Source organism: Pedobacter sp. G11 (assembly GCF_003860265.1).
Taxonomy (GTDB): domain Bacteria; phylum Bacteroidota; class Bacteroidia; order Sphingobacteriales; family Sphingobacteriaceae; genus Pedobacter; species Pedobacter agri.
The window spans coordinates 4,990,830-5,048,500 of the sequence record NZ_CP034190.1 but is presented as its reverse complement, the minus strand read 5'-3'; the positions used below and the strand labels follow the sequence as shown (position 1 = coordinate 5,048,500).

The window sequence follows — 57,671 nt, the reverse complement described above, 5'->3', positions numbered from 1 at the left end:
TACAATTTCAACTTCATCGGTAATGAAAATATTCACCGTTTCTTTTAATACAAAAATGGTGATGATGGTGCAAATAACTGCAAGTATTTTACGCATGATTGAAATTTGAAACAAAGATTGGATAAATTTTTTAAATGAATGGGAAAAATTAGCTGATTGATTAAAACGACTCCTCTATTAAATTATCAATTTTCCAGATATCTTTTAGAATAAGTAATTCCCGTTAAATCATAGCGTTTAAACTGGGTTTTCAAGCGTTTTTGAAAATCGGAGTAGTTCCGTTTCTCTTTCGGGCTCCATAAAATTTCACTCAATGCATCTAATCTTGGAAAAAGCTGGTATTGAACTTTGGCAGGGTTAGTAATGTACTCACTCCACAAGCAACCTTGTCCACCCCAAATGTACTTTGCTTGCTCAGCAGATAATTCAGCCGGGATAGGTTCGTAGTTGTAAACATCAGCTAAAAGTGAGGGTTTTCCTGCAGTTAAACTGTCTTCCTTTACAAATTGTGCATGGTTGAAATAAACCTTATCTTCTGGCGTCATGATGGCTTTATGGTTCTGTTTTGCTGCTTCAATACCACCTTTTTCTCCCTGCCAGCTCATCACTACTGCATTCGGTGCTAAGCCGCCTTGTAAAATTTCGTTCCAGCCGATGATGGTTTTACCTTTACCATTTACAAATTTTTCTATGCGTCTGATGAAATAACTCTGTAGCTCGCTTTCTGTTTTTAAGCCATTTGCTTTCATAATTTGTTGTGAGGCTGCAGACTGTTTCCACCAAACTTTAGAGGCCTCATCGCCGCCAATATGGATGTATGGTGAAGGAAACAACTCCATAACTTCAGCCAGTACATTTTCCAGGAATTTAAATGTGGTATCTGAAGCTTGTAATACATTGTTGTATTTATTCATCATGCCCCAGGTTTCAGCAACAGCATATTTTTTATTGGGTTCTGTTCCTAATTCGGGGTAGGCGGCAAGAACAGCCATACTGTGGGCCGGCATTTCGATTTCGGGAATAATGGTTACATAACGTTTGGCCGCATATTCTACTACTTCTTTAATTTGTTCCTGCGTATAAAATCCGCCATGTTTGACGCCATCTGTTTTTATTACAGCATTTTTTGGCGTGATATTAATCGCTGTTGGCAATACCTGATATTTAATGTTTTCATTTCCTTTGCCCGGCCATAAACCAATAATGCTGCCGTTTCGCCAAGCGCCTATTTCTGTGAGTTTAGGATATTTTTTGATTTCAATTCTCCAGCCATGATCATCAGTTAAATGCCAGTGGAAATAGTTCATTTTATGCAGGGCTAAATAATCGATGTATTGTTTTACAAAGTCTACATCAAAAAAATGGCGACTAACGTCTAAATGCATTCCACGGTATTCGAGACGAGGATAGTCTGTGATGTGAACCGCTGGAACTTGAAGCGATGCTGATTTTACCTCAGGTAATAACTGAATTAAGGTTTGAATCCCATAAAAAAGTCCATTTTCTGAATTGGCATAAACCATGGTTTGATCGTGGTTGCTTATAAGTTCATATTCATTTGAATCTTTTAATAACCGCTTAACTAGTTCCAGTTTGATGGTATTTTTTCTACTTGTCGAATTTGGATTTATCCGAAGTTTTAGATCATAATATTTTTGAATATAACTTTGTAGGAATAAAGCTGAATTGGATAATGAATCATTTGAAATTATCTCCGTGTTTTTATCAATTATAAATTTTTCTGTGCTTAATCCTGTCTTAACACTAACAGGTTGCGGGATAATATTTATTTCCTGAGCAGAAAGGCTGTTGTAAAAAGCAATCGATAAAAGCAAAAAAATAATCTTCTTCATGATAAAACGGTTTTCTTTTCAAAAGTAGTAATTCTAAGCGGATGAAAGTAAAAGCTTGAGAGAACGAAGTAATGATGTTACCTAAACCCGATGGGAGGAAAATCCTTTTTGATTGTGTGCTTCGACAAGCTCAGCATGACAATCGCCAAAAAGATTGAACGGACAGCGGGGCAGGAGTGACAGATTATTGCTTGCTTGCGTTTTCAAATGATTTAAACTATATAAGGCATTTGAGTTTCATACTTAGCCAGGATGAAAATTTTAAATGTACCTAAATGTTAAATAAATGAGATTGCTTCGTCGTTCCGCCTCGCAATGACGGAATTTAAATTAAATGTCTTACATTCCTTATATGGTGAAAAAAGGGGAGATTGCTTCGTCGCTGAAAAAGCCTTCTCGCAATGACGAAATTCTTCACGCAAAAAAAAATCCCGATAACTTGCGCTATCGGGATTTAATTTGTTTAGTTAAAAAGAACTAGCCTTTTTTAGCTTTGCTTTCTTCGCCTTCTAGTTGCGATTTCAATTGAGCCAATACGTCTAAGTCTCCTAAAGTAGATTTCTCTACAGAATCTTTAACTTTCTTAACTGCAGTTACAGCAGCTTTAGCTTCTTTTTTCTTAGCATTTCTTTCTTCTGCTACAGCTTCAGCTTTAACTTCTTCCCAAATACGAGCGTGAGAAACAACGATGCGTTTAGCTTCTTTGTTAAACTCGATGATTTTGAAGTCGTTAGTTTCTTCTGCTTTAACTGAAGTACCATCTTCTTTAACCATGTGTTTAGTTGGTACGAAACCTTCTACACCGTATGGTAAAGCAATAACAGCACCTTTATCAGTTACTTTAACAACTGTACCTTGGTGAACCGAATCTAAAGTGAAGATCGTTTCGAAAGTATCCCAAGGGTTTTCTTCCAATTGTTTGTGACCTAAGCTTAATTTACGGTTATCAACGTCTAATTCTAAAACAACTACGTCTAATACATCACCAACTTTAGTGAATTCGTTAGGGTGGTTTACTTTTTTAGACCAAGATAAGTCAGAGATGTGGATTAAACCATCAATACCTTCTTCGATTTCAACAAATACACCGAAGTTAGTCATGTTTTTAACAGTTGCTTTGTGCTTGCTTCCAACTGGGAATTTAGCAGCAACTTCTTGCCATGGATCGTTAGATAATTGTTTAATACCTAAGCTCATTTTGCGCTCATCTCTATCTAAAGTTAAAACTTCAGCTTCGATCTCATCACCAACTTTTAAGAATTCTTGTGGGTTTCTTAAGTTTTGTGACCAGCTCATTTCAGAAACGTGGATTAAACCTTCAACACCTGGGATGATTTCTAAGAAAGCACCGTAATCTGCAACAGTTACGATTTTTCCTTTTACTTTAGAACCAACTTGAATGTCAGTGCTTAAGTTCTCCCAAGGGTGTGGAGTTAATTGTTTTAATCCTAAAGCGATACGTTTTTTCTCATCATCGAAATCTAAAACAACTACGTTGATTTTTTCATCTAATGATAATACTTCTTTTGGATGCTCTATGCGGCCCCAAGAAATATCAGTAATGTGAAGTAAACCATCAACACCACCTAAATCGATGAACACACCGAAATCAGTAATATTTTTAACAGTACCTTCTAATACCTGTCCTTTTTCTAATTTAGAAACGATTTCTACTTTTTGTGATTCTAAATCGTCTTCAATTAACACTTTATGAGAAACAACTACGTTTTTAAACTCATGGTTAATTTTAACAACTTTGAATTCCATTGTTTTACCAACGTAAACATCGTAGTCACGGATAGGTTTAATATCAATTTGAGAACCTGGTAAGAAAGCTTCAACGCCCATGATATCAACAATTAAACCACCTTTAGTACGGCTCTTAACGAAACCGTTGATGATTCTATCATTTTCAAGCGCCTCGTTAATAGCTTCCCAAGATCTTTGAGTTTTTGCTCTTTTGCGAGAAAGGATCAATTGACCGTTAGCATCTTCTGGTGCTTCAACGAATACGTCAACTGAATCGCCGATTTTTAAATCTGGTGTATCACGGAATTCTGAAGTAGAAACTAAACCATCTGATTTAAAACCAACGTTTAATACTACATCTTTGTTGTTAATTGAAACAACAATACCGCTAATGATTTCACCTTTAGTGATTTGATTGAATGTTCCAGCATACATGTCTTCAAACTTTTTACGGTCTGCATCATTGTAATTACCGAAAACTTTTTCATCTGCATCCCAGTCGAAATCTTCCGTTGGTGTTGCTAATGATGATTTGATCGATTCGATCGAAACTGAATCAGCTTCTGATTCAATAGTTTCTTTTTCAGTCAGGCGTCCGCCTTCTCCCTGAAGCTCAGCTGTTTTTGCTGCTAATTCTTTTTCTGCTACTTGTTTTTTAGCCATTAATTAATTATCTCCTTTTTTCCCTATTTAGGGACTGCAAAGGTAAAAATATTTTAATTAATAGAAAAGAATTTTTTAATAAATGTTGCTGATTTTAAGGTTATTAGTAAAAGAGTAGTGCGTATTTAGTAACAGGTAGCAAGATTGGATGCTTGAAGGCGCAAAGATAAATGAATAAGGAGTAAAGATTTGTTACCTTAAATAGACGATTTGAGATCCCTTTTTTTAGGAGCGCACATGGAGAGATGGTTCTTTTCTTTTTCTAGAAAAGAATTGTTTGAAAATCAGCGTTCCGTAATTCTTTGTTTACAGCAGCCCCGTTATCGCTTATAGTCCTCGCTGCGTTGCACTTCGCTGCGGGCTATTCCGCTCTACCGGGTTTAGAAACATAGGTTGTTTGAAATTTATTTCTTCGTAAAGATCCCTCTGGTAAATCCTTCACCAACCAAAGTGTTTTCATCTCTGATTAGCAACAAAATCATGTTTTGTTGATCATACAATTTAATCATGTCGCCTTCAATAACATATTTTGCTGTGAAAGTAGAATCCGTGTAAGTATCCTTTACAATCACAGAATCATTGGTGTTAAAATCAAAGGTTTTATATTGTGTTTCGCTATCGCTTACAAAAGTTCCGTTAACTGTTTTAGGTTGGATGAAAGTAATAAAGCAAAAGTAAATTACTACTAAAATAATAATCGCTGAAATGCCGATTAAAATTTTATTTTGATTAGAATATTTAAAGATAAAGTAAAGAATGGTACCCATTACCAAAGCCACTACAGCAAAAAAGATAATATTTGAATAATCTTTGTCAATTGCTGGAACCTCAACAGATACAGCCGGTTTTTGTACGGCTTTAACTGGCGATACCCGAACTAAAAATTCTTTACTCACCCAACCTTCACCATTGGTTACCTTTATTTTAAAATAACTGGCATCTGCAGAATCAATAACGGCAACATTTTCATTTTCCGGAAGATAACCAATCACCTTGCTTTTAGGATCGGCTTTTTGCCTCACTCTTAAATTATCAGTAGTAACGCGGTAAATTACATCAGTAGCAGGAGCTGCTGTTGTAGAACTTTGAGTAGCAGGATTAGTTTGGGCTGTATTGGTTTGTGACGTAGGCGCTGATATCTTTTGAACGAAATCTTTACTTACCCAACCTTCGCCATTTTTAATTTTTATTTTATAAAATTTATCATTGCTGGCATCTAAAACTGTTAAATTTTCATTCTGCGAAATATTAGCTATCACCTTACTTTTAGGATCACTACTTGCTCTAACCCGTAACTGATCAGCAGTTACTTTATAGGTATCTTGTGCATTAATGCGGCTTGAAAAGATTGAAAGCGCAATTAATAGGAATAAAATTCTAGTCATAGTTTTAAGATTGCTGCAAAGCAGTTTTATAAAATTAGCAACGACGCAAAGAGCAAACATCGTGCTATAAGTGCCAAAATTAGGAAATACTTTTAATTACAGGGAGAAATGAGGCGGTTAATTCAATTTCTACCAACTACCTCCGGTACCGCCGCCACTGCTTCTACCACCTCCCCAGCTGCTCGATGAAGAAGATGAACTACTTCTTGATGAGGATGAACCTGATGAAGATTTAGTTTTAACCAACATGGCCAACGTGATCCATTCAATAAATTCTACGTATCTGCAAAAACTGCATTCGTTTATTAGTTTTGCCTTGCCTTCGCGACTATAGGTTGCTGCAGTAACTGTAACTTGTTTGTTGAGTTTATAAGTTCTGAAATTACATTTCGGACATTCGGTGTAGCTGTTATATTCTTCCGCAGGCCATTGTTTAATTACATGTTCTTTATGATCAGCACTTTCCCAAATATCATAATCGTAGGTTTGTGCGCCTTCTTCAGCTCGTTGTCCGGCACTTAAAAAGGGTTTGCCTTCAACATTAATATCCCGATCTACCCGAAGCATTTCCTGATTCTTACTGTCTAAAACAGGCTTAAACCGATCAATGTTTTTGCCTCGTTTGAATAGATAATTAATCAAAGTAATTAAGATCAGCGGAGAAAAAATAATCAGCCAGAAATTCTTCTTATTAAAATCGCTGACAGCGTTAAAATAATTTTTATCGTCGTAATGTGTTTTTCGTAGCGAGGAAATATGAAATAAATAACGAAAGAATAAACAGGCAGCTAATATTCCATATAAAATGAAAGGAGCATGGATAAGCTTTACTTTATCAAATAAACCAAAGCCCCTAAAAAATACCATTGCAAAAATACTCACAAAAATAAACATGAAAAATCCGGCGCAGCCGCTGATGATTGTTTTCTCGTGGCCGTGATTGCCACTAGCATCTACCTTGATCGTTTTCTTGGCTTGTTTATTTACAATTTTGAAAATCCCGAAAAAAGCTAAAATAATAACAAGAACAGGTATCCAGACTTTCCCTAAATCGCCATTTTCGCTTTGTTGCGTAAAAAATTGATTGAGCTCCGATTTATTTTCTGGATTTAAAATTACTACTCCAATGGCGTCAATAGTCGTTATAATTCCTGTTCCGAAATTATTCTCCCTGAATGCAGGTAGTAGGTTTTGCTCAGCAATATGTTTGAGTTTAACATCAGGCAAAACGCCTTCAATTCCGGTTCCGGTGATGAAACGATATTTCCGCCGATCTTTTGCTATAAATAGCAGCAAGCCGTTATTACTCGTTTTTTGTCCAATTCCCCAGGTATTAAAAAGTTCGTAGGCAAAATCGAAATCTTCCTGTTCATGATCAAAATCGCTAACAATAACTACTGCCACCTGAACATTAGTTTTGCTTTCAAAATCCGAAATGGCGGCATTAATCTGCGAAACATGATCGGCACTTAAAATGCTATCAGGATTACTTACCCAGCCTCCTCCGTTTGTTTTTGGATCAGGGATTTCGCTGATGGTATAGGCCTTCTGTGCAAAAGAATGGCTAGAAATAAGTAAAAAGATAACAACTAATAAATTCTTGATTGAATGAGTTTTGAACATCGGATAATTTAAGTTGGTTGAAAATCGCGTTTACATCATTCTTAACAATAGGGTTTATCGTTTTTACTCTTTTAAAACTCTGTCGATGATTTTGTTTAATTTAAGTTCGTCTTTTGCGTAAGGTGCCAGATCGAAAAGCTTAACCGTCTTAAATTCTATAGGGTGGCTTTCGCTTTGCAGTGAAATATAGCCTGACTTTAAAGGGGTGCCATCAACTTTAACCTTTGGATCGTAATTCGTTACACTTCCTCCACCAATTTGTGGTTTTGTATATTCTAAAACTACCTCACCGGCAATGATATGTTTAATTACTGAATCGCCTAAAACCAAGAATTGAGCAGTAACCCACTGATCGCCATGATAGGTTTTTGATTTTGAATCTAAACAGTGCGTTGTAAACAACTCACCTTTATAATTAATTAATGTTCCTGGTGTACAAACATTGCTGGTGTGGCGCACATGTTCTCCATCGCCGCCCAGAATTTGCGCTTCAACGGAGATTGGAAAATCCTGATCTTTCAACATCGTAGCAGGATCCTGCCCATGCAACATAGCACCACTATTTCGGGTTGCCCAGCCTTCTCCACCTTTGGCTTGCTCGCCAACAAAACGATAAGTTACCTTTAATAAATAATAGGAAAACGGCTTTTTGTAAAAGATATGGCCATACTGTTTATCAAAATCAGAATACCCATCGTAACTTACTTTCATTACACCATTTGCAACGCTGAAAGTATTGGCATAATTATCTTGGTAATCATGTTTGGAAATTTTTACATTCCAATCTTTCAAGTCTTTTCCGTTGAAAAGATTGATCCAGCCTTTTTGCGCCTGAACGTTTAGCGCAGTAAATACACTGATTAATAACAAAAGGGAAGTAAGTTTTAATTTCATAGTAGCTTAATGGTTAGCAGCTAAAAATAGGAAATTAAACCAATCCGATAAAATTAAAGTTATTTAGCTAAAAATGTTTCTGCTCTTTCTAAAGCAAACGCCAATTGTTCTTCGGGTGTTAAATTGGTGTTGTCTAATACAATTGCATCAGCGGCTCTAACCAGTGGGCTTTCTTTTCTGGTGGTATCAGCATAATCGCGGTGGGCCAAATTTTCGAAAACTTCTTCCAGTGTGGTTTCATTATTGCCTTTACTTTCCAATTCCTTAAATCGTCGTTCTGCTCTAATTTTCGGATCGGCAGTCATAAATAATTTCAAAGGTGCATCTGGAAAAACCGTAGTGCCAATATCACGACCATCCATTACAATGTTCTTCGATTTTCCCATGCGTTGTTGTTGTTTCACCATTTCGTGGCGAACAATTTTATGGGCAGAAACTTCACTTACATTTTCTGAAACTGGCATTAAACGGATTTCATCAGAAACCTCTTCGCCATTTAAAGTGATATGTGATTCGTAATCACGTGAATGAAAATTCAGTTCGATGTGTTGAAGTGCATCAACAACTTTCTCATCATTAGTAATGTCAATATTATTTCTCAGAAAGTAGAGCGTAACGGCCCGATACATCGCTCCGCTGTCTACATAAATGAAACCTAATTTTTTAGCTAATGCTTTCGCTAAAGTGCTTTTTCCGCAAGATGAATAGCCATCAATAGCTATAACCAAGTTCTTTTTCATTCTGCCACAAAGGTAAAAAAACGGACGGATTTAGTTGCTTTTTTTACCTGACTATTCTTTATACTTTTACATCATGTTACCTGCGAAAGAAGATATTTTAAAACATGCAACCTTTAAAACCTCCAGGAGCGGGGGCAAGGGCGGCCAAAATGTAAATAAGGTTTCAAGTAAAGTAGAATTAATTTTCGATTTGGAAAATGCTTTTATTTTCGATGAAGAAGAAAAGGCGCTGTTAAAAATCCGACTCGAAAATCGTTTAGATACCGATGGTTTGTTGCATATTGTTTCGCAAGAAGACAGGAGCCAGCTGCTAAACAAAGAAAAGACGATTGTTAAACTGATCGAGCTCCTGAAAAGATCACTTCAGGTTAAGAAAACAAGAAAGCCAACAAAAATACCCAGAGCTGTTATTCAAAATAGACTGAAAAATAAATCTGTAAATGCTGATAAAAAAGCATCTAGAAAAAAGCCAGGTTTGGATTAACTAAATTTTTCCAAAACGATAGTATAAACTTAAGCCACCATAATTTTGAGCTTTCGCTATACTCTCCACTTCTTTAGTTTTAAATATAATATTAAAGTCGGCAGTAAATCTTTTTGAACTGTAATTTACGCCAAACTGTTGTTCAAATACAATTGGTTTTGTGCCGAAAGTTACCGGACTATCATCATTAAACAAACTCCCCTGAATCGTGGCATCATAGGCCACTATGTTTAGCTGTGGTTTGGCATAAAAGAAAAATTCCGACTTATTCAAAGCGGATGTTTTTGCATTCCCGATTACGGCATTATGATATGCACTATTGAACAGCTGGTTCAATCTTCCTGCTCTAAATAACACAGATGCTCCCAAGCCAGAAAAAGTTGTTCCTAAATTTGCATAACCCTGTCCGCTTAAATCAATAATCTGATCATTGGAACGAACAAGAAGTTTGCTATATTGGGCAGCTAAATTGATCGCTAATTCATTTTTAATCTGATAATCCCATCCGGCAGGTGTGTAAAAACCAACCGTTTTGTGCAGAAACTTTTGTGCATCTTGCGCCAGGGAATTCGGTCCAACAGTACCAATCTCCACGCTTGTTTTTAGCACGCTTTCTTTTTTAAAGAATACCGAGTAAGCACCACTGGCATACAGATATCCTGCGAAGGGCCTGTCCTGGTCTTCTTTCTTTGCTACCTGACCCCAGTAGGGCGTATACATTTTTTGCCCGACCGAAATTTCATAAGTCTTCTTTTCTATTTTATCTGAAAATTTAGCAGGATCAATGGCTCGGCGGAAATAGATAAATAAACCATTGGTGTAATATCGGTCATTCAATGTTGCCAAATAAGCATCGTTTTCGGTTTTAAATCCAAATTCGTTTTTAAAAGATTGGCCAAATCCAGTTAACGAGGTAAGAAGCAATAGAATAATAAATGAAGATGATCTCATAAAAAATAGCTCCGATTGTTATCGGAGCTATAAAAGTATTTATTGTTATCGGATTTTTATCCGTAAACCTAAAAGATTACAATTTAGTTGACAATTGGCGCAATTTTGATCGTTAAATCCAGCGGTTTTTTAACTTTATTTTTCGTCAATGCCAATTCAATCACTTCACTCATTTCCGTTACGTAATGAAAAGTCAAATCTTTGATGTAGCTTTCTTTAATTTCCAAAATATCTTTGCGATTGCTTTTGCAAAGGATAATCTCTTTAATATTCGCTCTTTTTGCAGCAAGAATTTTTTCCTTAATTCCACCAACGGGAAGTACTTTTCCACGCAGGGTAATCTCGCCTGTCATCGCTAAATTTTGTTTTACTTTACGTTGTGTAAATGCCGAAGTCAGTGCCGTAAGCATGGTTACACCAGCTGATGGACCATCCTTCGGAGTTGCGCCCGCAGGCACGTGAACATGCACATCCCAGTTGTCAAATAGGGTATAGTCAATGCCGAATTCTGCAGCATGTGCTCGTAAATAAGCTAAAGCAATTACGGCAGATTCTTTCATCACATCGCCAAGATTACCCGTTAATGTTAACTTTCCTTTTCCAGGGCTCAAGCTCGATTCGATAAACAAAATATCTCCACCTACACTTGTCCAGGCTAATCCGGTTACCACGCCCGCAACTTCATTGCCTTCGTAAAGGTCTTTATCATAAATTGGCGCACCTAAAATACGTTCAATATCTTCGTTGGCCAGCGTCACGTTGTATTCTTCTTCCATGGCAAGTTTAGTAGCCACACCACGCACCAATGAACCAATTTTCTTTTCTAAACCACGCACACCCGATTCACGTGTGTAATCTTCAATCACTTTTTCAATTAAAGCGGGTTTAAGATTGATATCCTTATTTTGTAAGCCGTGATTTTCTTTTTGTTTTGGTAAAAGATATTTCTTCGCAATTTCGATTTTCTCTTCGATGGTGTATCCATTCACTTCGATAATCTCCATGCGATCAAGTAAGGCCGGCTGGATGGTACTCAATGAATTTGCAGTTGCGATGAATAAAATATTAGATAAATCGTAGTCAACTTCAACATAGTGATCATAGAAAGCATTATTTTGTTCCGGATCCAACACCTCCAGCAAAGCTGATGAAGGGTCGCCCCGATGATCGGTACCAACTTTATCAATCTCATCCAAAACAAAAACAGGATTGTCTGCTCCAGCTTTTTTAATTGATGAAATGATACGCCCTGGCATTGCGCCAATGTAGGTTTTACGGTGACCACGAATTTCGGCTTCATCACGAATGCCACCTAAAGCCATCCGTACATATTTACGGCCCAAAGCTTTGGCGATCGATTTTCCTAAAGATGTTTTACCAACTCCCGGAGGACCTACCAAACATAAAATAGGCGCTTTCATATCACGTTTTAACTTCAAAACAGCAAGATATTCTACAATACGCTGCTTAACTTTTTCTAAACCAAAATGGTCTTTATCCAGAATACGTTGGGCACGTTTTAAATCGAAATTATCTTTTGTAAACTCACTCCAGGGTAAATCCAAAAGCAATTCGAGGTAATTCAGCTGAACAGAATAATCTGGCGCCGCCGGATTCATTCTACCTAATTTATCTAATTCTTTGTCAAAATGATCGGCAACAGACTGTGACCATTTTTTCTTTTTTGCTTTTTCCTGAAGCGCATCAAATTCCAAATCGGCTGAATTTCCACCCAGTTCTTCCTGAATGGTTTTAAGCTGCTGATTTAAGAAATAATCACGTTGTTGTTTATCAAGATCGGTACGAACTTTAGATTGGATTTGATTTCTCAATTCCAGCATCTGTAATTCAACCATCAAAAGCTCCATTACCTTTTGCGCTCTTTCCTGCAATTTATCCATTTCAAGGATTTTTTGCTTATCGGCCATTTCGGCATTCATGTTTGATGAAATAAAATTGATCAAAAATGAATTGCTTTCAATGTTTTTTAGCGCAATACTTGCTTCACTTGGAATGTTTGGCGACAGTTGAATAATCTGAGCCGACATTTCACGGATAGAGGCGATAAGTGTTTTAAACTCCTTATCTGCTTTGTGTTTCTGCTCCTCAAATTTCTTTACCACAGCCTTAATGTAAGGCTCGTTTTGTACTTCTTCAATTAAGCTAAAACGTTGCTTACCCTGAATAATTACTGTGGTATTTCCATCAGGCATTTGCAACAACTTAATGATGTTTGCAACCGTACCAACAGTGTTTAACTGTTCAAACGTCGGATCTTCGATGGAAACATCTTTTTGAGATACCACCCCAATAATTTTATTTCCCTTGTAAGCTTCTTTAATTAGTTTAATTGATTTATCTCTGCCAACGGTAATTGGAATTACCACTCCAGGAAATAAAACAGTGTTTCGCAATGGCAAAATCGCCAATGTTTCAGGCGTTTCCTCATTGTTCATTTCCTCTTCGTCTTGTTGCGACATTAAAGGGAAAAATTCGGTATCCTCGTTAATTATTGGCATAGCAGAATGGAAATCAAATATATCTTGTTTACTCATTATCACGTTTTCCTCTCACGACAAACTGGCAGTTTGATCGTATTCACTTCGTTTATTTAGTTGTTAAGGTAATAATTTCAACTCTTGTGCCAAAGTGAAAATAATATTAATCTTATGTTAAAAAGGCAGAGCGACTTTTAATATTCCGCCATTATCATATAAATTGTTTTTTAGCGTTTAAGCTAATGTTTGAGGTATTTAATGCTTGTGCCCCAAAATTAAAAGCTTTTAAATTATCAGAATAGGATTATATTGCAACAAATTTCGTCTTTTTAGGCGGCAGATTTACAGAAAAAACATATTATTCATTACATGAACTACTTTAAGCAAGTTATTTTAGGTTTAATTATTTTATCATCAACCAGCAGTTTCGCACAGAACAATTACGAAAGAAGCATGCAGGCAATGATTAAAGGTGATTATAGAACTGCCGTTACGCAATTGGAAAAAGCCGATACCAAAACACCTGATAATGCTAAAATTTTGCAAATGCTGGGTTATTCATACTTTCAAAATGGCCAATACGAGAAGTGTATTGAAACTTATAGCCGCCTAATTACTGTTAAACCAACAGAAGTATCTGCATATTACTATCGGGGCAAAGCGAGATTAAATATTGCCAACGATCCTAAAGAATCTTTAAACAGTATGCGTGAAAATTTTTACACTGCCTCGATTAAAGATTTTACGAAAGCAATTGAAATAAATGGGGAGGAAGATACCCAAATGTTTCAAAATCGTGGATTAGCTTATAAAGATTACGCAATTTTCAGATCATACAAAGCAAAGAAAAAGGATGAGAAAACGGCTTGCATAGCGCTATTTAATAATTCAATTTCTGATTTCCAAAGAGTATTAACTATGCAGCCTTTGCGTAAAGATATTATTGATTGGGTTGCTTATGACAAAGCACAAATTGCAAGTTTAAAGTAAGATCTGATTCTAAAATAGAGAACGGGCTTTGAATATTCAAAGCCCGTTTTTTGTTATTTAAACTTTCCGGAGATGGTATATTTTTTTTCGTTCAGCAATCGTATTTTTTGCTTTTTTTTAATGAGGTATAAACTATCAGGATAGTAATATAGCGTGTCATTTGATTGAAAGAGGATATTTTTATTTGCGATAATAATCTCTATCTTCCTAACTTTTGTACCTTGCCCAACAACATAAAGTTTCTTTACAGGGATTTTTTTATTGTTAGAACTATAGACAACTGCTCCGCCAACTTTTGTAATATTGAAACTGCCCTGCCATGAGGCTTTATTAATATCTGCATTTGCAAAAATTGCAAGTTCCTTTTTCCAATCTGCTACTTTAACTTTCTTGCTTTCGTTAACCCCATTCACACTAACGGTTTTGCCTAGTGTTGGATTGAGTTTTTGCAAACGGGCTACCTCTTTCTCGAAATAGCCCTGTAAGTCAAAGTAGAGGTTTCTGTTATTCGTTTTTGAATCTTTTTCCTGGATACAAGAAGCCAGGGATACAATAAATATCAGGATATAGATTTTTTTAATCATTATACCAAAACGTTTCCTGTCATTTCTGCCGGAATGGCTACACCTAATATTTTTAAAACAGTAGGAGCAATGTCGCCTAATTTTCCATTAGCTATGGTTTTATAATCCTTATCGATTAATATACAAGGAACAAGATTGGTAGTATGAGCTGTATTAACCGATCCATCGCCATTTATCATGTATTCAGAATTACCATGATCAGCCAATAGGATAAATGAATAACCATTTTCTAAACCTTTATTCACGACAGTTTCTGCACATTTATCAGCTGTTTCTACAGCTGTTACCACTGCATCGAAAACGCCGGTATGTCCAACCATATCGGGATTGGCGAAGTTTAGACAAATAAAGTCGGCCCAGCCAGTTTCCATTTCTGCAGTAATGGCTTCGGTAATTCCAGCTGCACTCATTTCCGGTTGCAGATCATAGGTGGCAACTTTAGGTGAAGGAATCAGGATTCTTTTTTCGTTTGTAAACTCTGATTCTCTGCCGCCTGAAAAGAAGAAAGTAACATGAGGATATTTCTCTGTCTCCGCAATACGAATTTGATTTTTGTTGTTTTCTGCCAGAACTTCACCAATTGTTTTCGTAAGATCATCTTTAGTAAAAATGACATTTACTTTCTCAAAGCTCTCATCATAAGAGGTCATTGTTACATAATACAATGGCAGTTTATGCATTTGTTGCTCCGGGAAATCTTTTTGAGTTAGCGCCGTAGTAATTTCTCTTCCTCGATCTGTACGGAAGTTGAAGCAGATCACTACATCGTCGTTTTGTATTGTTGCAACAGGCGCACCATTATCTTGCGTTAACACCACCGGTTTCAAAAATTCGTCTGTGACCCCTTCATCGTAAGATCTTCTAATCACAGCCAGTGCATCTTGAGTTTTCTCTCCGATGCCATTTACCATTACATCGTAAGCTTGCTTTACGCGTTCCCAACGGTTATCGCGATCCATCGCATAATAACGACCTACCATTGTGGCCAACTTAGCCGATGTGTTTTCAATGTGGTTTTGGAGGTCAGTAATAAAGCCTAATCCCGAATTCGGGTCTGTGTCGCGGCCATCTAAAAAAGCATGAACAAATGTTTTTTCAACATTTGCCTGGTTTGCAGCATCACATAAGGCTTTTAAATGTTCGATATGGGCATGAACACCGCCATTTGAAACCAGCCCAATGAAATGAACGGCTTTGTTATTTTGTTTTGCATAATCAAAAGCGGCAAGCAAAACCGGATGAACGTGTAATTCTTTATCAGCAATTGATTTGTTGATTCTGCCAAGTTCCTGATAAACTACGCGACCTGCACCTAAGTTCATATGCCCAACTTCCGAGTTTCCCATCTGGCCGGCTGGTAAACCAACTGCTTCTCCTGAAGCTTCAAGCTTTGAGTTTGGATAGTTTTGCAGTAATGAATCAAAAAATGGTGTGTTTGCAGCATAAGCAGCATCAGAATTATCTTGTCTTCCGTAGCCCCAGCCATCTAAAATTATAAGTGCGAGTTTTTTATCGTTTATCATCTTATTTTGAAAAATTTAATTGAACACGTTTAAAACATTTTCATTTAGAACATGTTTTAGTGTTTTGTTACCTTGGCAAATATAAGTTTATTGGAGCTTATCCAAATGATGAAATCGGTTTTTTGATAAGCTAATGGCATAATTTTAGCTATAGGGTCATTATAAAATACAGAAATGATCCGGAGCTTGTTTTTACTAATTATTAGTTTGTCATCATTAAATGGTTCAAAAGCCTTTCAGGCTGATATTATTGATGATTTATCCTCGTATTTTAAGGCTAGCAATGCCAGTCAGATTGCGAAAAATTTTGCTTCAACAATTGAGTTAATTTTAATTGATGAAGAAGATGTATACTCCAAAGCACAGGGTGAGCAGATTTTAAGAGATTTCTTTATCAAACACCCTCCCGTAAAAACAAGTATTTTTCATAAAATTAATACCAATCCTAACTATCGATTTGGCGTAATCGTTTTGAGTACTTCGAAAGAAACCTTTAGGGTATCACTAACGATGAAAAAATTTAACAATAGCTTTCTAATTACAGAATTGCGGATTGAACCAGCCAAGGATTAATACAAACCTCTCTAATTTCTTCTCTAATTAGGTAATAGCGTGAATCAAACGTCGCTTTAATTTTGTCAGCGGATTGTCTGCTCACAAATAATTCCTATTTTTGCATCATAAAATCTCAATTTTGGATATTCAACTTATACATCAATTCATTAAAAATGCACTTGCCGAAGATGTTGGCGATGGCGATCACACTTCACTATCAACTATTCCTTCCGGAACGCAAGGCAGAGCAAAATTAATTATCAAAGAAGATGGTATTTTAGCAGGAATGGAACTTGCCGTTGAAATTTTTGCTGTAGTAGATGCAAGCTTAAAAGTTGATGTGCTTTTGAAAGATGGAGCTGCTGTTAAGGTTGGCGATATCGGTTTAACAGTTTCTGGCAGTACCCATTCTATTTTAATTGCAGAGCGATTGGTTCTAAATTGTATGCAACGTATGAGTGGCATCGCAACCAAAACGCATCGCATTGTTTCGTTGTTGAAAGACACCAAAACTAAAATCTTGGATACCCGAAAAACCACACCAGGATTACGCTATTTAGAAAAATGGGCAGTTCGTATCGGTGGCGGGGTGAATCATCGCATCGGATTATATGATATGATTTTAATAAAGGACAATCATGTGGATTACGCCGGGGGGATATCAAACGCCATAAAAGCTGCTCAAAAATATTTAGCCGATCAGCAAAAATCGCTACAGATTGAAATTGAAGTGAGGAATATTGAGGAATTATCTCAGGTATTAGCCACTGGAGGTGTTGACCGTATAATGCTCGATAATTTTAGTTTTGACAATTTAAAGGCAGCAGTAAAGTTGATCGATGGTAAATTCACTACCGAAGCTTCAGGGGGAATAACGGAAGAAAATGTTTTGGAATATGCAGCCTGTGGTGTTGATTTCATTTCTATGGGTGCACTTACGCATTCAGTTAAAAGCTTAGATATTAGTCTAAAAGCATACTAAAGGTGATTTGCTATAAAATGGAAAGCTTATTTTTTGTATCATTGTAGGCTATGGTTACGGTTTATTCTCTCAGCGCATTATTAGTTGCCTATCTTTTTGGATCAATCCCTACCGCTGTCTGGCTCGGTCAGGCTTTTTATGGTGTCGATGTGAGAGAATACGGAAGTGGCAATGCAGGAGCAACCAATACCTTCCGTGTTTTGGGTAAAAAAGCCGGTATTGCCGTAATGATCATCGATATTGCAAAAGGCTACACCGCAACCAATCTTGCCTACCTTATTGGCATGTCGGTAACCGGACCACAAAATTCAGTCATATTCGTAAATTACCAGCTTGCACTCGGCGTAACCGCTGTAATGGGGCACCTGTTTCCTGTTTTTGCCGGTTTTCGTGGAGGAAAAGGAGTGGCAACCCTTTTTGGAATGATTTTGGCAGTTAACTTCGAAGCATCTATGCTTTGTGTTCTGGTTTTCGTGGTGGTGTTATTATTAACTAAATATGTTTCATTAAGCTCCATTTGTGCGGGATTTACTTTTCCACTAAGTGTAGTCTTTTTGTTTCAGGTTTCAATAAAATCTGAAGTGCTATATGGCATGGTAGTTTGTATATTGATTTTAGTTACCCACCAAAAAAATCTCGAAAGATTGCTGAAAGGCAAGGAATCTAAAGTGTATTTGTTTAAGAAAAAAGCTAATAATTAACAAAAACACATTCACTAAAACTTATTTGTAGGCATGCTGTTTATTACTTCGGTTTGCTAAAACAAGTATTACTAATCATTTAAAATTGCGTTATGAAAAAATTATTTTTATCAGCAAGTGTTGCTGGGGTTTTACTATTTAACTCATGTTCTACTGTTCCTTTAACGGGAAGAAGTAGGCTAAGCCTGGTTGATGATAGTTCTTTACAACAGCAAGCAGCAATTGGATACCAGCAATTGTTGAGTGATCCACAAACTAAGGTAGTTTCATCAAACAATGCAAACTCAGCGATGGTAAAACGAGTTGGCCAAAAAATAGCTGCTGCAGTGACTCAATATATGAACCAGAATGGTTTTGGAGAACAAATCAAAAACTATAAATGGGAATATAATCTGATAGAAAGTAAAGAAATTAATGCGTGGTGTATGCCCGGTGGTAAAATTGCTGTTTATACTGGTATTTTACCAGTAACAAAAGATGAAGCCGGTTTAGCAACTGTAATGGGACATGAAGTGGCTCATGCTATTGCTCAGCATTCTGCAGAGCGAGCTTCTCAAATGCAGGCTGCGCAGGTTGGCGGAGCATTGGTAGGTGCAGCTTCATCAAATTCAAAATATGCTGATTATATTAACCAAGCCTATGGTATTGGCGGACAGTTAACAATATTGAAATATGGCAGAAATCAAGAGTTAGAGGCCGATAAAATGGGGTTGTCATTTATGGCAATGGCTGGTTATAATCCATCAAGTGCTATAGGTTTCTGGCAAAGAATGGCGCAGGCGAGTGCCGGCTCACAAAAGCCACCTGCTTTTTTAAGTACGCACCCTACCGACCAGTCTCGTATTGCACAAATACAAAGAGATTTACCAGAAGCAATGAAATACTATAAAAAATAATAAAAACGTTAAAGGTTGAACATTAAGGGTGGAAAATTAGTATAATGCTAATTTTCCACTTTTTTATTTTATAGCTAACCAGCTATTTAAATTATAGTAAACCACTATTGACTATTCAGCATTCAGCACCTTCAAAATAGCACTTGCTTTGAGCATACATTCCTCATATTCTTTCTCCGCATCGCTATGATAAGTGATGGCCCCACCAACCTGGAATGATAAATGCTGATTAGCTGAATGATAAAGGATACTTCTTATCACCACATTGAAATCAAAATTTCCATCAGGACTAATGCAGCCAAACGAGCCAGAATAAACACCTCTTTTTGTTTCTTCATATTGCTCGATCAATTCCATTGCTTTTACTTTAGGCGCACCCGTCATTGATCCCATTGGGAAAGCATTTTTGATGGCATCAATAAAATGAATCGCTGGGTCAAGTTCGCAAGTGATGGTAGAAATCATTTGATGCACCTGTGGAAAGCTATAAATGCCAAATAGCTCTTCAACCTTTACCGAGCCTTTTACCGCCGATTTCGTTAAGTCATGACGAACCAAATCAACGATCATCACATTTTCTGATTGCTCCTTAACGTCGTTTCTAAGCTGAATTTTGATTTGCTCATCTTCTTTCGAATCAGCGCTCCTTCTCGCAGTTCCTTTTATAGGTTGTGATATTAATTTCGAACCACGTTTAGCTAAAAAACGTTCCGGTGTTGCCGACAAAATATAATGCTCATTAACCTTTAAGAATCCAGCAAATGGAGTAGGGGATATGTCATTCAACAAACCGAATGTTCCAACTGGGTTAATTTTCGCATTTTCGGCAAAAAATTCCTGGCAAAAATTCACTTCATAAATATCACCTCGGATAATGTGTTCTTTTAATTTTTCTACCTTGTTAAGGTATGCTGTTTTTGAGAGCCTCCGCTCAATGTTCAGGTGACCAGTAGATTCACTTTCTTCAATCTTGAAATCAATTATTTCATTTAGAACAGCATCATCGCCAATTAATACTTCAGCCATTCCGTTTTTAACCGCAATTAAGTATTTAGGGATAAAAAAGTATAGTTCAGGGAAATTTAGATGATCAGTATTGTAAGAAACCAAATCTTCAATTTCGTTTTTCAGATCATAGCTGAAAAAACCAAAAAGCCATTGTTTGTTAGCTTCATGGAATGCTTTTAGTTCTTCAAATGCATTGCCGGAGTTGCATTGAATTTCTGCCTGAACGTCAACCGCTAGAATAAAATCATAAGCCGAGTAAACATCGGGATATTGGTTGGAATCTAATAAACAACAAACATCGAACTGGTTAGCCCAGTGTAATGCCTTTTGTTTGAATGCTGATGTATGATCCGTGTTTTTCAAGCTGCGGCAAAGGTAACTAAACCCGACATAAGTGGAAAGCTCCCGGTGTAGATTCTTTCAATTTGCGAAACCGTAAAATCGGGACTTGAAACATTGGCGGGGACTAACGTTAATAGTTGTAGTTGATATGCTTTCCAATAAAAAAAGCAATCCAAACGGATTGCTTTCATATTTTTAATTTATCGTGACTATAAAGCTGAAAATATTTCAGCTCTGTGAACCCTATATTAACGTAATTCTAAGGTTTGGGCTCTATCAGGACCAACAGATAAAAATTTAATTGGCACTTCTAATTCTTTTTCTAAGAACGCGATGTAGTCTGTTAGCTTCGATGGAATTTCATCAACTGAGGTGATTTTAGTAACGTCAGTTGCCCAACCATCAATAGCTTTTAAAACTGGTTTTGGTTCGATTGAAATAATGTCGTAAGGCATATAATCAATGGTTTCGCCATTATATTCGTAGTGTGTACAAGCATAAATGGTATCAAAGGTATCTAACACATCAGCCTTCATCATGATCAGTTCGGTTACACCGTTGAGCATAATAGCATATTTTAATGCAGGAAGATCGATCCAGCCGCAACGACGGGCACGACCAGTAGTTGCACCAAATTCATGACCTAAAGCACGTAAATTTTCACCAACTTCATTGTCTAACTCAGTGGGAAACGGACCGCCACCAACACGGGTACAGTAAGCTTTAAAAATACCGTAAACTGCACCAACTTTATTAGGCGCAATACCTAAACCAGTACAAGCACCTGCAGTTGTGGTATTACTTGAAGTTACAAAAGGATAGGAGCCGAAATCTACATCTAATAATGTTCCTTGTGCACCTTCAGCTAAAACAGCTTTTCCTTCTTTTAAATAACCGTTAACAAAATGCTCGCTATCTACATGAGGAATGCTTTTCAAGAATTCAATAGCCTCAAAGAAAGAAGCTTGTTTTTCAGCCAATTCGTATTCAAAACCTTCATAATGAGAAAGGATTTCGGTATGTTTTTCTACTAATTTAGTATAACGTTCTTTGAAATCCGGAAGGGTAGTATCGCCAACACGTAAACCATTACGGCCAGTTTTGTCCATATAGGTTGGGCCAATACCTTTTAAGGTTGAACCGATTTTGTTTTTACCCATGCGAGCTTCGTTGGCTGCATCTAATAATTGGTGGGTTGGTAAAATCAGGTGCGCTTTACGGGCAATAACCAATTTGCCTTCTGCAACAGGATCATGACCAGCTTTTTTTAAATTATCAAGCTCTCTTTTTAAAATGATAGGATCGATCACTACACCATTACCGATAAGGTTCATGGTTTTTTCGTTGAAAATTCCTGATGGGATGGTGTTCAGTACGAATTTTTTACCATCGAACTCTAAAGTATGCCCGGCATTTGGACCACCCTGAAAACGGGCGATTAGATCATATTTCGGACTGAGTACATCAACGATTTTTCCCTTTCCTTCATCGCCCCATTGCAGGCCGAGAAGTACATCTACTTGCGTCATTATTAAAAATTTAAGCTGGTTTTATTTTGTGGATTGATTTAATTTGCTTCGAGCTTTGCAGCCTCAGTTTCATTTACTTTTCTAGCCATACTGCAATCTGAGCAGAAGCCATAAAGGTTTAAAGAATGGTGTTTTACATCAAACTTTAAAAGATCGCCAACCATGGTTTGAATTTGATGGATGCGAGGATCGCAGAATTCTACCACCTTACCGCACTCAATGCAAATCACGTGATCGTGCTGACGGTAACCGTAAGATTTTTCGAACTGCGCCATGTTTTTACCAAACTGGTGTTTGGTAACCAGATCACATGAAACCAATAATTCTAAAGTATTATAAACCGTAGCCCGGCTTACACGATACTTTTGGTTTTTCATGTGGATATAAAGGGTTTCAACATCAAAGTGATCGTTTCGGGAATAAATTTCTTCCAGGATGGCGAAACGCTCTGGTGTTTTGCGTAGATTTTTGTTTTCTAAATAAGCCTCAAAAATCTTGCGAACGAGCTCATTTGTATTTTGTTCTGACATAGTTTTTAAACTCCGTTCAAAGGTAGGTAATTAGTTTGATTGTTTAATTGTTGGATTGTTGAAATGTTGTAATAACTCGGTTGCAGGTTATGATTTACAAGTGGCAGGTTGTGTGATACTGATCAGATATGAAAAATAAATTCGTGTGTTAAACCTTTTTCCAACTGGCTTCTAAACCCACAACCTATAACCCATTTAAGCATCAAATCTTGTTACACCGGTAACGCCTCTAACTTTTAGTAAGTTTCTGATTAAGTTTTCCAGGTGCTCCGTATCATTTACAAAAATCATAATTGAGCCATCAAAAATCCCTTCATTGGTATCCACCGTAATTGATCGCATGTTTACTTTAAAATCTGTAGAAATAACCCTGGTGATGTTATTGATCAATCCTACATCATCAATTCCAACAATGCGAAGTCCGGTTAAAAAAGTTAATTCTTGTTGTTTGTTCCATTTTGCTTTAACCACGCGATAACCATAATTCGCCATCAGTTGCGCAGCATTAGGACAGTTGGTTCTGTGGATTTTAATGCCTTCACTTACGGTAATGAACCCAAAAACATCATCTCCGGGAATTGGATTACAACATGCTGCAAGTGTATAATCAATGCGTTGCATGTCTTCGCCAATAAGCAAAATGTCCGAATCACCACCTTTAATTTTATTTTTGATCCCATCTACTGAAAGGTTTTCCGGGCGTTCCGGGCCGCGGCTTTCTACTTCTTTTTCGGTATTCAGATATTCTTTAATGTCTTTAAGCTCGATTTTGCCTAAAGCAACGTTCACGAACAGTTCCTGCGTAGAAGGGAGTTTGAAGAAATAACTGATTTTCTGAATATTATCGGTGTTGTAGGTGATTTTCAGCGATTTCATCTTCCGCTCCAAAATCTCTTTCCCGTTGTCTGCTATTTTCCGTTTTTCTTCTTTTAGTGATGACTTAATTTTGGATTTAGCTTTCGCCGTAACCACAATATTTAGCCAGTCTTCTTTAGGCGTTTGCTTGCTGGAAGTGATAATTTCTACCTGATCGCCATTTTGAAGTTTGTATGAAATTGGAACCAATTTGTGGTTCACCTTTGCGCCAATACAGGTTGCACCGACACCAGTATGAATTTCGAAAGCAAAATCTAAGGCAGTAGCACCTAACGGCAATTGAATCAGAGCGCCCTTTGGAGTGAAAATGAAAATTTCATCAGAGAAAAGGTTCATTTTGAAATCGTCGAGGAAATCCAGGGCATTTGCTTCAGGATTGCTCAGCATTTCTCTGACCTTCTGAATCCATTGATCCAAACCATTATCATTGCTTGATTCTTTGTATTTCCAGTGTGCAGCAAAACCTTTTTCCGCAATTTCATTCATGCGTTGTGTACGGATTTGCACTTCAACCCACTGTCCGCGGGGACCCATCACTGTAGTATGCAAACTTTCGTAGCCATTTCCTTTTGGCGAAGAAACCCAGTCTCGTAAGCGATCGGGATTTGGCCGGTATAAATCGGTAACAATCGAATAGGCTTTCCAACAATCAGCTTTTTCGTTTTCGTAGGCGCTGTCTAAAATGATACGAATGGCAAAAAGATCATAAACCTCCTCAAAAGGAATATTTTTCTTTTTCATTTTATTCCAGATGGAATGGATAGATTTTGGACGGCCGTAAACATCGGCAACCAAACCCTGTTCATGAACAATTTCATCAATAGGTTCAACAAATTTCTTGATGAACAACGCCCTTTCTGCCTTTTTCTCGTTAAGCTTTTTTGCAATAAATTTGTAAGTATCGGGATCGAGATATTTCATTGAAAGATCTTCCAATTCTGATTTAATGGCGTATAAACCTAAACGATGAGCAAGTGGTGCGTATAAATAAATTGTTTCTGATGCGATTTTAAGCTGCTTATGGCGGGGCATAAAATCCATTGTACGCATATTGTGCAAACGATCGGCAAGCTTGATCAAAATTACGCGAACATCATCTGCAAGCGTAAGCAGCATTTTCCTGAAGTTTTCTGCCTGCAATGAACTGTTGGTATCAAATACGCCAGAAATTTTGGTTAAACCATCAATAATCTTTGCCGTTTTCTTTCCAAATTCACGTTCAATATCCTCCAGTGTGATGTCAGTATCTTCCACCACATCATGTAACAGGGCGCAAACAATAGAAGTAGTACCTAAACCAATTTCTTCTGCTGCAATTTGAGCAACTGCAATTGGATGATAAATATATGGTTCGCCCGATTTTCGGCGCATATCTTTATGGCTTTCCAGGGCCATATCGAAAGCTTTTCTGATCTCTTTCTTATCGCCCCGCTGTAATGTAGATTTACTTGCCCGTAATAATGCCCTATATCTTTTTAGAATTTCCTGCTTTTCCGCCTCTAAATCAATCACTAACTCTGTTTTCATTTGTTTTTTTTGCGTAAAAATTTTCGTCTTATATATGAATAAAACTTATATTAGTTCTGTTGAACGACTAATATATGAAATAACACCTAACTTTGTGAAAGTATAAATTTATGAAATTTAAAGGGCTATTCATTCTGTTTATTGTCATGATTTTTGGTGGAAAACTAAAAGCGCAAGACCCAGTGCAGCCAGTTTTTCCTAAACTGGGTAAACAGGATACCATTCAGGTGGCTTCTACAAATGATAACGGGGTGATGATTCCCTGGATGCAGTTGCAGGATGTTAGCATTTTTGCAAACAGAATTTGGAAATCTCCGGCAGAAAAGGCTGCTTATAACCGATTGCGTTACAATGTGTTGAAAGTAATGCCTTATGCTATATTTGCCAAGCGCAGGTATGAGCAACTGGAGCAAGATATAGCCCGCACCCCTGAAAAAAGGGAGCAGAAAAAGTTGGTTAAACAGTGTGATAAGGAAATTAAAGACATGTTTAACCGTGAGATTAAGGAATTAACCATTACTCAGGGACAAATTTTAACCAAACTTATTGATAGAGAAGTTGGAAGAACAACATACGATATTGTAAAACAAACAAAAGGCGGTTTTGCTGCCTTCTCCTATCAAATTGTCGCCCGGGTAGTTGGGCATAATTTAAAAAGCACCTATAATCCAAATGAGGATCGGGATATTGAATCCATCATTCGTACTTCTGGATTTTACCAATAAAAATAATGCAGGAGCGCATTCCGAATATTTACTCCTTCAAGGTTAAAAAGATCAATGGTGATGATCAGCCATTGTCGGCCTTTCGAAATAAAGTTTTACTTGTGGTTAACACCGCATCTGAATGTGGATTTACGCCACAATTGAAAGAACTTCAACAATTAAGAGAGGAGATTAATCATCCTGATTTCGAAATTTTAGGTTTTCCGACAAATGATTTTGGTAAGCAGGAACCGCTAAACGGATTGGATATCGCCACCTTTTGCGAAATTAATCACGGCGTAAAGTTTCCGGTGTTTGATAAAATTATGGTTCGCGGAGAATTTATCCATCCACTTTATCAATTTTTAAGCGATAAAAAACAAAATTCGAAGCTGAGCTCAAAACCGAGATGGAATTTCCATAAATATATTATAAACAGAAAAGGAGAACTGGTTGATTTTTATTTTCCTTTCACCAAACCTTTAAGCTCAAAAGTTAAGAAAAAAATTCAGCAGCTGTTGAATGAAAATGCCAATAAATAATATGAAGTTAGATATTTTAGTTATAGCCGTTCACCCCGATGATGCAGAACTTTGTTGCTCCGGAACTATTTTAAAACATATTGCACTAGGTAAAAAAGTTGGCATTGTAGAATTAACCAGAGGGGAGTTGGGCACCCGTGGTACGGCTGAAACCAGAGATGAAGAAGCTGCAGATTCTGCTAAAATTCTGGGTTTACACGCCCGTGAAAATTTAAGAATGCGGGACGGTTTTTTCCAAAACGATGAATATCATCGCCTGGAAGTAATCAAAGCGATCAGAAAATATCAACCAGAAATTATTTTAAGTAACGCCCTTGAAGATCGTCACCCAGATCATGGTAGGGCAGGCGACTTGGTTTACGACTCCGTTTTTCTATCAGGTTTGCCTAAAATTGAAACAGAACTTGATGGCGAAAACCAAGCTGCACATCGGCCAAGATTACTGTTGCAGTATATTCAGGATAGGTATATCAAGCCAGATATTATCGTTGATATTTCCGATCATATGGATAAAAAAATTGAATCGATCAAGGCATTTAAAACTCAATTTTACAATCCGGATGTTGATGGGTTACAGACTTATATCTCCTCTCCTGAGTTTTTTGAAACCATTACCGGCCGTTCCCGTGAATTTGGTAAAAGTATTGGTGCCACTTTTGGTGAAGGTTTCACTTCCAGAAAGTTGCTTGGTGTAGATAATCTGTTTGATTTAAAGTAATTCTATACTGAACCAAAAAAAAAAGCATAGCGCAATTTTATCGCATAGTGCAACAAGCTTTGATAGAGAAAACCGAGGCAGATCAATATTTAAGACTAAGCTTTGTTTCATGCTTTTTTCTTTGTGTGCACCGTGGTTGAATAAAAGTTTTTCCAGGAGCTAATAGATTCTTCCTTATCCTGACTGAAGAGAAAGCGCAAATCCAACAAAAGCGCCGCTCATTTGTTATTCTCAAAACGAATAATAATGGCGAATATATTTTCTTCACTCAAAAACGCGTATAACCTCTTCAAGCATGTAGATTTTGCTAAGCTTGATGCATTATCAAGAAAAGTTGATTTACCAAAAATGGTCGAAACCATTTCAAATCTTGATGATAAGCAAATATCAGGCATGATGAAAATGATGGGCGGTTCTGGAAAAAAAAGAGAACTGCCTCCAATTGATGGAGATTTTTATCAGTTGGGCGACGAAGCACTTAACGATGAGGACCGTGAATTACAGTTAAAAGTAAGGGCGTTTCTAGAGAAAGAGGTAAAGCCGATTGTAAATCATTATTGGAACAGAGCTGAATTCCCATTTGAAATTATCCCCAAACTTGCCGAGCTTAACATTTGTGGCTTAACTTATAAAGGTTACGGTTGCCCGGGAAAATCTAATTTAATGGAGGGAATTCTGGCAATGGAAATGGCCAGAATTGATACTTCGATTTCTACATTTTTTGGTGTTCAAAGTGGTTTAGCCATGGGCTCCATTTATCTTTGTGGGTCTGAAGCTCAGAAGCAGCAATGGCTTCCTTTAATGCAAAAGTTTCAAGTTATTGGTGCATTTGGCTTAACTGAACCCGAAGTAGGTTCGGCAGCAGCTGGCGGTTTAACTACCACATGCAAAAATGTTAATGGGAAATGGATTTTAAATGGTCAGAAAAAATGGATTGGTAATGCCACATTTGCTGATATCTTAGTTATTTGGGCTCGTGATGAAGGTGATGGCGAAGTAAAAGGTTTTATTGTTAAAAAAGATAATCCCGGGTTTGCGGTAGAAAAAATGCAGGATAAAATGGCTCTGCGTATTGTTCAGAATGGAATTATTACGTTAACAGATTGTGAGGTTGAAGAGGCAGATCGCCTGCAGAATGCAAACTCGTTTAAAGATACCGCCAAGGTTTTACAGATGACCAGGGCAGGGGTTGCCTGGCAAGCGGTGGGTTGCGCCCGAGGGGCCTATGAAAATGCGCTGGATTATACCAGGACCCGTAAACAGTTTGGAAAACCAATTGCATCTTTTCAGCTGATACAAAATCATCTGGTAGAGATGTTATCAAACCTAACAGCTATGCAAACTTTGTGCTTTCGGTTGTCGCAACTGCAAGATCAGGGGTTACTGAAAGATGAACATGCATCTTTGGCGAAAGTTTTCTGTTCATTGCGTACCAGAGATGTGGTAAGCAAAGCCAGAGAGGTAATGGGTGGAAACGGTATTTTGCTGGAATACAATGTTGCCCGTTTCGTGGCTGATGCAGAAGCAATTTATTCTTACGAAGGTACGAAGGAGATTAATACCTTAATTGTAGGTAGGGCAATTACCGGCTTCTCGGCATTTGTATAGCAATGCAACTGGGTTGTGACATTGGTGGTAATGCGCTGTAATCGCTATCTAAACCCGATTGGCTCGGATGCCAATTGATTTAATTTGGCAGGAGGGAAAGCGGGACTGGCGATACCATAAGGGCTCAGGTGGTCATTTGCAGGAGAAAAATGATCTTAAATTCTAAAATGGATGCTTATTGAAAGCCACCTGGCTCATTGCACTTTTTTCGTATAAAGCGATGCATGACTGATTAAATTGGGGATCAAAGTTTACCTCTCCAGGTTGCAGTGTGTTGGGCACATTTGTATTTTGCATGAAGAAGTAAACTTTAGTATTCCCATATTTAGTATGAGGCATTAAGTTGCCGTAATCTTCCATCTCTTTCCAAACAGAATCTTTAACAGTTACAACATAAATACGTTGTACTGGTCCGGTATTATTAGCATTTCTATATTTCGCAACTTCTGTAAAACCAGCTTTCATATCTTCTACACCAGGCTGGTTAAAGGTGTCTTTTGCGATAAAAAATATCAGAATCAAAACGAAAACTGATATGAAATAAATTAGTGATTTTCTGCTCATGCCTACAATAAAGGCAATATTTTTTCCATCACCGTCAAACCTTCGTCAATATGTTTTTGCTCAATACAAAGTGCCGGGCGGAAGCGGATGGTTTTCTCCCCACAACCTAAAAACATCACATTATTTTCCATGCCTTTACTGATGAAAGCATTACGCATTTCTTTGTTTGGGAAATCGAATGAGCACAATAAGCCACGTCCTCTAACATTGGTCATTTTGTCGAACTTATTTGCGAACTGTAGCAGTTGCGTTTGGAGATACGAGCCAATTTTTTCTGCATTTTCACATAATTTATCTTCTTCAACAATTTGCAGAATTTGCGTAGAACGAACCATGTCTACCAGATTTCCGCCCCAGGTGGAGTTGATGCGGCTTGGTACTTTGAAAACATTGGTTGCTACTTCATTAACCTTATTCCCAACCAAAATACCGCATACCTGCATTTTTTTGCCAAAGGCTACAATATCTGGTCTTGCTTTTTCGCTAAAATGCTGATGACACCAGAACTTGCCTGTTAAACCTACGCCGGTTTGTACTTCATCATAAATCAAAAATGCCTCGTTTTCATCAGCAATCGATTTTAACTGGATTAGAAACTCTTCCCTTAAGTGATTATCGCCACCTTCAGACTGAATAGGCTCCACGATAATGGCACAGATATCGTCTTTGTTTTCCGCAAAGGCTTTTTTAATCTGAGCAATTGATGCTTCTTCTGTTTGAATGGCGTGTTGCAAATGATCCCCGGAAAGTGGAAATTTTACCTCAGGAACCGAAACTCTTGGCCAATCGAATTTAGCGAACCATTTCGTTTTATCAGGCAAGGTGTTGGTTAAGCTTAAAGTATAACCTGATCTTCCGTGGAAGGCTCTTTCAAAATGCAATACTTTAAATCCTTTTTCTTCGGTATATCCCTTGGCGAAGTTCTTTTGCACTTTCCAATCCATGGCTACTTTAATTGCATTTTCAACCGCAAGTGCGCCTCCGGCAATAAAAAAAGCATGTGGTAAATAATCAGGAATGCCAACTTTCGAAAATGTTTCTATAAACTGTGCATATTGCTGGGTGTAAACATCAGAATTTGAGGGATTGGCCATTGCGGCAAGCAATAAATTTTTCTTGAAGTTTTCATCATTCACCATTTTAGGGTGATTATATCCTAGCGGAACGGAAGCGAAGCAGGTAAAAAAATCGAGCAGTGTTCTGTTGTATTTCGAATCGTAAATATAAGCCCCATGACTTTTCTCCATGTCATAGGTAAGATCGAAACCATCAGCTAAAATGTGCTTGCTCAAAGTTTCGTTAACGCGATCGGCAGGTACTGTTAATTGGTACATAAACTTGGATTTGGTATAATTCAAATTTAGTAAAATGTGCCTAAAAGCAAAATTTAAGCACTTTTTGTACCGAAAGCTAAAAAAATAGGTTTAAACTGTTTAAAGTATGATTATAGACGAAAATTGATTTTAGACTTCATGAATGTGGAAAACTTTTTTAATTAAATCGATTCAAAATTTAATTTAACTGAGGTATTCCTACTGGACGTTAAGCTTAAAATTTATTTTTCATTCCCAAAATTCCCAGTAATCCACCTGTATGTATGGCTAATATTTTATCATTGGCATTAATGATGTTTTTTCGCTGAAGATCGGCAATGGCATAGAACATTTTCGCGGTGTAAACAGGATCTATAAGCATTCCTGTTTTTTCAGTGAAATTTTTGATAAAGTGAATCAATTCTGGAGTGGTTTTAGCATATCCGCCAAAATGAAAGCCGGTATGTAAAGTGAGGTGATCAGAGATGGAAGTATATTTAGAAATTTCGTCTTTAATAAACTCTCCTCCTTTTAAGACAGGAATGACATGAAGTTTGGTATGTAGATTTTTGTACTGAATAGCCTTCAATAAACCGGCAGCCGTAGTTCCTGTTCCAGCTGCAACGAAAATATGATCATAAGTTTCGTTTAGTTCTGTGATAATTTCCGTACAACCTTTTACCGCTTCTTCAGATGCTCCACCTTCATCAATAAAGTACGCATTCGAGTCATCTTCAAAATGACTTTTGAAGAGTAAAGTTTTGTTTTTATAGCTTTGCCTATCTACAAAAATCAACTTCATTCCAAAGAGGGAACAAAGCAGCAGCATCTCATTTTGCACTGCTTCTCCTCTAACAAACGCTGTTGATTTAAAACCGAACCGAGCAGCAGCAGCGGCAGTTGCTACCAGATGATTTGAATACGCTCCACCAAAAGTGATTAGATGTTTTTTATTTTCGTTCGAAGCCTTTGCTAAAATGTACTTTAACTTCCTCCACTTATTTCCAGAAACATAAGGGTCGATCAGGTCATCACGCTTAACAAAAAGATTATCAAACAGATCTATTTCTATTTTCTGTACAGGACTGTATATTTCTTGAAACACGTGTAAAAATAAAAAACACCTGCACAATGCAAGTGTCTTTTGGGCGTTTTCTTTAGATTTTTTCTACTTGAAATATATTTTCCTCATTAGATAAGGAAAAAAATTAAGTACAATCTTAACGTTTTGAGTAAAATTTTTCATAATTGTTATCGATTAGATCTAGGTGTTAACAAAAAATAAGCCAATATTGTTTTAAGTTGTAAGGAAATTAGTTTCTTAACAATAATTTAATTTCCTTCATTCATTTTTTGTCCTTTTAAAGTCGCAATACATTGAGTGCGAGCAGAGATAAAACGGAACAGATAGCTCGTTAATAAGCACTTTTTGCTAAAACTTAAGTCATTAGAAAAATCTTGGCGTTAAAAGTTTATTTTTGCAGAATGGAAAATGTGGTCGAGTTACCAGAATCAGAAGAGCAGGAGTTATACGAACATTTAAAAATTGTGGTAGATAAGGGTCAATCCTTATTGCGTATTGATAAATTTTTGATGGTTCGTGTAGAGAATGCTTCGCGTAACCGAATCCAGAATGCAATTGATGCCGGCAATGTTTTGGTTAATCAAAAGCAAATAAAGGCCAGTTACAAAGTCAAGCCATTTGATGAAATTTCAATTGTTCTTCCTCATCCGCCACGCGATACAGAAGTTTATCCTGAAGATATTCCACTAGATATTATTTATGAAGACAGTGATTTGTTGGTGGTAAATAAGGTTGCGGGCATGGTAGTTCATCCGGGTTTTAATAATTACACCGGCACGCTGGTAAATGCTTTGGCTTTCCATTTTGAACAGTTGCCGCAATTGCCTGGAAATGATGGCCGACCTGGGTTGGTTCACCGAATTGATAAAGATACTTCCGGACTTTTATTGATCAGTAAAAATGAAAAGTCAATCACCCATTTAGCCCGTCAGTTTTTTGATCACAGCATTACCAGGAAATATATTGCGCTGGTTTGGGGCGATATAGAAAATGATGGGACAGTAACGGGTTATATTGGGCGAAGCGTAAAAGATCGCCGGGTGATGGACATTTATGACGATGAAGAAAAAGGCAAATGGTCTGTAACGCATTACAAAGTTTTAAAACGTTTAGGCTATGTAACCTTAATTAGTTGCGAACTGGAAACGGGTCGTACACACCAAATCAGAGCGCACATGCAACATATCGGGCATCCCTTATTTAGCGATGCCATGTACGGCGGCGATAAGATTCTAAAAGGAACTACGTTTAATAAATATAAACAGTTTGTAGATAATTGTTTCGAATTACTGCCAAGGCAGGCATTACATGCACAAAGTTTGGGCTTTATTCATCCAACAACAAAAGAATATATGCATTTTGAATCGCCACTTCCGGCTGATTTTAAAGCTGCATTAAATAAATGGGAAAATTACATCGCCGCATCTTAATATATGTCTCAAAAGTATCTTTTATTTAATGATGAATTTCATGCGGTTGATGCTCCGATATTAACGGCTTCGAACAGAAGTTTCAAGTTTGGTGATGGGCTTTTCGAAAGTATGCGCATGATCGATCATAAACTTCAGTTTGCTGATTTTCATGCCGATCGTTTAATTGGTGGAATGAAAGCCCTTAAAATGGATGGTCATGCTTTGATGGATGATTATTTTTTGCGCCAGAAAACTGCTGATTTGGTGAAAAAAAACAGATGGAACGGCAATGTTCGTTTCCGGTTATCGGTTTACCGTGAGGGTGCAGGAGTTTACACGCCCGAAATTAACAAGGCAGGTTATGTTTTGGAAGGAATGCCATTAACAAGCAATCAATATGAGCTAAATAGTAAAGGTTTAATTATTGATGTTTATGATGAAATAGCGAAGCCGATTAACAAATTGTCGAATTATAAAACATCAAATGCGTTACCTTATGTAATGGCCGGGATTTTTAAGAGTCAAAATCGTTTAGATGAGGCGATGATTTTAAATCAAAACGGTTTTTTGTGTGAGAGTATCAGTGCAAATGTTTTTGTAGTGTACAATGATCAGATTTATACGCCGGCCTTAACTGAAGGCTGTGTGGGTGGAGTGATGCGAAGCGCAGTGATGCAACTTTGTAAAATGAACGATCTGGCATTGGTTGAAGCACAAATTAACCCGGAAATTTTGAAGGAAGCTGAAGAAGTTTTTATTACCAATGCCACACAAGGCATCCAATGGGTAATGGGTTATGGTAGAAAAAGATATTTCAATGAGGTTTCGAAGTTTCTAATTGATAAGCTGAACGCACTTTAGTTTTTGTTTGTGCAAATGTAATTCGCCTGAATGGACTTAAAAACCATTTTACAATCTCATTCCACGGAGAAAATCTTCGATAGCCATGCGTTTTTTTCCTTCGTATTGAATATCTAAAAGTTTAATAAAACCATCTTTTGTTGCAAACTTTAAATAAGTTTTTCCATCAGTTAAAAAGCCGCCTGCTACTATTGCAGGTTCCTTATCCTCTAATTCTGCCTTAAAAATTTTAAGCGTTTTATCATTTAATAAAGTAAATGCTGTTGGATACGGACTTAATCCGCGAATCAGGTTAAATATCTGCTGTGATGAATTGTTCCAGTTGATTTTGCAATCATCTTTAAAAATTTTCGGAGCGTGTTTTAAAACATCATTTTGTGGTTGTGGCTGTTCGGTATAATCTCCTTTTTCAATTGCCGTAACGGTTTTTACCAACAACTCGGCACCGATGTGCATCAGCTTGTCGTGCAGGTCTCCGGCAGTTTCTTCATCTGAAATAGGGGTTGATGCACTTTGAATAATGGCCCCTGTATCAATCTCATGCGTCAGGAAAAATGTAGTAACACCGCTTTCTTTTTCTCCATTAATAATGGCATGATTTATTGGCGCTGCCCCGCGATATTGTGGCAACAGCGAGCCATGAAGATTAATTGTTCCTTTTGGCGGCATATTCCAAACCACTTCAGGTAACATTCTGAATGCTACAACCACTTGTAAATCGGCCTGGTAAGCTTTTAGTTGTTCCAAAAATTCAGGATTCTTTAGTTTTTCTGGCTGCAGAACCGGGATGTTCTTTTCTATAGCGTACTTTTTTACAGCACTTTCATTCATTTTCTGACCACGACCTGCCGGTTTATCTGGAGCAGTAATTACTGCAACAACATCAAAGTTGGCTTGCACCAAAGCATCTAAAGAAGCAACTGCAAAATCGGGCGTACCCATAAAAACTATTTTCATACCAAAGGTGTTGTGTTTTAAATTAACGAGAATGTGCGCATTAAGTTTTTACAAAATAACTAAAAATAAATCATCCTTATAGGTTAAAATGGTACAAGGCAAAGATGTTGTTAAAGCAAACGGATTGGTTTATGTAACCGATTCAATGCCCGGGATTTATCGCAAAGGAAAGCCTGGTAAATTCCATTATGAGGATAAAGATGGTCATAAAATAAGTGAAGAAAAGCATTTAGACCGTATAAAATCGCTGGTGATTCCACCAGCCTGGCAACAGGTTTGGATTGCAAATAAACCAAATGCTTACCTGCAGGTTACAGGCATTGATGCTGCGGGAAGAAAACAATATAAATACCATCCGAAATGGACGAGCCGTCGGTCGGATGATAAATATTTCCGCCTGTTCGAATTTGGAAAGGCCTTACCTGAAGCTCGAAAAAAACTTGCCAAGGACTTAAAAAGAAAGGAACTTGATGAGCGTAAAGTTTTGGCCATTTCTGTTGATGTGCTTCAGAAAACATTAATCCGTGTGGGTAACGAAAGTTACAAACAACTTTATGGTTCCTTTGGATTAACTACCTTACGAGATAAGCACGTTAAAATTAACGGAAGTAAAATCAACATCAATTTCATCGGTAAAAAGGGTGTACAGCAGAATTTAGAACTTAATGACCGGACATTGGCTAAACTGGTAAAAAAATGCCGTGATATTCCTGGTCAGGATTTATTTCAGTTTTATACTAATGGAAAAGAACATAAGGGAATTGATTCAGGGAAAATAAATAACTATATCAAAGAAATAACCGGCAACGATTTTACAGCAAAAGATTTTCGGACCTGGGGTGGCACTTTGGAAGCTTTACGCCAGTTTTCTAAATGTGCTGCAGATAAAGACTGGGAACTCAACACTAAAAAAACGGTAGTGAGTGTACTGGATTGTGTGGCAGAGAAACTCGGTAATACCCGGGCGGTTTGTAAAAGTTCTTACGTTTACCCAATTTTGATTACGGCTTATGAAAATAACGAGTTGGAGAAATATTTAAAAAAAATGAATAACCAGAAGGCGATTGGAAAGCTCGGCCTTGAACATGATGAGAAAGTGTTGCTATCATTTCTCAAAGCCAATGGAAGTAAGTAAAACAAATTATATTTGTTCAGTTTTATGCAAATAGATTTACAAAATAAAGTTTCTTTATTTAATATACTTATTGAAGAATCGGAAATGCCTATCGGCCTGTACGTGGGCGAGGATTTTAAAATTGAAGTGGCCAATAAAGCCATACTTAGTGCATGGGGAAAAGATGCCTCTGTTATTGGGATGACATTAGTTGAAGCATTGCCTGAACTAGATGGGCAGCCTTTTATTAAAATTTTACAGGAGGTTTTCGAAACTGGGGTTGCTTACGAAGCGAAAGAGGACAAAGCGGAAATAATAAAAGATGGTGTACGACAAACATTTTATTTTGACCTTGTTTACAAACCATTAAAAGACCAAAATGGTAAGGTATGGGCCGTGTTAAATAACGCAACCGACGTAACCGAACTTGTAAATGCTAAAATTAAAGTCAAAGAAAGCGAAGAACTTTTTAGGCAGATGATTTACGATGCGCCGGTTGCCATCGGCATTTTGCGTGGACCAGATTTTGTGATTGAAGATGCAAATGATGATTTACTGCACATCTGGCGTAAAGATAAAAGTATACTTGGACTTAAATTACTGGAAGGCTTACCAGAAATTCACGATCAGCCCTTTCCAGAATTGCTGATGCAGGTTTATCAAACCGGGATACCTCATTATGGATATGAAACCCGTGCAAGGTTAGAACACAATGGCAAATTAGACGATTACTATTTCAATTTCGTATACGATCCTGTTCGCGATAAAAACAACAAAGTGACAGGTGTGATGGTGGTTGCCAATGATATTACCACTCAGGTAAAATCGCGTGATGCATTTAGGGAAAGCGAAGAACGTTTCCGGAATTTGGTGCACGATAACCCGATGCCTACAGCACTTTACGAAACCGAGGACATCATAATTAAAATTGCCAATAATGAAATGCTTAAACTTTGGGATAAAGATGCAAGTGTGATTGGTAAAACCATGGAAGTTGCCATTCCGGAACTGGAAGGCCAACCTTTCATTGGTATTTTGAAAGACGTATTTCGTACTGGAATAGCTTACCATGCCGATCAGCAGGTTGCAGAACTATCGGTAAACGGTAGCTTGCAAAAATTTTGGTTCAACTTTACTTACAAGCCTTTAAAAAATGCCGAAGGTAAAGTTTATGCCATTTTACATGCAGCTATTGATGTTACAAAACAGGTTCAGCTACAAAAACAAAAAGATGAGTTTTTAGGCATTGCCAGCCACGAATTGAAAACCCCTGTAACCAGTATAAAAGCTTATGCACAGGTTTTAGAACGGATGATTCGGAATGAAGGTGATGAGAAGAAAGCCAACATGGTACAGAAAATGGATGTGCAGTTAAACCGTTTAACGGGGTTAATTGGCGACCTTTTGGATGTAACAAAGATACAGGCCGGCAAAATGACATTTAATCCTGTACATTTTGATTTTGACTCCATGGTTCAGGAGATGGTTGATGAGATGCAGCATACTACATCGCAACATCTGATCAATACCAGTTTAAATAGCAGGTCGAATGTTTATGTAGATAAGGAGAGAATCGGGCAGGTAATAACCAACTTTCTTTCAAATGCGATTAAATATTCATCTGATGCAAACAGCATTGATGTAGCAAGTTATGCAAGCGACGGAGAAGTTGTTTTAAGTGTTCGTGATTACGGCATTGGCATTTCTACAGAACTTCAGCATCTGGTTTTTGATCAGTTTTATCGTGTGGGCGGCAATTTGCAACATACATATCCTGGTTTGGGTTTAGGGTTGTATATTTCTTCAGAAATTGTCAAAAATGAAGGTGGAAGAATATGGGTGGAGAGTGAAGAAGGCGAGGGTTCGACCTTTTATTTTGCTTTGAAGATCTGATTACGCTTTCATCAACGTAATCAGGTCTGTTTCAAACATTATTCTTTAGGTGCCTTTTTTATCGGATCAACAGGCTGTTCTTCATTTTCCCGTTGTTTTGCCGGATTTTCTGTTTTTGGTGGCTTGTTAGGTGTACTGTCATTTGGCTTCCTAACTGTTTTATGATCTTCAGGCTCTCTTCCTTTTGGAATTTCTTCCTCGTAATTGCTGCCCGGATTGTCATTCGTTTTTTTTGGTCCGCTCATGATATGAATGATTGAATTTAGTACAGAATGACAAAAGGCCATTCTTGATGATAATAACAAAGTTGTTTATACGATTGTTTGAATCCTACTGCTATTCCTCAATCATCTGCTCAATTAATCACTATTTATAAAGCAAATACTTTAGGCGCATCTTTTTATACGCACTTAAACCTGGCTCCCAACTGGCCCGAATTTCTTTCTCACTTTTCCCGGCAATAACCTGTTGCCTGAAATCGCCCACACCAACCAATCGCTCAATGGTTCCCATTTCTTTGCTCAATTTACTGTTAAAGAAGTCTTCTTTTTTCGGCGATGCGTTGTATAACTCAATTAACCAGGAAATATTTACTTGTTTTGATTCACGGAGTTTTTTCGTGTCGTAATTTCTCAAATCTAACCCATAGCAAAGTTGATCTTGAAACAAAGGCGTTTCTGACATCCCTTTTATGCTTTTTGGTGTAAAGCTGAAATCGAATTTTCCTTTCAGGTAGGGAGCGCCTACAATAGTAAAAGGAAACATGGTTCCGCGGCCATGGTTTAAGTATGTGCCTTCAAATAAACACGTTGATGGGTACAAAAGAATTGATTGTGCGGTATTCAGGTTTGGAGACGGTTTAACTGGCAAAACATACTCCATGTCATGGTTGTAATTTGCATTCTTAATTACAGTTATTTTGCATTTTACTTTATCCTTCAGCCAACCTTCGCCGTTCAGCATTTGGGCATATTCGCCAACCGTTAAGCCATGTGCAATAGGAATTGGCTGAATACCTATTCCAGATTTGAATTTAGGGTCGAGAATCGGGCCATCAATCAAATAACCGTTAGGGTTCGGACGGTCCAGAATCAAAAGCTCTTTTTTATTAACAGCACAAGCTTCCATTACATGCTGCAAAGTATTGATATAGGTGTAAAAACGTACGCCCACGTCCTGAATGTCGAAAACCATAATGTCGATATCTGCAAGGTCTTCGGCAGTTGGTGTACTGTGTTTACCATAAAGTGAAACCGCCTTAATGCCTGTTTTGGTGTCAATAGCATCATCAATTTTAACGCCCGCACTGGCATCGCCTCTAAACCCATGTTCCGGACCAAATATTTTCTGAATTTTAACGCCACGTTTTAATAAGCTATCAACAGCCGTTTGATTGCCAATAATCGATGTTGGATTTACAACCATTCCAACGCGTTTGCCTTTTAACAGTGGAAGATATTTTTCCGTTTGTTCTGCGCCTGTTTTAATGGTTTGAGCTGCAGGATCGTTTTTTTCGTTTATAGAAGTTTTGTTAACTAAGGAATTTTTACCTCCTTCTTCCTCTGTAATTTTCGGGCCCTGGCCACAGGCTGAAAATGCAATGAGCGATGTTAAAGCGAAGCTGATGTATTTTTTCATTATATAGGATTTTAAATCGGTTAACGTTAGTCAATCAACCTTAAAACAATTTACCATTTTATTTGATTATTGTATTTAACAGGATTCTTTTTTCATGACCATTATATTCCAAATATATACCATTTTTAAAAAGGATTTAAGCATTTTTGCTGTTACAAAATAATCAAGTTGAATTTCGAATATTTCATAGCCGGGCGTATTGCCATAAAATCAGAGCGTACTTTTTCAAAGCTTATCGTTCGTATTGCCATTGTTGGTGTGATGCTGAGTCTGGCAGTGATGATCTTGTCTATTGCAATTATTAAAGGCTTTAAAACAGAAATCCAGGATAAGGTTCGCGGGTATTTGGGTGATGTTCAGATTACCCGCTACGATCTTAATAATTCTTTTGAGCATTCGCCTTTTGTACTGGATAGCGAAACCGCAAAGAAGCTTAAAGAAAATCCAGATGTCGAATACTTTTATCCATTCGCTACCAAACCCGCTATATTATCAGCTAATGAGGAAATAGAGGGTATCAATTTTAAGGGAGTTGATAAAAGCTATAATTGGGATTACATCAAACAACATATTATTAGCGGAACCATTATCGATTTTTCGGATAGTACGGCTGCTATGCAGGAATTACTAGTTTCGAATTATACCGCAAACCGTTTGAAACTTAAAACCGGCGATGATTTCATCATGTATTTTGTGCAAAATCAGTTAAGGCCAAGGAAATTCAAAATCGTAGGGATTTACGATATTGGAGTAGAGGATATCGACAAAAGTTTTGTGCTCGGTAACCTGAATATCATTAAGCGCTTAAATAATTGGAATGCGAATCAAATTGGAGGTGTTGAAATTCGCATTAAAAACTTTAAAGATCTCAATAAAGTATCGTTAGAGATTTTTGAAAGTTTGCCTCAAAATCTGCGTTCATTTTCGATTGTAGAAAACTTTCCGAACATTTTTAACTGGATGAGTTTGCTTGATGTAAATACGAACGTGTTGCTGATCTTAATGCTAATTGTTGGCGTAATCAATATGGTTACGGCACTGCTCATTATGATTCTGGAGAAAACCAATATGATCGGAATGTTGAAGTCGTTTGGTGCAAGCAATTGGAGTATCATGAAGATATTCCTTTATAATGCGGCCTATTTAATTGGTATCGGTTTGTTGTTGGGTAATATTCTCGGATTGGGCTTAGGCTTTTTCCAGCAGGCAACACACATTTTTAAACTCAATCAGTCTTCGTACTTTTTAACTTATGCACCAATTGAAATTCATTTTATCGATGTACTGGGCTTAAATGTATTAACTGTGGTTGTTTGTTTAATCGTATTGATCATTCCTTCGCTGTTAATTAGCAAAGTGTCTCCGCTAAAAGCGATCAGGTTTAAATAAATAAGCTTCTCCCCATCCAGGGAGAAGACCTATTGTTTTTAACTAACCATTCCAAATCTGGAACAGAACTAAGAATTAAGATTTTTATAAGATGTAATATGAACCAACCTGAGCCAATTCCGTTTGGGGTTTGTCTTCAAGGATTTTATTATCATCTATCATTTGGCAAAGATCGCGTTCAATGGTTCTACAAATCGTTGTAGTTGGCGTATCTGTGGGTTTATTTTCAAAAGGATCTTGCAGATGAACCGCCATTTTTTCTACCAAAAGGAAGAATGCAGCAATCGCAACCACTAAAGGAACTTCCATATAACCGAAATACTCAATCAATCCAAATGGCAAAAGCACAATAAATAAATGGATCGACATGTTGATGTATTTACTGTAAGTTACCGGGAAAACAGTGTTCTTAATACGCTCACATCCACCCATGTGGTTACATAATGCAGTGAGGGTTTTATCAATTTCAATTTGCTGATATTTGTTAATCCAGCCTTCATTCAAAGCTTTTTTCAAATCCATAGCATGCAGTTCCAAAATAGACGTGGTTACATTTTTACGTTTTTTAAGGAATGCTATCTCATCAGCAACTAAAAATTCTTCCAATCCTTTTCGAGGATTAAAACCTCTTAATGATTGGCTCAAAGCATAAGTCCAGGCAATTTGTCGTTTGATAAAGCGCTCTTTGAAAGCCTCTACCTCATGCAAGTCATAAGGGTTTTCTACGAACGATAAAATCTGACGCGATACCGATCTTGAGTCATTTACGATAGCACCCCACAAAATGCGGGCTTCCCACCATCTGTCATAAGCCTGATTCGACCGGAAAGCCAGCAATAATGAGATAATTGTTCCCAGTAAGGCAGGGACCGTAATCGGAATCGAAATCCGGGTAACGTGAAAGTTCTGATAAAGAACTACAATTCCTATAGAATAAGCAATTACAAAAAGCAGTTCTTTTTTGATCTTTCCGAATATATAAGTAAGCGGAATATTATTTCGTAACAGCATATTATTAAATTTATTTCGTGAGTAATTAAGCGTTTGCCGCTTTTAATTTAGGCTCCTGGATTTTGGTTTCAATCAGGTTCTCCTGATTATGAAGCGTCATGATGTTTAATTCCAATACTTCACAGCCACAGCGAGCTGTTAATACTTTTGGATCGATACTGTATTTGTTGATGGCTTTGAAACTATAGTCTTTCGGATAAGCAATGGCTTCAACATCAAAAGCTTCAATGAAATTTTTAAATGCTGCAACAGTACTTCCATAAAAATATTCTATACCAATGTTGTTGATTTGATTGGCATACTTCGCTTTGTAATTATTCAGCATTTGATAAAACTCATCACTGATGTTTTCGTAATCTTTGCTTCGGCGGCTTAACATTAACATATCCGTAATCGAATCTGATAATTTGAAAGCATGAACAAATATGATATTGAAAGTTTCGTTGGGTTGAGTTTGCGTTAAACCATCAATAATTTTGGTACTCGCTAAATTAAAATCTGTTGGTACTAATACTGTTTTCATGGTTTTATCTTGTTAAATGAATAAATATTTATACAAGTTTAGCGCAATGAGATTACAGCGAACTAAGAAGGAAATTAAAGCGAGATTAGAATTTAAAAACTTTAGAGTTTTAGGTTGTAAAAAATGGAATTTTACATGTTTGGATAGGCAAAAGTAAAATAATCATCTGAATAACTACGAATTTTTCAACAAAACTAATAAATGCTGGTTAACGGCAACAGTACTTTAATTTCTGTACCTATTCCTTCCTGCGATTTAATGGCAATGCTTCCGCGGTGTAACCTGATAATGTTCAGAGAAAGTGGCAAACCAATTCCATAACCTTTAAAAGAGTTGGTGTTTGATGCCCGATAAAATGGTTCAAAAATGTGCTGAATATCCGTTTGTGGAATTCCAATACCCTGATCGGTTACCGCAATGGAAAGTGAATTAGCGCTAGCTTCGATGGCAATGTTCACTAACTTATCATTCGAATATTTGCATGCATTGCTTACAATGTTTGTCAGGGCAAGTTTAATGAGGTTTTTATTGATTTTCAGACTCAACAGTTCATCATCATCAGGAAGCTTAGAAAAATCGATTTCAATTTTACTTTCGGGATGAACCTGATTTACCGAAGCCTTGATTTCCCAAAGTAATTCATCCATTCTAACCAATTCCCAGGGTTGGTTTTTGCCATTAAATCCCGATTGAGCCAATCCCAGTAAACTGGTTAAAATATGTTCCAGTCGTTCGGCTTCGTCTTTAATTTTGGCTAACGCCAGATGTTGCTTCTGCGCATCGCCATTTTTTAAAGCCAGTTCTACCTCGCCGCTAATGATGGTTAATGGCGTTCTTAATTCATGCGAAGCATTGCTGATAAAGTTGTTTTGCGTTTCAAATGCTGTTTCCAGCCGGTTTAACATGTTGTTAAAGGTTTGTGCCAGCTGCGACATTTCATCGGTACCTTTTTTTACGTCTAAACGCATGTGGAGGTTTTCTGCCTTTATTTTTTTTACGCTTTTTATCACATTTCGCAAGGGCATAAGCATGTAATTGGAGAATCGCCAGCCCACAACGAACGACAAAAAGACCGACAGGAAAAAGCCAATAATCAATATTTTTTGAAGGTCTCGAAGCTCACGGAAGCCAAAGGGATCATTGGCAGAAACAATTACAATGTATCCTTTAGGTCCGTTTCTAAAAAACTTACCTGCATAAAAATGATTTTCAACACGATACCTGGCCATCGAACCCGTGTTTATTTTATCATAGAAGCTTTTGGGAAGTTCGCGGTCAACTTTGTTCTTTGTTTGACTGGCATCAAGAATAAATTCTTGTTCAGAAGGCAAACGTTCCAGATATTGGTTACGCATTTGGGCAACCACGCTGTTATTGTCATCTTCGTAAAGCTTAATCTGGGCGGCGATGTTTACCCTCGCTTCTAAACGTTTGTAAAAATCTTCAAAGGCAAACTCATTAGAGAAGTACCAAACAAAACCACTTAATAATGAAATAATTACCGCCGAAAGTATTGCGAATAGCAGCGTGATTTTTTTGGCAATATCCATTGGCTATCCTTTTAGCACATAACCCAAACCCACGGCGGTATGTATCAGTTTCTGATCTGAATTTTTATCAATTTTTTTGCGAAGATAATTTACATACACATCAACTACGTTGGTGCCAAGATTAAAATCAATATCCCAAACACTTTCTAAAATATCAATCCGGGAGAGGATTTTCGATTTGTTTTTGGCCATGTACTCCAACAAACGGTATTCAGTTGCAGTGAGCACCACCTCTGTATTGTTTCGTTTTACGCTTTTGGCACTCAAATTTATCTGCAAATCAGCAACGTTAATTACCTGGTCAAGGCTTGCCGATCCTGTATAACGCCTCAATAACATTCTAATGCGGGCAAAAAGTTCTGCAAATTTAAAAGGCTTAATTAAATAGTCATCGGCACCATTATCTAAACCATTCACTACATTTTCTGTAGTGCCCAAAGCAGTTAGCATAATGATGGGTACATTTGGTTTTTCAGCCTTAATAATTTTGCAAAGTTCCAATCCATTTATTCCAGGAAGCATAATATCCAGTATGACTAAATCAAATTCATTTTCTAAAGCCAGCTGTTTACCGATGAGGCCATCAGGTGCTACACTTACGGTGAAACCTTCTTCGGTTAAGCCTCTGGAAATAACAGAAACCACATTTGGCTCATCTTCTACTAGTAATAAATTCATGCCGGGCAAATAATCTAAAAATAAGGATATAACAAAATCTGATGATGATAGATTTTTGAAATTAAAGCTTTTTAACGCAATAACGACATAAAAGTTTATTTATTAAAAAGTGGGGAGAAATAAAAAGGCTGTATTATAGACCAGTTTTCGCCTGAACTTTGTCTAGTTGAGCTTGCCGAAATGCCCTTTAAAGCAGTTTCTCTAAGTCCTTCAACTGGCTCAGGATGATATTCGATTGATGATACAGCCTTAACGATGATGTTAAAATTGACTAATTTTCTTTTTCTGATTTTTCTTTCAGGCTTGCTAGTCCGCTTTCAAAATCCTTTCCAATCATGCCGTCCATTCCACCCATAAAAACACACATCCACTTGCTGATCATGTTATTTTCTCCACTCATGGTCCAGGTTACCTTTTGACCGTTTCCATCAGGCACAATATCAAATTTGGTATCTGCTACGCTTTCAAAAGGCTCAATAAATTTCAGCTCGATGTCTATTTTTTTATTGGGCTTTAGTGATTCTATTTTCATATAACCTGAGCCGGTTTCTTTGCCCACCCAATTATATTGATGCCCCGTCGTTACAGGAGTACCAGAAAATGTAGTTTTGGCAGAAGGTTCCATTTTTGCCCAGGGATTCCAAAGGTAAAATTCATTAAAATCAGCAATGTTTTTGTAGATTACGCTATCCGGAGCATTGATCACTGTTGATCTGGAAACAGAATATGTTTTTGGTAGAAAGAAACTTCCCACAACGAAAATAATCGCCACGACAACGATGATGCCGAAAATAATTCTTAAAGCTTTCATATTTGATTTGTTTGGTTAATTAAATTTAACAAGAAACCAGATAAATCAAAAAATATTAAACAATGTTGATCTTGGATTTTGGAGCATTTATTTTAAAATCCATTAAATCGGCAATGGATTGCGCTTTTTGTTTAATGGTTTCTGCATTTTTACCAGCAAAAAGTTCATCGACGGTTTCCATGAAAATGAGCTTCCAGGCATTAAATTCATCAGCCTTTAAACCAATCTTATCATTTAATGCAAAATGAGTCAACATCGGGTTGCCTTTATAGGTTGCTGTACCAAACAAAATACTTTCCCAAAAATCATACATTTTAGGCAAATGGTGCGACCAATCTATCTTCGCAACATCAGTAAAGATTGGCCCAATCCTGGGGTTGAGCTGCACTTTTGTGTAGAACGTATCAACCAGATGGATCAGGTCATCCCGATTAAAAATGTCGTTTTTCATAAAATGTAAATATGTGCTAAAATATTCAGAATTGATCTCGTGATTAATACCAAACGTTATTTATACAGCCGAAGGACTAGCTTTTTATAGTTAATTACCGCTTTATACTGCATTAAAATGTCTCCTCCGATAATTCCAATAATTGGTGGATGACCGAATTGCTGGTAGGTTTCAGTAACCGATTGAAGATCAAAAGCAACGGTTTCATAGTTTTTGATCTTCAGTGGCCCGATTTTAACTTCAGGAATAGTGGCCTGTATGGTCGTTGTGGTGGTAAAAAGGGTAGCGGCGTTAATTTCTTCAGATACATGAAGTGTTTCTGCAAGATGCCGCTCGATCAGTAACTTATCAAAAACGCTTCTTGATGCGCCGGTATCTAAAACGGCAAAATGTTTTTCCTTAAAAACAACAACTTCCACCAAAAGGTGGAAGCCGTCATCCTGTAAGTTCAGTAATTTTAATGGGATTGAAATTGAACTCATTTATACCAATTTCATGTCAGCCAATACGCTGTTCATATTTCTAACGGCATCGGCACTTTTGTTAAATGCAGCTTGCTCGCCATCTGTTAATTTAAAATCGATGATTTTTTCCCATCCCGAGCGACCAATAATTACCGGAACCCCTAAGCAAATATCTTCCTGGCCGTATTCACCTTCCAGTGAAACGCAGCAGGTAAACAGTTTTTTCTCATCGCGAAGAATGGCTTCAACCAAAGCTGCTCCAGCTGCACCAGGGGCATACCACGCCGAGGTGCCAATTAATCCTGTTAATGTTGCGCCACCAACCATCGTATCTGATGCAACTTTATCTAAGGTTGCCTGGTCTAACAAGTTGCTTACCGGCAAGCTTTGATAGGTTGCCAGACGGGTTAATGGAATCATTGTCGTATCGCCATGGCCACCTATTACAAAACCCTGCAAATCGCTTGGGTTACAATTTAAAGCCTGAGATAAGTAGAATTTAAAACGGCTGCTATCTAAAGTTCCGCCCATACCGATAATACGGTTTTTAGGAAGTCCTAAAGATTTCAGTGCCAGATAAGTCATGGTATCCATTGGATTACTAATCACAATAATGATTGCCTCTGGAGAAAACTTTAATATATTTTCAGCAACACCTTTTACAATTCCAGCATTAATGCCAATCAATTCTTCGCGAGTCATTCCAGGTTTGCGTGGTAAGCCCGAAGTAATCACTACAACATCAGAACCAGCAGTTTTGCTGTAGTCGCCGGTTACACCAGTAATTTTTGTATCGAAGCCTAAAAGGGTAGCGGTCTGCATCATGTCAATCGCTTTACCTTCGGCAAAACCTTCTTTGATATCTAACAAAACAAGTTCGTTTGCTAATTCTTTTCTGGCAATATTATCTGCACAAGTAGCGCCAACTGCGCCAGCACCTACAACCGTTACTTTCATATATTTTTATTTAATGGTTTGCTCATCCTAAATATTAATCGAAGGTAGAAATAAATATAAGGTTAAAAAATCCTTTTCAAAACTTTATAATTAAGGAATGGTTTAGTTATTACTAGTTTCAAAGACGAATTAAATCCTCATATTATGGAAAATAAACCTATTGGCAATATTGATTATAAAGCGTTCGAAGGTAAATGGTACTCCCTATATTCCATTCCGACTTTAATGGATAAAAATTGGAAACAAACCACTGAAACCTACACTTTAAAAGATGATGATCATTTTGATGTACTAACTACTTACCATAAGGAAGGAAACCCTGAAGAAAAAACAATTACCTCAAAATTGTTTTTTGATGAAGATCGGCCTGATGGCGATATGAAAGCTCAGTTTTTATGGCCATTTAAAATTGGGTACTGGATTATTGAGATTGCAGCCGATTACAGTTATGTTGTTGTTGGTCATCCAGATGAAAAGTATTTATTCATTATGGCCAGAGAACCAAAAATGGAAGCGGCGTTACTGGTTGATATTATTGAAAGATGCCGGGAAAAAGGTTATGACGTGAGTGAATTGGTGAGCCAGGAGCATTTTTAAAAAATATTGCTCGAAATAAATAGCTAGTCAGTTTTGATGTTTTACTACTTAACGTCTATAAATTCTGTTGCCTGCTGAATGTTTTTATCAAGTAGTAAATTATCAAAATTATCCTGTTTGGAAATACTAATTTCCGGTATAATCTTCTCGTAATAATTCCCATTTCTATCACAATCATATGATGTGGTTAGGGCCATCGTAATATTAAAAGGCAATTTACAGGCAATATTCCCTGTAGTAGCGCCATACGTACTTTGTCCAATAAATTTAGTATTTGATCTGCCTTTAAATGCCATTGCCACAACTTCCCCCGAACTTGCTGTGAACAACCCAGTAATGATGCTTACCCTTTTTTTATCTAACAATTCGCCCATGGGATGTATAAAAGATATTGTTTTTGATTTTTCAATAAGTTTTCCATGATCTAATCTAAACTTACTTTCCTGTTTTTTATCGCTGTTAAGTGAACCACCGATATCATTGTTTCCCAAAAAATCATATAGTGCAAGAAGCATTGGCCATGAATTGCCACCGGTATTAAATCTTAAATCTATAATCCAGCCTTCAATATTTTTCTGAGCTTTAGTTTCAGCAATTTTGTTGTATAATGGCTGTGCTATATTATGGATATTCGAAGCGCTTATATCAAAAGACAACATAGCCGGAATTAATATGTAACCATATCTATCGTTAAGTACTTTTACTTCAAAGGTTGGTTTGGTATCATATTTCTTTTTCCATTGCTCACTGTAATCCTCTTTTGAAATATTTTTTACGGTAGCAGAATATTTATTTTGCTTGTAGTAAACATTGCAATGTGTTGCACCTATTTTGTCAAATAGTTTTTTAATTCCAGAGAGAGCGTTTTGAAAAGTATTGTATTGATTTAAATCCTGCTTAGTTTGAGATTCAATTAATTCCCAGTTAATTTTCTCTTTGTGTAAGTATTTAGTCTTTAGTGTCGAAAAAAGGTTTTCATAAAATATTTTAATGCTGTCTTGCGTTGTCATTTTTTTTTGCGCACTAACGTCAAGAGATAGAATAAAAACAAAAATTACGGCTAATAGTCTTTTCATCTGTTTTGAAAATTAATTATTAACCGATAGACGAATTTATAGTGATAACGGTTGCAAGTTTTATAGAATTTTAAGGACAATTAAAATCTTTCCGCTAAAACAATGTTGTTATCATGTACCATATACGTGATCATATTTTAGATATTTTGTTGATAAAATCCTGACAACATCAATATTCAAATTCCTTATTTTTGAAGAACCGTTATTCTTCTGCAGCGGCTAATTCTTAAAATACAATATGTACTTAATTTTTGATACTGAAACTACGGGTTTGCCACGTAATTACAATGCGCCAATTACTGATACCGATAACTGGCCGCGTTGTATTCAAATTGCATGGCAATTGCATGATGAGATGGGGAGGATGGTTGAACATCAGGATTATTTAGTAAGGCCGGAAGGATTTAACATTCCTTATGATGCAGAAAGGATTCATGGGATTTCGACCGACTTGGCGACAGAACAAGGGATTTCATTTGATGAAATGCTGGCTAAGTTTAATGAAGTTTTAAGCAAAGCAAAGTTCATCGTTGGCCAGAATGTTGGTTTTGATGTGAACATAATGGGTTGTGAGTTTCATAGGTTCGGTGTTGCAAATCGCCTGGCTGAATTGCCAGTGCTTGATACATGTACCGAAGTAACTGCACAGCTTTTACAATTGCCAGGTGGTAGAGGTGGTAAATTCAAACTTCCTACTTTGACTGAATTACACTCGTATTTGTTCGGTGTTCCTTTTAATGAGGCGCACAATGCTACAGCCGATGTGGAAGCCACTACACGCTGCTTTTTAGAACTGGTAAAACGTGAAGTATTTAAAAAAGAAGAACTTCTTGTTGATGCAGAATATTTCCCACGTTTTAGAGAGATCAACCCTGCACTAATTGAAGGTGTTGGGTTAAAGCATATCAATTTGAAGGCTGCTTCTGATGAAATCCGCAGACGCCTGCAAAAAACCGAAGGCGGTGGCGTTTCAAAACAAGAGCTCGCAGAAAACAAACAGGAACTTGCTGCGGCAACGTTTGTGCATTTGCATAACCATACCCAGTTTTCAGTTTTACAAAGTACCATCAGCATTCCTGCTTTGGTAAAAGCAGCTGCGGTACAAAAAATGCCGGCAGTGGCGATGACCGATCATGCCAATATGATGGGCGCATTCCACTTTGTAAATGCTGTACTCAATCATAATAAAGCCGCAGAGGCTAAAAATGCCGAAGCCATCGAAGCAGGGCAGCGGCCGACTGAAGTGGTGATGACACCAATTGTGGGAGTAGAATTCTTCGTTTGCGATGATCACTTGAACAGAACAGCAAAAGACAATGGCTACCAAATGGTATTATTGGCTAAGAACAAGAATGGCTATCACAACCTGGCCAAAATGTCGTCTATTGCCTATACCAAAGGTTTTTACTACGTTCCGCGTATTGATAGAAATGTAATTGAGCAGTACAAGGATGATATTATTGTACTGTCTGGAAACCTTTCCGGAGAGATTTCTAACAAGCTTTTAAACATGGGTGAAAACCAGGCAGAAGAAGCTTTGGTATGGTGGAAAGAAAAGTTTGGCGAAGATTTTTATGTGGAGGTTATGCGCCACAACCAGGAAGATGAAGATCGGGTAAACGCTTCCTTAATTTCTTTGGCCAAGAAGCACGAGGTCAAACTCGTTGCTACTAACAACACGTATTACATCAATAAAAAAGATGCTAATGCGCATGATATTTTGCTTTGTGTAAAAGACGGTGAAAAACAAGCCACGCCAATCGGACGCGGACGCGGTTACCGTTATGGTTTGCCTAATCAAGAATATTATTTCAAATCGGGTGATGAAATGAAGGCGCTTTTTGCCGATTTACCTGAGGCGATTTTAAATATACAGGAGATTGTAGATAAGATTGAAACCTACAAACTTGCCCGTGAAGTACTTTTGCCGAAGTTCGATATTCCAGAACAGTTTCTTGTTGCGGAGGATGAAGTTGACGGCGGTAAACGCGGTGAAAATAAATTTTTGAGGCACTTAACTTATGAAGGCGCCAAAATCAGATACGGGGAATTAACGCCACCGGTAATTGAGCGTTTAGACTTCGAGTTGGCCACCATTGAGAAAACCGGTTATCCAGGTTACTTCCTTATTGTACAGGATTTTATTGCCGAAGCCCGTCGCAGAGATGTATCGGTTGGTCCCGGTCGTGGATCAGCTGCGGGTTCAGTGGTTGCATATTGCCTATGGATTACCAATATCGATCCGATTAAGTACGATCTGCTTTTTGAGCGTTTCTTAAATCCCGATCGTGTTTCCATGCCCGATATTGATATCGATTTTGATGATGAGGGTCGTGGCCGTGTAATGGAATATGTAATTAATAAATATGGTTCCAGCCAGGTGGCGCAAATCATCACTTATGGAACCATGGCGGCCAAGTCATCCATCCGTGATACGGCAAGGGTTTTAGATTTGCCTTTATTTGAGGCCGATAAAATCGCGAAGCTGATTCCAAACATGAAGCTGGCAAAAATCTTCAATCTAGATGAAAAAGCGTTAAAAGATGCTTTACGTCCGGATGAATATGAGCGTGTAGTCGAACTTAAAAATCTAGGCAATTTAAAAGATTTGAGTGCCGAAACCATTCAACAGGCACAGGTTTTAGAAGGATCGTTAAGAAATACAGGTATTCATGCCTGTGGTGTAATTATTACGCCAAGTGATATTACGAATTTTGTTCCGGTTGCCACCGCAAAGGATTCTGATTTGTATGTTACCCAATTTGATAACTCGGTAGTAGAGAGCGCCGGCTTACTGAAAATGGACTTCCTGGGGTTAAAAACCCTTACCTTAATTAAAGACACCGTTAAACTGGTGAAGAAAAGACATGGCATTAATCTGGATCCGGATACTTTTCCGATTGATGATGTGATGACTTACGAACTCTTCCAGCGTGGTGAAACCATCGGTATTTTTCAGTATGAGAGTCCGGGTATGCAGAAATACATGAAGGAATTAAAGCCAACGGTTTTCGACGATTTAATTGCCATGAATGCCTTGTACCGCCCGGGACCGATGGAATATATTCCGAGTTTCGTACGCAGGAAAAATGGTGAAGAAGAAATTCAATACGATTTGGATGCCTGTGAAGAATACTTAAAAGAAACTTATGGTATTACGGTTTATCAGGAGCAGGTAATGCTTTTATCGCAAAAATTAGCTGGTTTTACCAAAGGTGAGGCCGACGTTTTGCGTAAGGCGATGGGTAAAAAACAGAAAGATGTTCTGGATAAAATGAAGCCTAAATTTGTAAAGCAAGCGGCCGAAAAAGGTCATGATGCTGCAACTTTAGAAAAAATCTGGAAAGATTGGGAAGCATTTGCCTCTTATGCATTTAACAAATCACACTCTACCTGTTACGCCTGGATTGCTTACCAAACGGCCTATTTAAAAGCACATTATCCGGCAGAATATATGGCTGCGGTACTTTCCAATAACATGAGCGACATTAAACAGGTAGCGTTCTTCATGGAGGAATGTCGCCAAATGGGCGTTACGGTTTTGGGTCCTGATGTAAACGAATCTGATTTGAAATTCTCAGTAAACGTTCGTGGAGAAGTGCGCTTTGGTATGTCGGCAGTGAAAGGTGTGGGTGAGAAAGCGGTAGAAAGCATCATCGAAGAAAGATTATTAAATGGGCCATATGCTTCGGTTTATGATTTTGCCAAACGATCGAATACCCGGATCGTCAATAAAAAAGCTTACGAAAGTTTTGTTTATAGCGGCGCATTTGATGCTTTCGGTGGCCATAGGGCACAGTTTTTCTACATCGGTCCACATGATAAGATGAACGGAATCGAAAAGATCATCAAGTTTGCCAACGATTTTCAGAACAATGAAAGTACCTCACAGGCTTCATTGTTTGGCGGTTCAAAGGCCGATTTGATTTTAGAACCTACTTTGCCTGTTTCTCCTGAATGGGCATTGATGGATCGTCTGAAATACGAAAAAGATGCCATCGGAATTTTCCTTTCAGGGCACCCTTTGGATAACTATAAATTGGAGCTTGATAAGTTTTGTACACATGGTGTAAGGCAGCTGAGCATTATCAATAAGGTTAGAATGGGTGATACCAATGAAGAAGTTTTGGCTGAGTTTGCCAAACTTCAGAACCGCGAGCTTTGCGTAGGCGGATTAGTAGTTGCGGCATCGCAAAGGATTACTAAAACAGGTAAACCATTCGGCACATTTGTATTTGAAGATTATGATGACGCCTGCGAAATGGCACTATTTGGTGAAGATTTTTTAAAGTTTAAATCATTTTTAACTGAAGGTTATTTCTTGCAGATTAGAGGCAGGGTAGGAGAACGTTTTGGCAAAGCCGGCGATTGGGAATTTAAAATTACTGCCATTAATCTGATGTCGGAATTACGAGATAAGCTGGCGAAGAGTTTAACTATTCAGGTTCCAATTGAACGGGTGAATGAAGAGTTAATGCGGGAAATTGAAGCCATATTAGCAGACAATAAGGCAAACTCTGAGCAACAGAACTGCCAACTTAACTTTGCAGTTTTTGATAGCGAAAAGCAGATAATGTTGGATTTACCTTCGAAAAATTTAAAAATAAATCCTAACAATAAGTTCCTAGAACAATTGGTGGGATTGAATGTTGTAAATTACAAGTTAAACTAGGTTTATCGTATGTTAATGGTTTCCAGGTTAAAATTTGCGTGTTTCAATTCATGCAGAACCCAAAACCTTAATCAAATGGAGTTAACTGATAACCTGTAACACCTAAGTGTCAAATTGACATTACAGTGTAGTTGGCATTACAATTGAATACATATATTTGAACATAAAAAAAATAATTATGGCATTAGAAATCACAGATGCAAACTTTGAAGAGCTTGTATTAAAATCAGATAAACCCGTATTAGTAGATTTTTGGGCAGAATGGTGTGGCCCTTGTCGCATGGTTGGTCCAGTAGTAGAAGAAATTGCTAAAGAATATGATGGTAAAGCAGTAGTTGGAAAAGTGAATGTTGATAACAACCCTCAAATTTCTATGCAGTTCGGTATTCGTAACATTCCAGCTTTATTATATTTCAAAGATGGTCAAGTAGTTGACAAACAAGTTGGTGCGGTTCCAAAATCAGTATTAGCTGATAAATTAAACAAACAATTGGCTTAACTAACGGTTGATGGTGGAAGCAAAAGGTTTAAGTTAAATCAATTGCGCAAACCTCACTAATAATATTACAAAAACCCGGGTTCAATAAATGAATTCGGGTTTTTTTATGAGCAAATATTTTTGTTCCTTTAAGAGAAAAATGCATTATTCCTATGAAACTGATTACTAACAAAACATTAGGTATTCTAATTGCTGGATTTACACTGAACTGCGCAAATGTTGCATCTGTTTCAGCACAAAATCCCGTAGAAACCGAAAAACCTACAGCTGATTATAAACCCGCGTTCGCAGGCCAAACGCGTATAGCAGGCGTTAAAACTTCCACTCCGCTTGAGATATCAATCATCAACGGGAAATTGGAAAATCCATGGGCAATTGCTGTACTTCCAAATGGAGGTTTTTTGATTACCCAAAAGCAAGGAACAATGGTTATTCTTGATGCTAATGGAAAACTCACTAAAAAAATTGAAGGTTTGCCCAAGGTTGACGCTTCAGGACAAGGTGGGTTACTAGATGTAACTTTAGATCCTGATTTCGCTAAAAACAAAATGGTTTACTGGGCCTTTTCGGAGCCGCAAGCTAAAGGTGTACTTTTAGCCATTGCGAAAGGTAAGTTATCGGCCAGTGAAACTAAGATTGAAAATCAAACCATCATTTATCGTGCTACGCCAGCGCATACTGGTAAGTTGCAATATGGCTCAAGAATTGTTTTTGATAAAAATGGAGATCTGTTTGTAAGTACAGGAGAACGGTCAGATCGTGAAGTAAGAATTCAGGCACAGCAATTGAATTCATCATTGGGGAAAATTCTTCATTTAACCAAAGATGGTAAAGCAGTTCCGAATGGGCCATTTGTTGGCAAAGCAGATGCTAAACCTGAAATTTATGCTTACGGCCTTCGTAATCCTGACGGACTGGCAATTAACCCGCAAACAGGTGATTTATGGGAAGCTGAATTTGGTCCCAGAGGTGGTGACGAAGTAAACCTGATTAAACCTGGTAAAAACTACGGCTGGCCAATCATAACTTACGGCATTGAATATAGCGGAAAGGCAGTGGGAGATGGCATTCAGCAAAAAGAAGGCATGGAACAACCTGTTTATTATTGGAACCCAGTGCTTTCTCCAGGATCAATCGCTTTCTACAACAGTAGCGTTATTCCGGAGTGGAAGGGTAATTTGTTTGTTGGCGGTCTGAGCGGCTCGCACATTAGCCGCTTGGTAATTAAGGACAACAAAGTAGTTGGCGAAGAAAGGCTACTTGCCGGTAAAGGGGAGCGTTTCCGCGATTTGGTGGAGAAAGACGGTGCCTTTTATGCCGTTACTGACAATGGTAATTTGTATAAAATAGCTAAGAAGTAAAATCTGAGCAAAGCAGGTCAAATCCCGAATTCATTAGATGAGTTCGGGATTTTTTTATGATTGATGTTTGAAAATGCTATTTCAGCTTTTCATCGCAATTACTGCCCCGCTTTTCATTACAAGTCCTCGCTACGCTGTGGGCTTTTCATTTCAATCGGGTTTATAAACCATAAATAGATGTACAATGGCGGCCACCTAAACCCGATAAAGTGGAAAACCCGAATCCCGATTTTAAGCGGGAGAGGATTTGAAACGATAGCGGGAACACACTCCAATATGATAAGCTGGCTAAGCTTTCCAAAAAAGAGATTCGCGGGATTATAAACAATTAATTCGTAAAACTTTTTTAGCTTTACCATATGCAGACGGTGAATTACGAAAATGAATCGGGTTTCGGGAATTTAGAATTATTGGCACAACAGGTGGTTGAAGGCTTTATTACAGGTTTGCATAAAAGTCCGTTTCATGGCTTTTCTGTAGAGTTTGCAGAGCATCGCCAGTATAATAACGGTGATAACGTAAAAAATATCGATTGGAAACTTTACGCCAAAACGGATAAACTGTACAGCAAACGTTTTGAAGAAGAAACCAATTTGCGCTGCCAGTTTGTGATCGATGTTTCTTCATCAATGTATTTTCCTGAACCTAAAAACAATAAGCTTACCTTCGCGATTCAGGCCACTGCGTCGTTAATGTATTTGCTCAAAAAGCAGCGTGATGCTTTCGGATTGAGTTTATTTACTGAAGAGGTTTTACTTAATTCTCCGGCCAAGTCTACCACTGTACATCAAAAATATTTGTTTACCCAGCTGGAAGATTTGTTGCAGAAACCAAAAGTTAATGCACAAACCAACTTAAGCGAGGCCTTGCATCAGGTTGCTGAGCTTATTCATAAACGGTCGTTAGTAGTAATATTCAGCGATTTGTTTAATACCCAAACAAGTATTGAAAAAACAGATCAGTTTTTTGATGCCCTGCAACACCTAAAATTTAACAAACATGAAGTAGTGGTTTTTAATGTGGTTGATCGATCAAAGGAAGTAAATTTCGAATTTGAAAACCGCCCCTATAAGTTTATTGATATGGAAACAGGTGACACCATTAAAGTGCATACCAATCAGGTTAAAGATAATTACAAAGATGCAGTATCTGTTTACAGGGCACAAATTGCTTTAAAATGTGCCCAATACAAAATTGATTTAATTGATGCCGATATAAATGAAGGATTTTATCCTATTCTTCAATCTTATCTAATTAAAAGACAAAAACTGGGTTAATGCCAGGTTCACCTTGCAAACAACTGGCATCTTGAGCTGTTAACTAGGAAACAATTTAATCCTTAAAACTATTAACATGTTAGAAAAAGGTACCAAAGCGCCAGATTTCGAGCTGAATGCTACTCCCGATCAAAAGATAAAACTCAAAGATTTTATTGGTAAGAATGTAATCTTAGCCTTCTATCCGGCAGATTGGAGTCCGGTTTGTAGTGATCAAATGGCACTTTACAACGAAATGTTAAAATATTTTTCGAAACACGATGCCCAGATTTTTGGTATTTCAGTAGATAGTGTTTGGTGCCATTTGGCTTTTGAAAAAGATAGGAAACTTCATTTCCCTTTATTAGCAGATTTTGAACCCAAAGGAGCCGTATCAAAAGCCTATGGGGTTTATGATGGTGAAGTTGGAGAAAGTAAACGGGCATTATTCGTAATTGATAAAGAAGGATTGATTGCCTGGAGTTACTTGTCACCAACAGCGGTAAATCCTGGTGCCGATGGCATTTTAGACGCGTTAGAGGAATTGGATAAAAAATGATATGAGCAATTTAAAACCTGAAGTAAGTAACAGCGATCATGTGCAAGGCAATGATGCTGCAACCATTACCATAGTAGAATTTGGCGATTACCAATGCCCTTTTTGTGGCGATGCTCATCCCATCATCAAAGAAATTGAAGATACATTTGGAGATCAGATCAAATTTGTATTTCGGAATTTCCCTCTACAAGAATCTCATCAGTTTGCTTTTTCTGCCGCCGCTGCTGCAGAAGCTGCAGCTTTGCAAGGTAAATTTTGGGAAATGCATGATGCACTTTATGAAAACCAATATCGGTTAGATGAAAATCTTTTTGAAGAGTTAGCCGAAACAGTTGGTCTTGATATGGAGAAATTTCAACAAGATTTTACTTCCGAAGCAGTTAAAGAAAAAGTAGATAACGATTTTGAAAGCGGGGTGAGGAGTGGTGTTAACGGAACGCCTTCATTTTATGTAAACGGGACTAAGTTTGATGGTGATGCCGCCGCTTTACATCAGATGCTAGAAGAAAGTACAGAATAAAATAAA

At 37.5% G+C, this 57,671-nt stretch carries 52 protein-coding genes (1 of these 52 only partly in view); 22 read left to right on the top strand and 30 right to left on the bottom strand.

The genetic code is table 11. The features are described from left to right. The 7 genes from EA772_RS21845 to cmk all read right to left on the bottom strand — a co-directional run. Window positions 1–96, bottom strand: the 5' end (the start) of a protein-coding gene (locus EA772_RS21845; protein ID WP_124914933.1) for a hypothetical protein. The gene continues 114 nt to the left of window position 1, outside the view; only the first 96 of its 210 coding nucleotides appear in the window; it begins with the start codon at window positions 94–96; its stop codon lies beyond the left edge, outside the window. A gap of 89 nt (window positions 97–185) precedes the next feature. Beyond that, a complete protein-coding gene (locus EA772_RS21840) occupies window positions 186–1,853 on the bottom strand; it encodes a beta-N-acetylhexosaminidase (RefSeq protein WP_124914932.1) in 1,668 nt (555 codons plus the stop codon). Window positions 1,854–2,330: 477 nt separating this feature from the next. Beyond that, the gene (gene rpsA / locus EA772_RS21835) at window positions 2,331–4,265 is read right to left on the bottom strand and encodes a 30S ribosomal protein S1 (RefSeq protein WP_010600211.1); all 1,935 of its coding nucleotides are present in this window, start codon (window positions 4,263–4,265) and stop codon (window positions 2,331–2,333) included. A gap of 404 nt (window positions 4,266–4,669) precedes the next feature. Further along, window positions 4,670–5,650, bottom strand: a complete 981-nt coding sequence (locus EA772_RS21830; protein WP_168187620.1) for an SH3 domain-containing protein — start codon at window positions 5,648–5,650, stop codon at window positions 4,670–4,672. A 129-nt stretch (window positions 5,651–5,779) separates the two neighbouring features. Further along, the gene (locus EA772_RS22270) at window positions 5,780–7,273 is read right to left on the bottom strand and encodes a YgcG family protein (RefSeq protein WP_124914930.1); all 1,494 of its coding nucleotides are present in this window, start codon (window positions 7,271–7,273) and stop codon (window positions 5,780–5,782) included. 63 nt (window positions 7,274–7,336) lie between these two features. Further along, window positions 7,337–8,167, bottom strand: a complete 831-nt coding sequence (locus EA772_RS21820; protein ID WP_010600208.1) for a DUF1080 domain-containing protein — start codon at window positions 8,165–8,167, stop codon at window positions 7,337–7,339. 59 nt (window positions 8,168–8,226) lie between these two features. Continuing rightward, complete coding sequence (gene cmk / locus EA772_RS21815) at window positions 8,227–8,907, bottom strand: (d)CMP kinase (protein ID WP_124914929.1); 681 nt, start codon at window positions 8,905–8,907, stop codon at window positions 8,227–8,229. Window positions 8,908–8,980: 73 nt separating this feature from the next. On the opposite strand from cmk, the gene arfB reads away from it, so the two are divergent. Next, window positions 8,981–9,391: an alternative ribosome rescue aminoacyl-tRNA hydrolase ArfB gene (gene arfB, locus EA772_RS21810; RefSeq protein ID WP_168187619.1), complete on the top strand. Its 411-nt coding sequence runs from the start codon at window positions 8,981–8,983 to the stop codon at window positions 9,389–9,391. On the opposite strand, the gene EA772_RS21805 is transcribed toward arfB, so the two are convergent. Continuing rightward, a complete protein-coding gene (locus EA772_RS21805) occupies window positions 9,392–10,342 on the bottom strand; it encodes a lipid A deacylase LpxR family protein (protein ID WP_124914927.1) in 951 nt (316 codons plus the stop codon). Window positions 10,343–10,425: 83 nt separating this feature from the next. Then, window positions 10,426–12,897, bottom strand: a complete 2,472-nt coding sequence (gene lon / locus EA772_RS21800) for an endopeptidase La (RefSeq protein ID WP_010600204.1) — start codon at window positions 12,895–12,897, stop codon at window positions 10,426–10,428. Between the two features lie 312 nt (window positions 12,898–13,209). On the opposite strand from lon, the gene EA772_RS21795 reads away from it, so the two are divergent. Beyond that, window positions 13,210–13,830, top strand: coding sequence for a tetratricopeptide repeat protein (locus EA772_RS21795; protein ID WP_124914926.1), 621 nt, complete (start codon window positions 13,210–13,212; stop codon window positions 13,828–13,830). Between the two features lie 53 nt (window positions 13,831–13,883). On the opposite strand, the gene EA772_RS21790 is transcribed toward EA772_RS21795, so the two are convergent. Continuing rightward, window positions 13,884–14,414, bottom strand: coding sequence for a hypothetical protein (locus tag EA772_RS21790; RefSeq protein WP_124914925.1), 531 nt, complete (start codon window positions 14,412–14,414; stop codon window positions 13,884–13,886). After that, window positions 14,414–15,937 carry a 2,3-bisphosphoglycerate-independent phosphoglycerate mutase gene (gene gpmI / locus EA772_RS21785; protein WP_168187618.1) on the bottom strand — a complete coding sequence of 508 codons (1,524 nt, stop codon included), beginning with the start codon at window positions 15,935–15,937 and terminating at the stop codon, window positions 14,414–14,416. Before gpmI ends, EA772_RS21790 begins: the two co-directional genes overlap by 1 nt. A gap of 207 nt (window positions 15,938–16,144) precedes the next feature. Between gpmI and EA772_RS21780 the strand changes: the two genes are divergently transcribed. The 4 genes from EA772_RS21780 to EA772_RS21765 all read left to right on the top strand — a co-directional run bounded on the left by EA772_RS21780 (window position 16,145) and on the right by EA772_RS21765 (window position 19,071). Further along, a complete protein-coding gene (locus EA772_RS21780; protein WP_246834011.1) occupies window positions 16,145–16,510 on the top strand; it encodes a DUF4783 domain-containing protein in 366 nt (121 codons plus the stop codon). A 121-nt stretch (window positions 16,511–16,631) separates the two neighbouring features. Continuing rightward, window positions 16,632–17,474 (top strand): carboxylating nicotinate-nucleotide diphosphorylase, encoded by an 843-nt coding sequence (gene nadC / locus EA772_RS21775; RefSeq protein WP_168187617.1) that lies wholly within the window; start codon window positions 16,632–16,634, stop codon window positions 17,472–17,474. 50 nt (window positions 17,475–17,524) lie between these two features. Further along, a complete protein-coding gene (gene plsY, locus EA772_RS21770) occupies window positions 17,525–18,175 on the top strand; it encodes a glycerol-3-phosphate 1-O-acyltransferase PlsY (protein ID WP_010600199.1) in 651 nt (216 codons plus the stop codon). A 92-nt stretch (window positions 18,176–18,267) separates the two neighbouring features. After that, on the top strand, window positions 18,268–19,071 hold the full coding sequence (locus EA772_RS21765) for a M48 family metallopeptidase (protein ID WP_116167419.1): 804 nt from the start codon (window positions 18,268–18,270) through the stop codon (window positions 19,069–19,071). Between the two features lie 111 nt (window positions 19,072–19,182). Here the strand turns inward: EA772_RS21765 and EA772_RS21760 are convergent, their stop codons facing one another. The 4 genes from EA772_RS21760 to EA772_RS21745 form a co-directional block, all read right to left on the bottom strand. Beyond that, window positions 19,183–20,442 (bottom strand): anthranilate synthase component I family protein, encoded by a 1,260-nt coding sequence (locus EA772_RS21760; RefSeq protein WP_124914922.1) that lies wholly within the window; start codon window positions 20,440–20,442, stop codon window positions 19,183–19,185. 227 nt (window positions 20,443–20,669) lie between these two features. Next, entirely contained in the window at window positions 20,670–21,950 is a 1,281-nt protein-coding gene (locus EA772_RS21755) for an adenylosuccinate synthase (RefSeq protein WP_124914921.1), read from the bottom strand. Between the two features lie 38 nt (window positions 21,951–21,988). Beyond that, window positions 21,989–22,480 (bottom strand): Fur family transcriptional regulator, encoded by a 492-nt coding sequence (locus EA772_RS21750; protein ID WP_010600195.1) that lies wholly within the window; start codon window positions 22,478–22,480, stop codon window positions 21,989–21,991. A 195-nt stretch (window positions 22,481–22,675) separates the two neighbouring features. Continuing rightward, a complete protein-coding gene (locus EA772_RS21745) occupies window positions 22,676–24,883 on the bottom strand; it encodes a bifunctional (p)ppGpp synthetase/guanosine-3',5'-bis(diphosphate) 3'-pyrophosphohydrolase (protein WP_010600194.1) in 2,208 nt (735 codons plus the stop codon). Between the two features lie 110 nt (window positions 24,884–24,993). On the opposite strand from EA772_RS21745, the gene EA772_RS21740 reads away from it, so the two are divergent. The 4 genes from EA772_RS21740 to EA772_RS21725 all read left to right on the top strand — a co-directional run bounded on the left by EA772_RS21740 (window position 24,994) and on the right by EA772_RS21725 (window position 28,455). Then, window positions 24,994–25,608, top strand: coding sequence for a DUF4294 domain-containing protein (locus tag EA772_RS21740; RefSeq protein WP_124914920.1), 615 nt, complete (start codon window positions 24,994–24,996; stop codon window positions 25,606–25,608). A 5-nt stretch (window positions 25,609–25,613) separates the two neighbouring features. Next, window positions 25,614–26,129 carry a glutathione peroxidase gene (locus tag EA772_RS21735; protein WP_124914919.1) on the top strand — a complete coding sequence of 172 codons (516 nt, stop codon included), beginning with the start codon at window positions 25,614–25,616 and terminating at the stop codon, window positions 26,127–26,129. Window position 26,130: 1 nt separating this feature from the next. Beyond that, window positions 26,131–26,847, top strand: coding sequence for a bacillithiol biosynthesis deacetylase BshB1 (bshB1, locus tag EA772_RS21730; RefSeq protein ID WP_124914918.1), 717 nt, complete (start codon window positions 26,131–26,133; stop codon window positions 26,845–26,847). Between the two features lie 246 nt (window positions 26,848–27,093). Next, window positions 27,094–28,455 (top strand): acyl-CoA dehydrogenase family protein, encoded by a 1,362-nt coding sequence (locus EA772_RS21725; RefSeq protein ID WP_124914917.1) that lies wholly within the window; start codon window positions 27,094–27,096, stop codon window positions 28,453–28,455. A 162-nt stretch (window positions 28,456–28,617) separates the two neighbouring features. Here the strand turns inward: EA772_RS21725 and EA772_RS21720 are convergent, their stop codons facing one another. The 3 genes from EA772_RS21720 to EA772_RS21710 all read right to left on the bottom strand — a co-directional run bounded on the left by EA772_RS21720 (window position 28,618) and on the right by EA772_RS21710 (window position 31,437). Next, entirely contained in the window at window positions 28,618–29,019 is a 402-nt protein-coding gene (locus EA772_RS21720) for a hypothetical protein (RefSeq protein ID WP_124914916.1), read from the bottom strand. A 2-nt stretch (window positions 29,020–29,021) separates the two neighbouring features. Then, the gene (lat, locus tag EA772_RS21715; RefSeq protein WP_124914915.1) at window positions 29,022–30,353 is read right to left on the bottom strand and encodes an L-lysine 6-transaminase; all 1,332 of its coding nucleotides are present in this window, start codon (window positions 30,351–30,353) and stop codon (window positions 29,022–29,024) included. Between the two features lie 214 nt (window positions 30,354–30,567). Beyond that, window positions 30,568–31,437, bottom strand: coding sequence for a 1-aminocyclopropane-1-carboxylate deaminase/D-cysteine desulfhydrase (locus tag EA772_RS21710; protein WP_124914914.1), 870 nt, complete (start codon window positions 31,435–31,437; stop codon window positions 30,568–30,570). Window positions 31,438–31,817: 380 nt separating this feature from the next. On the opposite strand from EA772_RS21710, the gene EA772_RS21705 reads away from it, so the two are divergent. Together EA772_RS21705 and EA772_RS21700 are read left to right on the top strand one after the other, a co-directional pair. Further along, on the top strand, window positions 31,818–32,846 hold the full coding sequence (locus tag EA772_RS21705; RefSeq protein ID WP_116167428.1) for an RluA family pseudouridine synthase: 1,029 nt from the start codon (window positions 31,818–31,820) through the stop codon (window positions 32,844–32,846). Between the two features lie 3 nt (window positions 32,847–32,849). Beyond that, window positions 32,850–33,689 (top strand): aminotransferase class IV, encoded by an 840-nt coding sequence (locus EA772_RS21700; RefSeq protein ID WP_116167429.1) that lies wholly within the window; start codon window positions 32,850–32,852, stop codon window positions 33,687–33,689. 48 nt (window positions 33,690–33,737) lie between these two features. On the opposite strand, the gene fmt is transcribed toward EA772_RS21700, so the two are convergent. Then, window positions 33,738–34,646 (bottom strand): methionyl-tRNA formyltransferase, encoded by a 909-nt coding sequence (fmt, locus tag EA772_RS21695; protein WP_116167430.1) that lies wholly within the window; start codon window positions 34,644–34,646, stop codon window positions 33,738–33,740. Between the two features lie 88 nt (window positions 34,647–34,734). Between fmt and EA772_RS21690 the strand changes: the two genes are divergently transcribed. Together EA772_RS21690 and EA772_RS21685 are read left to right on the top strand one after the other, a co-directional pair. Further along, window positions 34,735–35,781, top strand: a complete 1,047-nt coding sequence (locus EA772_RS21690) for a DNA topoisomerase IB (protein ID WP_116167431.1) — start codon at window positions 34,735–34,737, stop codon at window positions 35,779–35,781. Window positions 35,782–35,805: 24 nt separating this feature from the next. Further along, window positions 35,806–37,653 carry an ATP-binding protein gene (locus EA772_RS21685; protein WP_124914913.1) on the top strand — a complete coding sequence of 616 codons (1,848 nt, stop codon included), beginning with the start codon at window positions 35,806–35,808 and terminating at the stop codon, window positions 37,651–37,653. 38 nt (window positions 37,654–37,691) lie between these two features. Here EA772_RS21685 and EA772_RS21680 read toward each other — a convergent pair whose 3' ends face one another. Both EA772_RS21680 and EA772_RS21675 read right to left on the bottom strand, forming a co-directional pair. After that, entirely contained in the window at window positions 37,692–37,898 is a 207-nt protein-coding gene (locus EA772_RS21680) for a hypothetical protein (protein ID WP_238533754.1), read from the bottom strand. Between the two features lie 121 nt (window positions 37,899–38,019). Beyond that, complete coding sequence (locus EA772_RS21675) at window positions 38,020–39,291, bottom strand: exo-beta-N-acetylmuramidase NamZ domain-containing protein (protein ID WP_124914911.1); 1,272 nt, start codon at window positions 39,289–39,291, stop codon at window positions 38,020–38,022. Between the two features lie 168 nt (window positions 39,292–39,459). On the opposite strand from EA772_RS21675, the gene EA772_RS21670 reads away from it, so the two are divergent. Further along, on the top strand, window positions 39,460–40,680 hold the full coding sequence (locus EA772_RS21670; RefSeq protein WP_124914910.1) for an FtsX-like permease family protein: 1,221 nt from the start codon (window positions 39,460–39,462) through the stop codon (window positions 40,678–40,680). Between the two features lie 84 nt (window positions 40,681–40,764). Here the strand turns inward: EA772_RS21670 and EA772_RS21665 are convergent, their stop codons facing one another. From EA772_RS21665 to mdh, 8 genes are all read right to left on the bottom strand, one after another. Continuing rightward, complete coding sequence (locus tag EA772_RS21665; protein ID WP_010603000.1) at window positions 40,765–41,691, bottom strand: bestrophin family protein; 927 nt, start codon at window positions 41,689–41,691, stop codon at window positions 40,765–40,767. A gap of 25 nt (window positions 41,692–41,716) precedes the next feature. Continuing rightward, entirely contained in the window at window positions 41,717–42,214 is a 498-nt protein-coding gene (locus EA772_RS21660) for a hypothetical protein (protein ID WP_124914909.1), read from the bottom strand. A gap of 194 nt (window positions 42,215–42,408) precedes the next feature. Further along, on the bottom strand, window positions 42,409–43,764 hold the full coding sequence (locus tag EA772_RS21655; protein ID WP_124914908.1) for a HAMP domain-containing sensor histidine kinase: 1,356 nt from the start codon (window positions 43,762–43,764) through the stop codon (window positions 42,409–42,411). A gap of 3 nt (window positions 43,765–43,767) precedes the next feature. Continuing rightward, entirely contained in the window at window positions 43,768–44,442 is a 675-nt protein-coding gene (locus EA772_RS21650) for a response regulator transcription factor (RefSeq protein ID WP_010602997.1), read from the bottom strand. Between the two features lie 271 nt (window positions 44,443–44,713). Beyond that, the gene (locus tag EA772_RS21645; RefSeq protein WP_124914907.1) at window positions 44,714–45,253 is read right to left on the bottom strand and encodes an SRPBCC family protein; all 540 of its coding nucleotides are present in this window, start codon (window positions 45,251–45,253) and stop codon (window positions 44,714–44,716) included. Window positions 45,254–45,308: 55 nt separating this feature from the next. Continuing rightward, window positions 45,309–45,704 (bottom strand): group III truncated hemoglobin, encoded by a 396-nt coding sequence (locus EA772_RS21640; protein ID WP_124914906.1) that lies wholly within the window; start codon window positions 45,702–45,704, stop codon window positions 45,309–45,311. A gap of 56 nt (window positions 45,705–45,760) precedes the next feature. Further along, on the bottom strand, window positions 45,761–46,186 hold the full coding sequence (locus EA772_RS21635) for an aspartyl protease family protein (protein WP_010602994.1): 426 nt from the start codon (window positions 46,184–46,186) through the stop codon (window positions 45,761–45,763). Continuing rightward, on the bottom strand, window positions 46,187–47,125 hold the full coding sequence (gene mdh, locus EA772_RS21630) for a malate dehydrogenase (RefSeq protein ID WP_124914905.1): 939 nt from the start codon (window positions 47,123–47,125) through the stop codon (window positions 46,187–46,189). Between the two features lie 144 nt (window positions 47,126–47,269). Here mdh and EA772_RS21625 point away from each other — a divergent pair, with 144 nt between their 5' ends. After that, window positions 47,270–47,722, top strand: a complete 453-nt coding sequence (locus EA772_RS21625; protein WP_010602992.1) for a lipocalin family protein — start codon at window positions 47,270–47,272, stop codon at window positions 47,720–47,722. A 44-nt stretch (window positions 47,723–47,766) separates the two neighbouring features. Here the strand turns inward: EA772_RS21625 and EA772_RS21620 are convergent, their stop codons facing one another. Further along, window positions 47,767–48,798, bottom strand: a complete 1,032-nt coding sequence (locus EA772_RS21620; protein ID WP_124914904.1) for a S41 family peptidase — start codon at window positions 48,796–48,798, stop codon at window positions 47,767–47,769. Window positions 48,799–49,036: 238 nt separating this feature from the next. On the opposite strand from EA772_RS21620, the gene dnaE reads away from it, so the two are divergent. The 6 genes from dnaE (at window position 49,037) to EA772_RS21590 (ending at window position 57,665) form a co-directional block, all read left to right on the top strand. Further along, window positions 49,037–53,470: a DNA polymerase III subunit alpha gene (gene dnaE / locus EA772_RS21615; RefSeq protein WP_124914903.1), complete on the top strand. Its 4,434-nt coding sequence runs from the start codon at window positions 49,037–49,039 to the stop codon at window positions 53,468–53,470. 178 nt (window positions 53,471–53,648) lie between these two features. Beyond that, complete coding sequence (gene trxA / locus EA772_RS21610) at window positions 53,649–53,969, top strand: thioredoxin (protein WP_010602362.1); 321 nt, start codon at window positions 53,649–53,651, stop codon at window positions 53,967–53,969. A gap of 152 nt (window positions 53,970–54,121) precedes the next feature. Then, entirely contained in the window at window positions 54,122–55,330 is a 1,209-nt protein-coding gene (locus tag EA772_RS21605; protein ID WP_124914902.1) for a PQQ-dependent sugar dehydrogenase, read from the top strand. A gap of 359 nt (window positions 55,331–55,689) precedes the next feature. After that, window positions 55,690–56,607 (top strand): DUF58 domain-containing protein, encoded by a 918-nt coding sequence (locus EA772_RS21600; protein WP_124914901.1) that lies wholly within the window; start codon window positions 55,690–55,692, stop codon window positions 56,605–56,607. Window positions 56,608–56,683: 76 nt separating this feature from the next. After that, the gene (locus EA772_RS21595) at window positions 56,684–57,145 is read left to right on the top strand and encodes a redoxin domain-containing protein (RefSeq protein WP_124914900.1); all 462 of its coding nucleotides are present in this window, start codon (window positions 56,684–56,686) and stop codon (window positions 57,143–57,145) included. A 1-nt stretch (window position 57,146) separates the two neighbouring features. Beyond that, complete coding sequence (locus tag EA772_RS21590) at window positions 57,147–57,665, top strand: thioredoxin domain-containing protein (protein WP_124914899.1); 519 nt, start codon at window positions 57,147–57,149, stop codon at window positions 57,663–57,665. Window positions 57,666–57,671: the final 6 nt, after the last annotated feature.

What these genes read in the sequence shown, in the direction of transcription:
- EA772_RS21620 (WP_124914904.1), bottom strand. Translation starts at nt 48,798, where the DNA reads ATGAAAAGACTATTAGCCGTAATTTTTGTTTTTATTCTATCTCTTGAC.
- dnaE (WP_124914903.1), top strand. Translation starts at nt 49,037, where the DNA reads ATGTACTTAATTTTTGATACTGAAACTACGGGTTTGCCACGTAATTAC.
- EA772_RS21685 (WP_124914913.1), top strand. Translation starts at nt 35,806, where the DNA reads ATGCAAATAGATTTACAAAATAAAGTTTCTTTATTTAATATACTTATT.
- trxA (WP_010602362.1), top strand. Translation starts at nt 53,649, where the DNA reads ATGGCATTAGAAATCACAGATGCAAACTTTGAAGAGCTTGTATTAAAA.
- EA772_RS21605 (WP_124914902.1), top strand. Translation starts at nt 54,122, where the DNA reads ATGAAACTGATTACTAACAAAACATTAGGTATTCTAATTGCTGGATTT.
- EA772_RS21820 (WP_010600208.1), bottom strand. Translation starts at nt 8,167, where the DNA reads ATGAAATTAAAACTTACTTCCCTTTTGTTATTAATCAGTGTATTTACT.
- EA772_RS21590 (WP_124914899.1), top strand. Translation starts at nt 57,147, where the DNA reads ATGAGCAATTTAAAACCTGAAGTAAGTAACAGCGATCATGTGCAAGGC.
- EA772_RS21640 (WP_124914906.1), bottom strand. Translation starts at nt 45,704, where the DNA reads ATGAAAAACGACATTTTTAATCGGGATGACCTGATCCATCTGGTTGAT.
- cmk (WP_124914929.1), bottom strand. Translation starts at nt 8,907, where the DNA reads ATGAAAAAGAACTTGGTTATAGCTATTGATGGCTATTCATCTTGCGGA.
- EA772_RS21720 (WP_124914916.1), bottom strand. Translation starts at nt 29,019, where the DNA reads ATGAGCAGAAAATCACTAATTTATTTCATATCAGTTTTCGTTTTGATT.
- EA772_RS21765 (WP_116167419.1), top strand. Translation starts at nt 18,268, where the DNA reads ATGAAAAAATTATTTTTATCAGCAAGTGTTGCTGGGGTTTTACTATTT.
- EA772_RS21795 (WP_124914926.1), top strand. Translation starts at nt 13,210, where the DNA reads ATGAACTACTTTAAGCAAGTTATTTTAGGTTTAATTATTTTATCATCA.
- EA772_RS21745 (WP_010600194.1), bottom strand. Translation starts at nt 24,883, where the DNA reads ATGAAAACAGAGTTAGTGATTGATTTAGAGGCGGAAAAGCAGGAAATT.
- EA772_RS21805 (WP_124914927.1), bottom strand. Translation starts at nt 10,342, where the DNA reads ATGAGATCATCTTCATTTATTATTCTATTGCTTCTTACCTCGTTAACT.
- EA772_RS21680 (WP_238533754.1), bottom strand. Translation starts at nt 37,898, where the DNA reads ATGAGCGGACCAAAAAAAACGAATGACAATCCGGGCAGCAATTACGAG.
- EA772_RS22270 (WP_124914930.1), bottom strand. Translation starts at nt 7,273, where the DNA reads ATGTTCAAAACTCATTCAATCAAGAATTTATTAGTTGTTATCTTTTTA.
- bshB1 (WP_124914918.1), top strand. Translation starts at nt 26,131, where the DNA reads ATGAAGTTAGATATTTTAGTTATAGCCGTTCACCCCGATGATGCAGAA.
- EA772_RS21740 (WP_124914920.1), top strand. Translation starts at nt 24,994, where the DNA reads ATGAAATTTAAAGGGCTATTCATTCTGTTTATTGTCATGATTTTTGGT.
- EA772_RS21650 (WP_010602997.1), bottom strand. Translation starts at nt 44,442, where the DNA reads ATGAATTTATTACTAGTAGAAGATGAGCCAAATGTGGTTTCTGTTATT.
- plsY (WP_010600199.1), top strand. Translation starts at nt 17,525, where the DNA reads ATGGTTACGGTTTATTCTCTCAGCGCATTATTAGTTGCCTATCTTTTT.
- fmt (WP_116167430.1), bottom strand. Translation starts at nt 34,646, where the DNA reads ATGAAAATAGTTTTTATGGGTACGCCCGATTTTGCAGTTGCTTCTTTA.
- EA772_RS21665 (WP_010603000.1), bottom strand. Translation starts at nt 41,691, where the DNA reads ATGCTGTTACGAAATAATATTCCGCTTACTTATATATTCGGAAAGATC.
- EA772_RS21750 (WP_010600195.1), bottom strand. Translation starts at nt 22,480, where the DNA reads ATGTCAGAACAAAATACAAATGAGCTCGTTCGCAAGATTTTTGAGGCT.
- EA772_RS21600 (WP_124914901.1), top strand. Translation starts at nt 55,690, where the DNA reads ATGCAGACGGTGAATTACGAAAATGAATCGGGTTTCGGGAATTTAGAA.
- EA772_RS21635 (WP_010602994.1), bottom strand. Translation starts at nt 46,186, where the DNA reads ATGAGTTCAATTTCAATCCCATTAAAATTACTGAACTTACAGGATGAC.
- EA772_RS21595 (WP_124914900.1), top strand. Translation starts at nt 56,684, where the DNA reads ATGTTAGAAAAAGGTACCAAAGCGCCAGATTTCGAGCTGAATGCTACT.
- EA772_RS21705 (WP_116167428.1), top strand. Translation starts at nt 31,818, where the DNA reads ATGGAAAATGTGGTCGAGTTACCAGAATCAGAAGAGCAGGAGTTATAC.
- EA772_RS21655 (WP_124914908.1), bottom strand. Translation starts at nt 43,764, where the DNA reads ATGGATATTGCCAAAAAAATCACGCTGCTATTCGCAATACTTTCGGCG.
- EA772_RS21675 (WP_124914911.1), bottom strand. Translation starts at nt 39,291, where the DNA reads ATGAAAAAATACATCAGCTTCGCTTTAACATCGCTCATTGCATTTTCA.
- EA772_RS21690 (WP_116167431.1), top strand. Translation starts at nt 34,735, where the DNA reads ATGGTACAAGGCAAAGATGTTGTTAAAGCAAACGGATTGGTTTATGTA.
- gpmI (WP_168187618.1), bottom strand. Translation starts at nt 15,937, where the DNA reads ATGATAAACGATAAAAAACTCGCACTTATAATTTTAGATGGCTGGGGC.
- arfB (WP_168187619.1), top strand. Translation starts at nt 8,981, where the DNA reads ATGTTACCTGCGAAAGAAGATATTTTAAAACATGCAACCTTTAAAACC.
- EA772_RS21645 (WP_124914907.1), bottom strand. Translation starts at nt 45,253, where the DNA reads ATGAAAGCTTTAAGAATTATTTTCGGCATCATCGTTGTCGTGGCGATT.
- mdh (WP_124914905.1), bottom strand. Translation starts at nt 47,125, where the DNA reads ATGAAAGTAACGGTTGTAGGTGCTGGCGCAGTTGGCGCTACTTGTGCA.
- EA772_RS21700 (WP_116167429.1), top strand. Translation starts at nt 32,850, where the DNA reads ATGTCTCAAAAGTATCTTTTATTTAATGATGAATTTCATGCGGTTGAT.
- rpsA (WP_010600211.1), bottom strand. Translation starts at nt 4,265, where the DNA reads ATGGCTAAAAAACAAGTAGCAGAAAAAGAATTAGCAGCAAAAACAGCT.
- EA772_RS21660 (WP_124914909.1), bottom strand. Translation starts at nt 42,214, where the DNA reads ATGAAAACAGTATTAGTACCAACAGATTTTAATTTAGCGAGTACCAAA.
- EA772_RS21840 (WP_124914932.1), bottom strand. Translation starts at nt 1,853, where the DNA reads ATGAAGAAGATTATTTTTTTGCTTTTATCGATTGCTTTTTACAACAGC.
- lon (WP_010600204.1), bottom strand. Translation starts at nt 12,897, where the DNA reads ATGAGTAAACAAGATATATTTGATTTCCATTCTGCTATGCCAATAATT.
- EA772_RS21625 (WP_010602992.1), top strand. Translation starts at nt 47,270, where the DNA reads ATGGAAAATAAACCTATTGGCAATATTGATTATAAAGCGTTCGAAGGT.
- lat (WP_124914915.1), bottom strand. Translation starts at nt 30,353, where the DNA reads ATGTACCAATTAACAGTACCTGCCGATCGCGTTAACGAAACTTTGAGC.
- EA772_RS21725 (WP_124914917.1), top strand. Translation starts at nt 27,094, where the DNA reads ATGGCGAATATATTTTCTTCACTCAAAAACGCGTATAACCTCTTCAAG.
- EA772_RS21735 (WP_124914919.1), top strand. Translation starts at nt 25,614, where the DNA reads ATGCAGGAGCGCATTCCGAATATTTACTCCTTCAAGGTTAAAAAGATC.
- EA772_RS21830 (WP_168187620.1), bottom strand. Translation starts at nt 5,650, where the DNA reads ATGACTAGAATTTTATTCCTATTAATTGCGCTTTCAATCTTTTCAAGC.
- EA772_RS21755 (WP_124914921.1), bottom strand. Translation starts at nt 21,950, where the DNA reads ATGACGCAAGTAGATGTACTTCTCGGCCTGCAATGGGGCGATGAAGGA.
- EA772_RS21790 (WP_124914925.1), bottom strand. Translation starts at nt 14,414, where the DNA reads ATGATTAAAAAAATCTATATCCTGATATTTATTGTATCCCTGGCTTCT.